61 protein-coding genes and 4 pseudogenes (1 of these 65 running past the window's edge) are annotated in these 57,671 nt (G+C 37.9%); 17 read left to right on the top strand and 48 right to left on the bottom strand.

Annotation, left to right across the window (positions count from 1 at the left end):
- Positions 1 to 213: the 3' portion of a hypothetical protein gene (locus H0185_RS17010; protein WP_221874700.1), read on the top strand. Its footprint begins 6 nt before the window's first position; only the last 213 of its 219 coding nucleotides appear in the window; its start codon lies beyond the left edge, outside the window; the stop codon is at positions 211 to 213.
- Positions 214 to 544: 331 nt separating this feature from the next.
- Positions 545 to 685, top strand: a complete 141-nt coding sequence (locus H0185_RS17005) for a hypothetical protein (RefSeq protein ID WP_221874699.1) — start codon at positions 545 to 547, stop codon at positions 683 to 685.
- Positions 686 to 805: 120 nt separating this feature from the next.
- On the opposite strand, the gene H0185_RS17000 is transcribed toward H0185_RS17005, so the two are convergent.
- From H0185_RS17000 to H0185_RS16990, 3 genes are all read right to left on the bottom strand, one after another.
- The gene (locus H0185_RS17000) at positions 806 to 1,867 is read right to left on the bottom strand and encodes an LLM class flavin-dependent oxidoreductase (protein WP_221874698.1); all 1,062 of its coding nucleotides are present in this window, start codon (positions 1,865 to 1,867) and stop codon (positions 806 to 808) included.
- A 96-nt stretch (positions 1,868 to 1,963) separates the two neighbouring features.
- Positions 1,964 to 2,686 carry a gamma-glutamyl-gamma-aminobutyrate hydrolase family protein gene (locus H0185_RS16995; protein WP_221874697.1) on the bottom strand — a complete coding sequence of 241 codons (723 nt, stop codon included), beginning with the start codon at positions 2,684 to 2,686 and terminating at the stop codon, positions 1,964 to 1,966.
- Positions 2,687 to 2,951: 265 nt separating this feature from the next.
- A complete protein-coding gene (locus H0185_RS16990; protein WP_221874696.1) occupies positions 2,952 to 3,353 on the bottom strand; it encodes a cbb3-type cytochrome c oxidase subunit I in 402 nt (133 codons plus the stop codon).
- A 223-nt stretch (positions 3,354 to 3,576) separates the two neighbouring features.
- Between H0185_RS16990 and H0185_RS16985 the strand changes: the two genes are divergently transcribed.
- Complete coding sequence (locus H0185_RS16985; protein ID WP_221874695.1) at positions 3,577 to 4,224, top strand: pentapeptide repeat-containing protein; 648 nt, start codon at positions 3,577 to 3,579, stop codon at positions 4,222 to 4,224.
- A gap of 73 nt (positions 4,225 to 4,297) precedes the next feature.
- On the opposite strand, the gene H0185_RS16980 is transcribed toward H0185_RS16985, so the two are convergent.
- The 3 genes from H0185_RS16980 to wrbA form a co-directional block, all read right to left on the bottom strand.
- Positions 4,298 to 5,122 carry a cupin domain-containing protein gene (locus H0185_RS16980; RefSeq protein ID WP_246629261.1) on the bottom strand — a complete coding sequence of 275 codons (825 nt, stop codon included), beginning with the start codon at positions 5,120 to 5,122 and terminating at the stop codon, positions 4,298 to 4,300.
- Positions 5,123 to 5,444: 322 nt separating this feature from the next.
- Complete coding sequence (gene rsgA, locus H0185_RS16975) at positions 5,445 to 6,476, bottom strand: ribosome small subunit-dependent GTPase A (RefSeq protein ID WP_246629260.1); 1,032 nt, start codon at positions 6,474 to 6,476, stop codon at positions 5,445 to 5,447.
- 290 nt (positions 6,477 to 6,766) lie between these two features.
- Positions 6,767 to 7,378: an NAD(P)H:quinone oxidoreductase gene (wrbA, locus tag H0185_RS16970; protein WP_221874694.1), complete on the bottom strand. Its 612-nt coding sequence runs from the start codon at positions 7,376 to 7,378 to the stop codon at positions 6,767 to 6,769.
- 207 nt (positions 7,379 to 7,585) lie between these two features.
- Here wrbA and guaD point away from each other — a divergent pair, with 207 nt between their 5' ends.
- On the top strand, positions 7,586 to 8,941 hold the full coding sequence (guaD, locus tag H0185_RS16965) for a guanine deaminase (RefSeq protein WP_221874693.1): 1,356 nt from the start codon (positions 7,586 to 7,588) through the stop codon (positions 8,939 to 8,941).
- A 504-nt stretch (positions 8,942 to 9,445) separates the two neighbouring features.
- Complete coding sequence (locus tag H0185_RS16960; RefSeq protein WP_221874692.1) at positions 9,446 to 10,282, top strand: hypothetical protein; 837 nt, start codon at positions 9,446 to 9,448, stop codon at positions 10,280 to 10,282.
- A gap of 92 nt (positions 10,283 to 10,374) precedes the next feature.
- On the opposite strand, the gene H0185_RS16955 is transcribed toward H0185_RS16960, so the two are convergent.
- From H0185_RS16955 to H0185_RS16940, 4 genes are all read right to left on the bottom strand, one after another.
- On the bottom strand, positions 10,375 to 11,520 hold the full coding sequence (locus H0185_RS16955; RefSeq protein WP_221874691.1) for a PstS family phosphate ABC transporter substrate-binding protein: 1,146 nt from the start codon (positions 11,518 to 11,520) through the stop codon (positions 10,375 to 10,377).
- 220 nt (positions 11,521 to 11,740) lie between these two features.
- Positions 11,741 to 11,932, bottom strand: coding sequence for a hypothetical protein (locus H0185_RS16950; RefSeq protein WP_221874690.1), 192 nt, complete (start codon positions 11,930 to 11,932; stop codon positions 11,741 to 11,743).
- Positions 11,933 to 12,024: 92 nt separating this feature from the next.
- Entirely contained in the window at positions 12,025 to 12,240 is a 216-nt protein-coding gene (locus H0185_RS16945) for a DUF2187 family protein (protein ID WP_221874689.1), read from the bottom strand.
- 101 nt (positions 12,241 to 12,341) lie between these two features.
- Entirely contained in the window at positions 12,342 to 13,787 is a 1,446-nt protein-coding gene (locus tag H0185_RS16940; protein ID WP_221874688.1) for a DEAD/DEAH box helicase, read from the bottom strand.
- Positions 13,788 to 14,131: 344 nt separating this feature from the next.
- Here H0185_RS16940 and H0185_RS16935 point away from each other — a divergent pair, with 344 nt between their 5' ends.
- Positions 14,132 to 14,584 carry a S1 domain-containing RNA-binding protein gene (locus H0185_RS16935; protein WP_221874687.1) on the top strand — a complete coding sequence of 151 codons (453 nt, stop codon included), beginning with the start codon at positions 14,132 to 14,134 and terminating at the stop codon, positions 14,582 to 14,584.
- A 106-nt stretch (positions 14,585 to 14,690) separates the two neighbouring features.
- On the opposite strand, the gene H0185_RS16930 is transcribed toward H0185_RS16935, so the two are convergent.
- From H0185_RS16930 to H0185_RS16865, 14 genes and pseudogenes are all read right to left on the bottom strand, one after another.
- Complete coding sequence (locus H0185_RS16930; RefSeq protein WP_221874686.1) at positions 14,691 to 15,647, bottom strand: ABC transporter permease; 957 nt, start codon at positions 15,645 to 15,647, stop codon at positions 14,691 to 14,693.
- Positions 15,648 to 15,657: 10 nt separating this feature from the next.
- The gene (locus H0185_RS16925) at positions 15,658 to 16,557 is read right to left on the bottom strand and encodes an ABC transporter ATP-binding protein (protein WP_221874685.1); all 900 of its coding nucleotides are present in this window, start codon (positions 16,555 to 16,557) and stop codon (positions 15,658 to 15,660) included.
- 2 nt (positions 16,558 to 16,559) lie between these two features.
- Entirely contained in the window at positions 16,560 to 17,267 is a 708-nt protein-coding gene (locus H0185_RS16920) for an ABC transporter ATP-binding protein (protein ID WP_221874684.1), read from the bottom strand.
- Positions 17,268 to 17,636 carry a GntR family transcriptional regulator gene (locus H0185_RS16915; protein ID WP_221874683.1) on the bottom strand — a complete coding sequence of 123 codons (369 nt, stop codon included), beginning with the start codon at positions 17,634 to 17,636 and terminating at the stop codon, positions 17,268 to 17,270.
- A 3-nt stretch (positions 17,637 to 17,639) separates the two neighbouring features.
- Entirely contained in the window at positions 17,640 to 18,413 is a 774-nt protein-coding gene (locus H0185_RS16910; protein WP_221874682.1) for a hypothetical protein, read from the bottom strand.
- 171 nt (positions 18,414 to 18,584) lie between these two features.
- On the bottom strand, positions 18,585 to 20,120 hold the full coding sequence (locus tag H0185_RS16905; protein ID WP_221874681.1) for a glycine betaine uptake BCCT transporter: 1,536 nt from the start codon (positions 20,118 to 20,120) through the stop codon (positions 18,585 to 18,587).
- Between the two features lie 282 nt (positions 20,121 to 20,402).
- A complete protein-coding gene (locus H0185_RS16900; RefSeq protein WP_221874680.1) occupies positions 20,403 to 21,122 on the bottom strand; it encodes a nucleotidyltransferase domain-containing protein in 720 nt (239 codons plus the stop codon).
- A 54-nt stretch (positions 21,123 to 21,176) separates the two neighbouring features.
- On the bottom strand, positions 21,177 to 21,737 hold the full coding sequence (locus H0185_RS16895; protein ID WP_221874679.1) for a GNAT family N-acetyltransferase: 561 nt from the start codon (positions 21,735 to 21,737) through the stop codon (positions 21,177 to 21,179).
- A gap of 77 nt (positions 21,738 to 21,814) precedes the next feature.
- Positions 21,815 to 22,558 carry a class I SAM-dependent methyltransferase gene (locus tag H0185_RS16890; RefSeq protein WP_221874678.1) on the bottom strand — a complete coding sequence of 248 codons (744 nt, stop codon included), beginning with the start codon at positions 22,556 to 22,558 and terminating at the stop codon, positions 21,815 to 21,817.
- An 18-nt stretch (positions 22,559 to 22,576) separates the two neighbouring features.
- A pseudogene (locus H0185_RS16885) lies at positions 22,577 to 22,914 on the bottom strand (N-acetyltransferase).
- A gap of 29 nt (positions 22,915 to 22,943) precedes the next feature.
- A complete protein-coding gene (locus tag H0185_RS24340; RefSeq protein WP_281427641.1) occupies positions 22,944 to 23,243 on the bottom strand; it encodes a hypothetical protein in 300 nt (99 codons plus the stop codon).
- Positions 23,207 to 23,731, bottom strand: coding sequence for an alpha/beta hydrolase (locus H0185_RS16875; protein ID WP_221874677.1), 525 nt, complete (start codon positions 23,729 to 23,731; stop codon positions 23,207 to 23,209). The genes H0185_RS24340 and H0185_RS16875 overlap by 37 nt, the downstream gene beginning before the upstream one ends.
- A gap of 192 nt (positions 23,732 to 23,923) precedes the next feature.
- Positions 23,924 to 24,223 carry a hypothetical protein gene (locus H0185_RS16870; RefSeq protein WP_221874676.1) on the bottom strand — a complete coding sequence of 100 codons (300 nt, stop codon included), beginning with the start codon at positions 24,221 to 24,223 and terminating at the stop codon, positions 23,924 to 23,926.
- A gap of 198 nt (positions 24,224 to 24,421) precedes the next feature.
- Positions 24,422 to 24,706, bottom strand: a complete 285-nt coding sequence (locus H0185_RS16865; RefSeq protein WP_221874675.1) for a DUF1292 domain-containing protein — start codon at positions 24,704 to 24,706, stop codon at positions 24,422 to 24,424.
- 138 nt (positions 24,707 to 24,844) lie between these two features.
- Here H0185_RS16865 and H0185_RS16860 point away from each other — a divergent pair, with 138 nt between their 5' ends.
- On the top strand, positions 24,845 to 25,144 hold the full coding sequence (locus H0185_RS16860; protein ID WP_221874674.1) for a hypothetical protein: 300 nt from the start codon (positions 24,845 to 24,847) through the stop codon (positions 25,142 to 25,144).
- Positions 25,145 to 25,235: 91 nt separating this feature from the next.
- On the opposite strand, the gene H0185_RS16855 is transcribed toward H0185_RS16860, so the two are convergent.
- Positions 25,236 to 25,733 carry a GNAT family N-acetyltransferase gene (locus tag H0185_RS16855; protein WP_221874673.1) on the bottom strand — a complete coding sequence of 166 codons (498 nt, stop codon included), beginning with the start codon at positions 25,731 to 25,733 and terminating at the stop codon, positions 25,236 to 25,238.
- Between the two features lie 45 nt (positions 25,734 to 25,778).
- Entirely contained in the window at positions 25,779 to 26,189 is a 411-nt protein-coding gene (locus tag H0185_RS16850) for a GNAT family N-acetyltransferase (RefSeq protein WP_221874672.1), read from the bottom strand.
- Between the two features lie 320 nt (positions 26,190 to 26,509).
- Between H0185_RS16850 and H0185_RS16845 the strand changes: the two genes are divergently transcribed.
- Positions 26,510 to 26,911: a VOC family protein gene (locus tag H0185_RS16845; protein ID WP_221874671.1), complete on the top strand. Its 402-nt coding sequence runs from the start codon at positions 26,510 to 26,512 to the stop codon at positions 26,909 to 26,911.
- Positions 26,912 to 26,996: 85 nt separating this feature from the next.
- On the opposite strand, the gene H0185_RS16840 is transcribed toward H0185_RS16845, so the two are convergent.
- From H0185_RS16840 to H0185_RS16820, 5 genes and pseudogenes are all read right to left on the bottom strand, one after another.
- A complete protein-coding gene (locus H0185_RS16840) occupies positions 26,997 to 27,404 on the bottom strand; it encodes an NUDIX hydrolase (RefSeq protein WP_221874670.1) in 408 nt (135 codons plus the stop codon).
- Between the two features lie 518 nt (positions 27,405 to 27,922).
- Positions 27,923 to 28,699 (bottom strand): 3-hydroxybutyrate dehydrogenase, encoded by a 777-nt coding sequence (locus H0185_RS16835; RefSeq protein WP_221874669.1) that lies wholly within the window; start codon positions 28,697 to 28,699, stop codon positions 27,923 to 27,925.
- A 22-nt stretch (positions 28,700 to 28,721) separates the two neighbouring features.
- A complete protein-coding gene (locus H0185_RS16830; RefSeq protein WP_221874668.1) occupies positions 28,722 to 30,041 on the bottom strand; it encodes a GntP family permease in 1,320 nt (439 codons plus the stop codon).
- A gap of 279 nt (positions 30,042 to 30,320) precedes the next feature.
- A complete protein-coding gene (locus H0185_RS16825; RefSeq protein ID WP_221874667.1) occupies positions 30,321 to 31,700 on the bottom strand; it encodes a sigma-54 interaction domain-containing protein in 1,380 nt (459 codons plus the stop codon).
- A gap of 171 nt (positions 31,701 to 31,871) precedes the next feature.
- Positions 31,872 to 32,286: pseudogene (locus H0185_RS16820) on the bottom strand (HIT family protein).
- Between the two features lie 163 nt (positions 32,287 to 32,449).
- Between H0185_RS16820 and H0185_RS16815 the strand changes: the two are divergent.
- Complete coding sequence (locus H0185_RS16815) at positions 32,450 to 32,596, top strand: hypothetical protein (protein WP_221874666.1); 147 nt, start codon at positions 32,450 to 32,452, stop codon at positions 32,594 to 32,596.
- A 120-nt stretch (positions 32,597 to 32,716) separates the two neighbouring features.
- A complete protein-coding gene (locus H0185_RS16810) occupies positions 32,717 to 33,352 on the top strand; it encodes an FMN-dependent NADH-azoreductase (protein WP_221874665.1) in 636 nt (211 codons plus the stop codon).
- Positions 33,353 to 33,421: 69 nt separating this feature from the next.
- Here H0185_RS16810 and H0185_RS16805 read toward each other — a convergent pair whose 3' ends face one another.
- The 3 genes from H0185_RS16805 to pdxR form a co-directional block, all read right to left on the bottom strand.
- Positions 33,422 to 33,958: a hypothetical protein gene (locus H0185_RS16805; protein WP_221874664.1), complete on the bottom strand. Its 537-nt coding sequence runs from the start codon at positions 33,956 to 33,958 to the stop codon at positions 33,422 to 33,424.
- 170 nt (positions 33,959 to 34,128) lie between these two features.
- Positions 34,129 to 35,100, bottom strand: coding sequence for a glycerophosphodiester phosphodiesterase family protein (locus H0185_RS16800; protein ID WP_221874663.1), 972 nt, complete (start codon positions 35,098 to 35,100; stop codon positions 34,129 to 34,131).
- Between the two features lie 19 nt (positions 35,101 to 35,119).
- Positions 35,120 to 36,532: a MocR-like pyridoxine biosynthesis transcription factor PdxR gene (gene pdxR / locus H0185_RS16795; protein ID WP_221874662.1), complete on the bottom strand. Its 1,413-nt coding sequence runs from the start codon at positions 36,530 to 36,532 to the stop codon at positions 35,120 to 35,122.
- A gap of 115 nt (positions 36,533 to 36,647) precedes the next feature.
- On the opposite strand from pdxR, the gene H0185_RS16790 reads away from it, so the two are divergent.
- Entirely contained in the window at positions 36,648 to 37,070 is a 423-nt protein-coding gene (locus tag H0185_RS16790) for a GNAT family N-acetyltransferase (protein ID WP_221874661.1), read from the top strand.
- Between the two features lie 220 nt (positions 37,071 to 37,290).
- Here the strand turns inward: H0185_RS16790 and H0185_RS16785 are convergent, their stop codons facing one another.
- The 6 genes from H0185_RS16785 to H0185_RS16760 form a co-directional block, all read right to left on the bottom strand.
- Positions 37,291 to 37,743, bottom strand: coding sequence for a GNAT family N-acetyltransferase (locus H0185_RS16785; protein ID WP_221874660.1), 453 nt, complete (start codon positions 37,741 to 37,743; stop codon positions 37,291 to 37,293).
- Positions 37,744 to 37,746: 3 nt separating this feature from the next.
- Positions 37,747 to 38,373 (bottom strand): NUDIX hydrolase, encoded by a 627-nt coding sequence (locus tag H0185_RS16780; RefSeq protein WP_221874659.1) that lies wholly within the window; start codon positions 38,371 to 38,373, stop codon positions 37,747 to 37,749.
- Positions 38,374 to 38,396: 23 nt separating this feature from the next.
- Positions 38,397 to 38,864, bottom strand: coding sequence for an NUDIX hydrolase (locus tag H0185_RS16775; RefSeq protein ID WP_221874658.1), 468 nt, complete (start codon positions 38,862 to 38,864; stop codon positions 38,397 to 38,399).
- 40 nt (positions 38,865 to 38,904) lie between these two features.
- The gene (locus H0185_RS16770) at positions 38,905 to 39,153 is read right to left on the bottom strand and encodes a hypothetical protein (RefSeq protein ID WP_221874657.1); all 249 of its coding nucleotides are present in this window, start codon (positions 39,151 to 39,153) and stop codon (positions 38,905 to 38,907) included.
- A gap of 264 nt (positions 39,154 to 39,417) precedes the next feature.
- Positions 39,418 to 40,218, bottom strand: coding sequence for an arylamine N-acetyltransferase family protein (locus H0185_RS16765; protein ID WP_221874656.1), 801 nt, complete (start codon positions 40,216 to 40,218; stop codon positions 39,418 to 39,420).
- A 38-nt stretch (positions 40,219 to 40,256) separates the two neighbouring features.
- On the bottom strand, positions 40,257 to 40,415 hold the full coding sequence (locus H0185_RS16760; protein WP_221874772.1) for a hypothetical protein: 159 nt from the start codon (positions 40,413 to 40,415) through the stop codon (positions 40,257 to 40,259).
- 162 nt (positions 40,416 to 40,577) lie between these two features.
- Here H0185_RS16760 and H0185_RS16755 point away from each other — a divergent pair, with 162 nt between their 5' ends.
- Positions 40,578 to 41,003, top strand: coding sequence for an HIT family protein (locus tag H0185_RS16755; protein ID WP_221874655.1), 426 nt, complete (start codon positions 40,578 to 40,580; stop codon positions 41,001 to 41,003).
- 320 nt (positions 41,004 to 41,323) lie between these two features.
- The gene (locus tag H0185_RS16750) at positions 41,324 to 42,499 is read left to right on the top strand and encodes an endo-1,4-beta-xylanase (RefSeq protein WP_221874654.1); all 1,176 of its coding nucleotides are present in this window, start codon (positions 41,324 to 41,326) and stop codon (positions 42,497 to 42,499) included.
- A 103-nt stretch (positions 42,500 to 42,602) separates the two neighbouring features.
- Here H0185_RS16750 and H0185_RS16745 read toward each other — a convergent pair whose 3' ends face one another.
- The 3 genes and pseudogenes from H0185_RS16745 to H0185_RS16735 form a co-directional block, all read right to left on the bottom strand.
- The gene (locus H0185_RS16745; RefSeq protein ID WP_221874653.1) at positions 42,603 to 43,685 is read right to left on the bottom strand and encodes a hypothetical protein; all 1,083 of its coding nucleotides are present in this window, start codon (positions 43,683 to 43,685) and stop codon (positions 42,603 to 42,605) included.
- A 104-nt stretch (positions 43,686 to 43,789) separates the two neighbouring features.
- A complete protein-coding gene (locus H0185_RS16740) occupies positions 43,790 to 45,718 on the bottom strand; it encodes an endonuclease MutS2 (protein WP_221874652.1) in 1,929 nt (642 codons plus the stop codon).
- Between the two features lie 652 nt (positions 45,719 to 46,370).
- Positions 46,371 to 47,236 (bottom strand): annotated as a pseudogene (locus H0185_RS16735) (AraC family transcriptional regulator).
- A gap of 616 nt (positions 47,237 to 47,852) precedes the next feature.
- On the opposite strand from H0185_RS16735, the gene H0185_RS16730 reads away from it, so the two are divergent.
- Positions 47,853 to 48,218 carry a DUF3889 domain-containing protein gene (locus H0185_RS16730; protein ID WP_221874651.1) on the top strand — a complete coding sequence of 122 codons (366 nt, stop codon included), beginning with the start codon at positions 47,853 to 47,855 and terminating at the stop codon, positions 48,216 to 48,218.
- Positions 48,219 to 48,413: 195 nt separating this feature from the next.
- Here the strand turns inward: H0185_RS16730 and H0185_RS16725 are convergent, their stop codons facing one another.
- From H0185_RS16725 to ilvA, 5 genes and pseudogenes are all read right to left on the bottom strand, one after another.
- A complete protein-coding gene (locus tag H0185_RS16725; RefSeq protein ID WP_221874650.1) occupies positions 48,414 to 49,457 on the bottom strand; it encodes a DUF4129 domain-containing protein in 1,044 nt (347 codons plus the stop codon).
- A gap of 160 nt (positions 49,458 to 49,617) precedes the next feature.
- Positions 49,618 to 50,820, bottom strand: coding sequence for a DUF58 domain-containing protein (locus H0185_RS16720; RefSeq protein WP_221874649.1), 1,203 nt, complete (start codon positions 50,818 to 50,820; stop codon positions 49,618 to 49,620).
- A pseudogene (locus tag H0185_RS16715) lies at positions 50,820 to 51,769 on the bottom strand (AAA family ATPase). Before H0185_RS16715 ends, H0185_RS16720 begins: the two are co-directional and overlap by 1 nt.
- Positions 51,770 to 51,905: 136 nt before the next feature.
- A complete protein-coding gene (locus H0185_RS16710; RefSeq protein ID WP_221874648.1) occupies positions 51,906 to 52,808 on the bottom strand; it encodes a macrolide 2'-phosphotransferase in 903 nt (300 codons plus the stop codon).
- Positions 52,809 to 53,339: 531 nt separating this feature from the next.
- Entirely contained in the window at positions 53,340 to 54,545 is a 1,206-nt protein-coding gene (gene ilvA, locus H0185_RS16705) for a threonine ammonia-lyase (protein WP_221874647.1), read from the bottom strand.
- A gap of 357 nt (positions 54,546 to 54,902) precedes the next feature.
- Here ilvA and H0185_RS16700 point away from each other — a divergent pair, with 357 nt between their 5' ends.
- The 3 genes from H0185_RS16700 (at position 54,903) to guaC (ending at position 57,600) form a co-directional block, all read left to right on the top strand.
- Positions 54,903 to 55,211: a PadR family transcriptional regulator gene (locus tag H0185_RS16700; RefSeq protein ID WP_221874646.1), complete on the top strand. Its 309-nt coding sequence runs from the start codon at positions 54,903 to 54,905 to the stop codon at positions 55,209 to 55,211.
- A 15-nt stretch (positions 55,212 to 55,226) separates the two neighbouring features.
- Positions 55,227 to 56,423 carry a chromate transporter gene (locus tag H0185_RS16695; RefSeq protein WP_221874645.1) on the top strand — a complete coding sequence of 399 codons (1,197 nt, stop codon included), beginning with the start codon at positions 55,227 to 55,229 and terminating at the stop codon, positions 56,421 to 56,423.
- A gap of 193 nt (positions 56,424 to 56,616) precedes the next feature.
- The gene (gene guaC, locus H0185_RS16690) at positions 56,617 to 57,600 is read left to right on the top strand and encodes a GMP reductase (protein ID WP_221874644.1); all 984 of its coding nucleotides are present in this window, start codon (positions 56,617 to 56,619) and stop codon (positions 57,598 to 57,600) included.
- Positions 57,601 to 57,671 lie beyond the last annotated feature (71 nt).

Genomic DNA, 57,671 nt, shown 5'->3' with positions numbered 1-57,671 from the left:
GTAATTTCTTTTATAGAAAACAGAACGATTTTACTGTGTCAGTTTCTTAAGCAAGCCCCCTCAGTAGGTGATGCGATCACTATTAAAGGTCGTAAAGGGAAGGTCGTCCATATTGAAAATATGGATAAAAACCATATTCATGTTCAAGTTGAATTAAAAACAAATGATAAGAAAAAGGTAGCAGTTGATGATTCAAAAAAGAAAAAAAGATAGTGGAAATAGTAAAAAACGCCGATTGGCGTTTTTTTTCTTGTTAATGAAGTTGATCTTCCTGTTTGTTAGTAGGTTCATCATCCACTACATAATCTAATAGGTTTTTGCTTAAGCTCTCTAACGACGCAAAAAAACCTTGTGGCTTTTCATTTGCCTTACTGCTAGAATATTGATTCTTATCCTGCTTTTCCAGTTTTTTCACCTCCCAAAATAGCTTGTACAACTATGCACTTTTTATGAAATCACTACTGCAAATCATGTTTCTTTTAGCCCCTCAAGATTCGGATAAATGATACAATTTTCCTTACCAAGCAATTTAGGAGTGGAGCACATGCTAATTTTTATTACAGTCATTCTTCTTATTTTTATGTTCGATTTCACGAAACTTCGGAAGCAAAATGAAAGAATGATAGAACAGAATGATAAAGTCATTTCTTTACTAGAGGAGATTAAAGCAAATAATAACAGGTAGCTTATGAAGCTAGTTATTAGGTTAAAAGCAACAAATTTTGAGAAAGGAAGCAAATGAAAACACAAGCGATAAAACATCTATTCGCTCGTGTTTCTCGTTTTCATTGTGTGTAGCTGTACGCTATACTTTTTCTTCACCATTTACTTCCCACTTTGCTATTTCTTCACGCACAATCGGAGCCACTTCTTTTCCTAAAAGCTCAATCGCTCGTAGCACCTCATCATGTGGCATTGTGCCAACAGGTACATGGAGCATGAATCGGGTAATACCGACGTTCTTTCGTAAGTAAATAATTTTGTCTGCAACTGTCTTGGGATCCCCTACATATAGAGCACCTTCAAAGCTACGCGCAAAATCAAAGCTTGAACGGTCATAGGGCCCCCATCCGCGCTCTCTCCCCAACTTATTCATCGCTTGTTGGGTCGAAGGAAAGAATTTATCTGCCGCATCCTCATTAGTATCAGCAACAAATCCATGTGAATGAGAGGCTACAGTCAATTTTGAAACGTCATGACCTGCTTTAGCGGCTGCCCGTTTATAGAGACGTACTAGTGGCTCAAATTGTATTGGGCGTCCGCCAATAATGGCAAGAACCAATGGGAGCCCAAGAAGACCAGCGCGTACTACTGATTGAGAATTTCCACCACTCCCAATCCATACAGGCAATGGATGTTGAACTGGTCGTGGGTAGACGCCTAGATTTTGAATGGGTGGACGATGATTTCCTGACCAAGTTACTTTTTCGGACGCTGTTATTTTAAGAAGCAACTCTAGTTTCTCATCAAACAATTCGTCATAGTCGTTTAAATCATAGCCAAACAAAGGAAAGGATTCGATAAATGAACCTCGCCCCGCCATAATCTCCGCGCGACCATTTGATATTGCGTCCAAAGTACTAAAATCCTGAAACACACGTACTGGATCTGCGGAAGAAAGGACGGTAACTGCACTTGTTAACCGAATCTGATTTGTTTGTGATGCAGCTGCCGCAAGGATAACAGCTGGGGCAGAAGCGGCATAATCCTCACGATGATGCTCCCCGACACCAAACACATCCAATCCTACTTGATCTGCTAAAACGATTTCTTCCACAACTTCCCGAATTCGCTGTGCATGACTAATTACTTTACCAGTTTTTACATCCGGCGTCGTCTCGACAAATGTACTTATCCCTATTTCCATGCTATTACCTCCTAAGTGTTTTCTAGCCAAAGGTAATCAACCATACCTTGACTTCCTACACTCTCTTTTAAAAGTATTTTTATCCAACTATCAGTATTAAACAGAAACTCTCTTACATTGGTCCACAAACGCACTGAAAAGTTTAAAGCTATGATTATCTAGGTGGTAATTGAATTCTGGGTGCCACTGCACAGCCAGGACAAAGGATTTTCCAGGCATATGTACAGCTTCCGTCAGACCATCTTCTGCTTCAGCCACCGAGGTTAATTGCTCTGACAGTTTTTTAATCCCTTGATGATGGTAGCTATTAACCCTTAAGGACTCCGTTTTTACGATTCGATAGAGTGCATTCCCTTTTTCTATGGAAACTAGATGAGCAGGTACTGTATAAGGTGGTTGTTGCTTGTGAAGAACCTGTTGTTTGGAACGAAACTGAGTCGGGATATCTTGATAAAGAGTGCCCCCCAATAAGCTATTAAACAGTTGAACACCACGGCAGATTCCAAAGGTAGGTTTGTCTAGTTCTAGAACTAGCTTGAAAAGAAGCTCCTCCATTTGGTCCCTCTCCTCACATAACTCACCGCAAAAGCTCTCTTTTTTCTCCCCATACAAATTCGGATTCATATCCTGACCCCCAGTAAAAAGAAAACCATCAAATGACTCGGCCAGTGATTGAATCACCTCGAAATTAGTCGTTAAAGGGAGCATAACCGGAATACCACCGGCCGCTTCTACTCCCTTCATATATCCAGGCAACATCCAATAGCTTTCTTTTTCAGGATCATATAACGGCAGTACCCCTATTAGTGGTTTTCTCATTATCTTCTCCTAAACTGTTTATTAGCCTTCCAATAGAATTAGTCTATCAAAAATGGATACTGTTTGAGAATAATATCGATTCTTCTCCTATAGAAAAAGAACTTTCCAAGAAGAAAGTTCTTTAACTAGACTTTTTTCTCAACTAATGTTGCTCTAGCTGATATCATTTGAAGCTGGTTTCTGATATGGTTGGTGGTTTGCGATGGCGCTCATTTATTCTAAGTTGAAACCCCACCAAAAATATTTCAAAAAAAGCTATTATGAATTAAGCATGTAAATCTTTATTTGCACGTTGAATCGAGTTTGTGTTCAAGGCTTTAAAGATATTAATAGTGAACATTATGGTACCAATGACAACAGCTAATGAACCAACAATCATAATAGGTACACCGGCCGTGATGCCAAATGACTCACAAAACAATCCAATCATCATCACTGGAAGTCCGATGTTATGAAGCCAAAAATGTGTTTTTGCCAGCTTTGTTTTAGCTGCAAATGCATAAATGGAATAAATAACACCAAATAAAGCTGTTGAGACCCATCCCAATAAATTTACATGAGCGTGGAGAGATGTCAATCTAAAATCATGTATGATTCCCATTGTCATCCCCAGTAACACTCCAATTGAAAAATAGACCGCTGCAATTTTAATAAATGTTTTTCCCATTTCTTCCCCCTACTTACTTTTTATGTATTTTATTACTCTTAATAGATTATAAAATATTTTTTAATATAGTAATAGGGGAAATGTTATCTTTGTATTATTTTTTTGAAAATATTGGTTTAAAAGTAAGGAAATAGAACTATAAAACCCCCTATATCCTTCTACCCGGTTTTTATGTTACCTTTACATTAGCATGACATTCTAAAACAAAAAGGTGAAGATTACGATGGCGCAAAGAATAAAAATAGAAAAACCTAAGGTCTCTGAAAACCTACCTCCATTCAATTTTCACGATATCTTCGATCAGGAAGAACCCTATTTACATCAGTGTCTCATTTCGAATTGTACAATTGATAGAGTTACTATCGACAAACTAGATTTAACCCAGGTTGTGTTTCAAAGTGTTAACTTTAGCGACGTTTCGTTCCGAAACATTGAATTAACCGATGTCGTTTTTGATCACTGCGATTTGTCTAATTGTGATTTAATGGGAGCTAGCGTTCACCGGGTTGAATTTATTGATTCCAAATTATTGGGGGTTAATCTAACGGAAGCACATATCGGGAATGTTCTATATAAGAATTGCAACTTGAATTTAAGTTCGTTTGGTTATGGGAATTTCAAACAAGTTAGATTTGAAGAGAGTTCACTAAAAAATGCAGATTTCTACGAATGCCGATTTAACAAAATAAAATTTGAACAATGTAACTTAGATGAGGTCAACTTCTCCCGTACTCCACTGAAAGGAACAGACATTAGTACTTCAACCTTTCAAAGCCTTATCGTCGCACTAGAAGATTTACCAGGATGCGTGGTTTCTCCTCAACAAGCAATTGGCTTTGCAACATTACTAGGACTTAAAATTAAGGAGTAGTGTGGTATACAGCTACCATAAAAAACAAGGATGAAAAAGTCTTTTCAAATCAACTTTTTCATCCTTGTAAGATTTAGTGATGATTTTCTTCAGCCGCCATAGCCTCTGCTTTGGTTTTATGAACTGTACCAAATGGATGCTGTGGTGGAGCATAAATGGAGTACAACTTAAGGGGTTCATTCCCCGTATTGGTCAGGTTATGCCATTTACCTGCTGGGATGACGATGCTATAGTCATCATAAACATTTTCCTGAAAATTTAATTGATCTTTACGATCTCCCATTTGAACAATTCCTTGACCTTGTTCTATCCTTAGGAATTGGTCGAGGTCTGGATGAATTTCTAAGCCAATGTCTTCTCCAACATTGATTCTCATGAGAGTCACTTGAAAATGTTCTCCCGTCCATAAGGCTGTACGAAATGTATCGTTTTGTTTAGTCGCCTTTTCAATATCAATGACAAATGGGTTTGGGCCATAATCTTTTAGTTCAAGTAACCTTGCCTCTTGAAAATCATCAAATCGTGTATCAATTACCTCTTCCTCTTCAAAAGCCCATGATAGTACACTTCGAACTTGAGGGTTTTGGGTTTGAAAATAACCCTCTCGATACTCCTTGGAACCTTCTACTTCTGCTTCATAAGCTTTTTGCAGTCCTTCATGATAACTATTAATACTAACTTTATCGATTTGGTATACAGGTTGCCTTCCAGTGATTGCATAATATAAATCAGTAAATTGTTGCAAACGGGCATGTTTGTTTACTAATTCATGCTGAATGGAATTTTTTTGGTTTTGATTTGGTGCAAGATAAAATAATTGACTATAAAGATCGATGGTAGAAGCTTCTCTTTTCATACCAGCAAGGAGGGCTTCAAGAGCCTCTTGTTCAACTCCCAATGAGTTGCTTTCCCTATAACTTAAGCTATAACCCTGGGTAGAAGCATTCGGATTTGAATATAGGGTTGGGTAGGATCTAGGATCAAGATACATATCTGTCATTCCCTTCCAAATAAATTTCAAATTATCATATGCCTATGCTTTGGGAATGTACTTTGTTCAACTTGTCATTTGAGTATCATAAAAAGACCTAGCCATTCTTTTTACTCGAAATAGAACAAAGACGAATTCAGAAGCGAATTCGTCTAAACAAAAGGCAGTTTTTATAAAGGTTGTTGCTAAAATCTTACTTTGAGCAAGAGCCATACAAACTTACCTATTTTTATTTCTTTTTCTTGCGAATATCCTTTACCTGAATTCGCGTGGCGTGATGGGTCCCATATTTATCCTTTAGATCAAGGAACTTTGTTTCACGTTGTAACTTTTGGTAACTATTATATCTTTCTTTAGTAAGTTGCCTATTTTCTATAGCCTGTTTAATCGCGCACCCTGGCTCTTGTTCATGATGACAATCTCGGAACTTACAGTTTTGACTTAGAGTTAAAATATCTTGAAAGGTTTCATTCGCAGATTCTTCACCAGACCATAACTGGAGCTCCCGCATGCCTGGTGTATCGATGAGTACTCCCCCATCAGGTAACAGAAAAAGCTCACGGTGAGTGGTGGTATGCCTCCCCTTGGCATCCACCTCACGAATCCCTTGTGTTTTTTGAATATCTTCTCCAATTAAGCGGTTAATCAATGTTGATTTCCCTACACCAGAGGACCCAATTAGTGCCCCCGTTTTCCCTGGGGAAAGATATCCTTTAATGGGTTCCATACTATCATTACGAGTATCGATCACGAGAATCGGAACACCCCAAGCGATTTCTTCAACAGCTTTCACTTTTGCTTCGACATCTTCACATAAATCTCGCTTCGTTAGAATAAAGATTGGAGTTGCCCCACTTTCATAAACCTGGACTAAATACCGCTCCATCCTTCTAAGATTAAATTCATTTAATCCATTTACTAAAAAAACAATATCTACATTCGCCGCCATAAGCTGCTCTGCTTTCTTTTCCCCTGCTCCATGACGTGATAACAGACTATGCCGTTGTAAGACCTTATGAATAATTCCTTTCCCTTCGTTCAATAACGGTTCAAATAAAACCCAGTCGCCTACACAAGGTAAATCCCTACTCTCTTCCACTTGATGATAAAATTTCCCCGAACACTGGGAATGAAATTCACCTTGAGGAGAGAGGATTTTATATATCCCATTGGAATGGGTTGCCACACGACCCATTCTGTAATTTGAATGGGTAGGTTTCTCAAATATCGAGTGATACCCTAATTTTTCTAGTTCGTACAAATGGTTGCCTCCTTAATGAGAAGGAGGATTCAGCTATGCTAACGTAAAATCCCCCTTATATTGATGATGGATGATATATTGAGTACTTCACTTAGATTCATTCTCATAAAACATCACGCTCCTTAACTATCTAGTTATCTAAATATTACATATTCTTATTAAGAAGTAAATCCTTAATTAGTAAAAATCAGAACTAAACCTTTTTTGTTCCCATAATTCCCCCAATAACCAACATAAAAAGGATAAAACCATTGTAGTTTTATCCTAAAAAGAAATTCTTTTATAACAACTCATTGTGTTCCTTTTTTCACCCATTCCGCAACTGTCACTGTACGCTTGGCTTGATGTTTCACTGTTGCTTCAACGTCTTCAATCATTTTCCCATCCTGTCCAACCGTTACACTTGTTCCATATGGATTTCCTCCCGAACCAAAAATCACTGGATCTGTGTAACCAGGCGTAGCAATAATGGCACCCCAATGCATCATTGATGTATATAAAGATAAGATGGTTGCTTCCTGACCACCATGTGGATTCTGTGCAGACGTCATTGCACTGACTACTTTGTTGATTGTTTTCCCACTTGCCCATAGCCCACCTTGGATATCAAGGAACTGTTTCATTTGGGAAGGCATGTTTCCGAATCGTGTTGGGACACTAAAGATGATTGCATCAGCCCACTCAATATCGTCCGACGTTGCAATTGGTACATCTTTAGTTGCTTCCACTGTTGCTTTCCACACTTCATTTCGATCAATGATTGATTGTGGTGCTAATTCTTCTACTTTTAATACCTTAACCTCAGCACCCGCTTCTTTCGCACCTTCTTCCGCCCATTGTGCTAATTGATAGTTTGTTCCACCCATACTGTAAAAAATTACAGCCAATTTTACATTCGACATTTGTTATTCTCCTTTTGGTCACTTTTTTTTAATTGGATAAGAAATCCAATTTATTGCACACATCTATTGTTTCTTTCCTTTCAGGAATATATGCAACCTTATGTCCCTGTCCTCTGTATTACATAGAATTGGATAGACATAATGGAATAACTATCCTATAATACCAACTATAATGACTAAAATACGAACAATAGGGTGATTTACTAAATGAATTATACGGAAGTATTCAAAGGTACAGCATTTACTAGTGATTCATCAAAGGTGGTGCGGATTTTAACAGACTGCCTTTTCTGTATCGGATCAGATGGGATGATTGAGAAAATTATCGCACCAGAAAATGATGAGTACCAAGCTCTAATTGATATTTATCAAGGAAAAGACAATTATCATTGTTTAGCCGACGGACAGTACTTCTTACCTGGTTTTGTCGACACACATGTACATGCACCGCAATGGGCTCAATCCGGTACCGCACTCGACCTCCCTCTTTCTGACTGGTTAAACACCTATACCTTTCCGATTGAATCAAAATTTTCGGATCTACATTTTGCCAATGAGGTGTACGAAGATGTTGTTCAGACTTTGCTGGCAAACGGAACTACAACCGCTCTTTATTTTGCCACGATTCATAAGGAAGCAAGTATCCTACTTGCAGAAATCTGCGCGAAGCAAGGACAACGAGGCCTAGTCGGGAAAGTGGTTATGGATGATTTAACACAAAATCCGTCCTATTATAGAGATGAGGATACACAAACAGCACTAGACGAAACCGAGGAGTTTATTTTAACGGTTAAAGAATTATCAAAAACAACCAAACAAGGGGTATACCCCGTGGTTACCCCCCGCTTCATTCCAAGTTGCACCGACGAAGCATTAAAAGGGTTAGGGGCATTGGCGGCTAAATACGACACACATATCCAGTCTCACTGTAGTGAAAGTGATTGGGCGCATGCGTTTGTTAAAGAGCGTTTCAATAAAAGTGATGCGGTTTCGTTACATAATTTTGGCCTATTACAGTCTAAATCTGTGATGGCCCATTGTAATTTCCTAGAAGATGAGGATGTAGAGTTATTTGCTGAAACTGGAACCGCTATTAGCCATTGTCCTATTTCTAATGCATATTTTGCCAATAGTGTGTTACCCGTTGCACATTTTCATGCAAAAGGGGTTGATATCGGTCTCGGTTCAGACCTATCAGGCGGATTTTCTCCCAGTATGTATGATAATATCCGACAATCAGTAATGTCTTCAAGGATGCTAGAAGACGGAGTTAATCCCGCACTTCCTTCTACCCGTCGTGGTCTCGGCCATTCACGCATAACGATAAATAAAGCCTTCTATTTCGCTACAGCTGGTGGAGGGGAAAGTTTAAGTTTACCCATTGGACGCATAGAACCAAATTATGCTTGGGATGTCCAAGTAATTGATACAACCATAAAAACTGCAAAACTTCCTATTTTTAATGACACCTTGCATGACGTTTTCGAAAAAATCATTTATCAGGTTCGTCCTGAAAATATCCGGGAAGTCTGGGTACAAGGACAAAAGGTTCATTCACGATAAATTTCTTAAAATCTTAAGAGATCGACCTTATCACCAGTCAATAATGCAATAAGAGAATATTCCTTCTAACTATTCTCCTATTGGAAAACAACCGCTAAAGACCTAGACCTGCACATGAGCGGTTGTTTTTCTGTTTTCTGTATAGGCAAAAGTTTATTTTCTCTTTTACCGCCCCGATATTCATCCACTAAGGATATAATACTCCACCTAAAGGATAACTTCTTATTCCCAAATCTCAATTTAAATAAGCGCAATCCCCGCTATTTTATGCATATAATGCCTACTTGCTTCAAATCATAATAATTGTATCTATAATCGTGATACAAATTCTCGGGAATGAAAAATGGATAGGCCATTTCGTTTGAAAAGATGGACACTACCTCATTCAATCACTCCCTCATTATAAAACAACCGTAGGCTTGAACATACAACAGATGAAGCAAAAAGGATGGAATGGACTATGCATAATCATCACCAAATTCATTCTTTTGGAAGGAGTCATATATGAGGCTGCAAAAGAAATATCATAAGTATCCTTACCTACTATTGCTCTTCATTCATTCTTCCTTACTCATCTATACCTTTTTGAAAAGTAAAAACCGTAAGCGTACTTTTATTGCCTTGATTTCAAATATAGGGATGGCATACATTTTTGAGTATTTTACGTACAATATTTTTAAAGCCTATCGCTACAAGCCTGCTTTGCTAAAAAATAAAAGTTTAGATAGTATTCTCGGAGCAATCTTTTCACAGGCCATTTTCATCCCTTTTACTGCTTTATATATTTCCGTCTTCCATTTAGGCTGGAAGTTTAAGCTATTGGCTAGCCTTTACTTTGCTTCTATTGAACATTTATTCGTTCGGTTAGATATTTATAAACATTATTGGTGGAAAACAATTTACACGCTCACTTTGTTACCTGTATATTTTTCCATTACGAGCAAATGGGATGAGCTTTTAAAGAAAAGGAATCCAGTGATTTTATTTGTTTCTTACTTTAATTTAATTTTGGTAACCTCAGTGAATTTATTGTTTTTTCTATCCATTTTGGGAAAAGTAAGATTTGGGTTTCGTCGTTTTACTTCATGGCGGGAACATTTTATCCTTATGCCATTATACTCAATCCTAATGGGTCTTTTTACAGCACAAACATTAAAAGAGAAGAGTACTTTCCTGTTCAATGTAAAATCCCTATTTTACCGACTTTTATTAGACTGGCTAATGGTAAAAATAAAGATATTAAAATTTCCCAAGAAAAATGTCCTTCTTAATCTGCCTTATCATGTGTTGATGTTACTTCTTGCGAATTTTTATAAAAGTTTAGTGTATAAACGAAAATGAGAATTATATATAAACCATCAACTACATGAATAACCCCTTGCAATCGTTGCATAATACCAACGTTGTAAGGGGTTTTTGAAAGTATCCATAAATTACCTCAAAGGAACGTACCCAGTTTGTTTAACAATCCATTGTCCTTGTTCAGATTGCATCCATTCAATAAAGGCTTGAATATGAGGATGTTCGGTATTCGCTGTGATGGCATAAAATTCATTTACAAACGGATAAGTCTCATTTTGAATACTCTCTTTTGTAGGGAGCACCCCTTCAACAGCAATGTTTTTAATCTTTCCGTTATCAACCATATCTTGCGAAAAATGCCTGAAAGAGAATCCAATTGCATTTTTTCTGTTTTGATAATTCGTTGTTTCACGTATAATCCCGCCCATCGCTGAAACAATGTCCTCTGATGGCGGCTCCATTAACGGAACTCCTTGCATCACATTTAATAATGCCGATTGACTGCCGCTTCCTTCTGGCCGTTGAAACGCCCGGATCTCCTCATTATTTCCGCCAACTTCCTGCCAATTTGTGATTTTGCCAGAGTAGATTCCTTGGATCTGTTCAACCGTTAATTTCTCTACCGGGTTCTCTTTATGTACAAAAAATACAAACGCTTCTCTCCCAATCGGTGTTAATCTTAAATCGATTCCTTGTTGCTCTGCACTTTTCATTTGTTTTTCCGATGGGTGTGCCATGAACACGATGTCCACATCTCTGTACACTAAGCGGTCAAAGGCATTACTTGTTTGAGTGGAGACTACTTCGCCCTCATCCAAAGAATATTCTTTATCCGGATAAACCGCTTGAACAAAGGCCGCATAAACTGGATATAAAGCTGTTGCCCCATCAACTGTCGGAAGGTTTTCCTCAATTTTGAAGGTAGATTTCTCTTTTAGCTTTACTGATTTTGTATCTTTCGTAAATGGCATATATTCGGTCAAGTCAACGTCCTGTGTACTGACGACCTCAAGACTAGAAATATAAGCATGATAGCCCTCATGTGCACTTAAGCTTACGATACTTATAGAAAGAAAAACCATCGCGCAAATCTTCGGTCCTTTATTTTTAAGTTTTCCATAGATTGCAAGAATTGTGAAGACAATCAGACCAATTGTAATAATCGGGATAAATGTGCCATAAAACTCTGCATCTCTTGAAAACGATAACACTAGTGTCGCGATCAAGCCAATAAAACCAAATCCTATAAAGGTAAGAACTGCACCAAAAAATTTCATCCTATCCTCCTGTATGTTTTTTGATTATTATGGAATTTATACTTGGAATTGTTTTACTTCATTTTATCACGAAATCCATTTATTTCTTATCTTCTATAACACAAAGTATTCCAATCTTTTTGGTCACTTAAAGCGATCCCCTTTGAATTCTTTTCTTGGCAGAAGATAGAACTGTAAGCCTCTCCTAATAGCGTTTATCCACCGAGAGCAACAAAAAAACTTACCCTTTGGGTAAGTCAAGTGCTTGGTAAGCTGATTGATATTTACCGCCATCAGCCACTTCTGAATGGTACAAGGCTTTAAGTGCAAAGTTTTTCTCGAGTTCGTGTTCTTCCATTAAAGCTTTTAAATGTATCTGTAAGTCCCTATTTTCTTTAACAAGCTGTTTCATCTGGGTTTTTATGTATTTCATAAAAGAATCTAACTCCTTTTTCTGTACCCTTTAAGAAAACCTGACCCCCAAGCGTTCAGTCGCATATAAAGGTCAGGTGGTATAAAAGTTCTTTACTTTACAATTTTATAATTTTTATGGTTGACCACAGTTTTTATTGGTTCGTTCTTTTTAGGATTAATTCCAATTTCTGCAATCACCGAGTTATCTCGGATCCCTACTACCTTTCCCTTCTTCCCCTTTTCTTCACCTTTAGCAATATGAATCATGTCCCCTAAGCTTGCTTTTATAATTTCTTCTGCTTGTTTTTCGGTTTTTCCCTCTGCCATATCTTTTTCCCCCTTTTCATTTAGTTCGGACTTCTTTTACTATCGTTTTGTTAGTATTGCCTTTTAACTTTCACCATACAATGGTAAAAATTAACCGATCTTTATTTAATCGCCTTACTCACCCTTAATTTTTTTCCTTTTACTGGTGTATTCTCCATCGCCTGTAGGACTAGAGATCCTTTCCCATTCAAAATATCCACGTACGTCATTTGGTCCTGAATGGTAATAATCCCAATATCCTCAGCATTAACGCCAGGTATTTTTGCAATTGTTCCAACAAAATCAACTGCCCTTAGCTTCTTTTTCTTTCCACCACTAAAATGTAGTTTCATAATTCCTTGATTGACTCGAGCGGTTTTATTATTTTGAACGACACGACGACCGCCCATTTTTTCTTCAAACGCTGCTGTTTTTTCAACAACCTCTGATTGTTTAGGAATTTCCATCTTAGGTAGCTCAAAACCAATGTATCTTTCAATACCCTTAATGAACTTACCTTCATATGGAGTTGCAAAGGTTATGGCCTTCCCCTTATTTCCTGCTCTCCCTGTTCGCCCTGTCCGGTGTACATAGCTCTCTTTCTCCATTGGAACATCATAATTAATGACAAGCGTCACATTATCCACATCAATGCCTCTTGCTGCTACATCGGTTGCAACTAGATAACGGAAGTTCCCCATTTTAAACCCATTCATCACGGCAAAACGGTCTTCTTGCTCTAATCCCCCATGTAGTCTTTCACAAGAATACCCCGCAGAATCCAATTCCGTATACACTGTATCAACATGTTCCTTCGTACGGCAAAAAATGAGACAGCTATCTGGGTTTTCAACAACCGTTACATCTTTCAGTAAGGCCATTTTTGCCTCTTCTTTTACCTCAATCAAAAAATGCTCGATAGTATCAGTTGTCACCCCTGTAGAGGCAATCTCGGCATGGGCAGGGTCCCGCATATATTTATGGCAAAGTGTTTCAACATCTTTAGGTAATGTTGCAGAGAAAACCATTGTGACTCTGTTTGTTGGAAGTTCCTCAATAATGGCTTCTACCTCATCAATAAACCCCATATTCAACATTTCGTCAGCTTCATCAATTACTAGGTACTTTATTTTCTCTAATACAAGAGTACCTCGGTCGACGTGATCTTTTACACGACCTGGTGTACCAACTACAACATGCGTTTTTTGTTGTAATTCCTCTTTTTGTTTCGCAAATGGTTCTTTTCCGTAAACAGCCATCGCTTTCAAGCGTTTAAATCTTCCTATATTGGTAATATCCTCGCGAACTTGAGCAGCAAGTTCACGCGTCGGAGTTAGGATTAAAACCTGTGGTTTTTTTTCTTCCCATTCAACCAATTCCGACAAAGGGATACCGTAGGCTGCCGTTTTTCCACTACCGGTTTGTGACTTAACGACAAGATCTTTATTTTCTAAAGCTAAAGGAATCACTTCACTTTGAACTTGTGTTGGTGATTCATACTTTAATAATGCAAGTGCTTTATTTATCTCATCACTTAAATGATACCGCTCAAAACTTTTTTCACTCATACAAAGACCTCATTTATTTGGATTATCGGACTTATGTATATAATTCTCATTGTAAAAAATCATATTCTCCATCTGATGACTAAGGTTCCATTATACTTGAAATAACGAACAAAGCGACTTTATTTATAAAAATAATCAAGTTTTCAGGAGTTACGGAGAGGAAATTTAGCATGAATGTAAGCGTTAAAAACCATTAAATATCAGCTTTTTCAAACGCCTTTTCTTTCTAGCGAATAAAGAGTCACATAATCGGAAAAAATAGGTGAAAAATAGTACGAGGTAATTTCTCTATAATTTGTTATAATAGAGTGTGTTTAACAATTTTGAGGGGGAACCATATTTCTATGTCAGTCGAAGTAGGTAGCAAAGTACAGGGTAAAGTAACAGGTATCACTAATTTCGGAGCTTTCGTTGAATTGCCTGGAGGCTCAACAGGTCTTGTGCATATCAGTGAGGTTGCAGACAGCTATGTAAAAGATGTAAATGACCATCTTAAAATTGGCGACCAAATTGAGGTAAAAGTACTGAGTGAAAAGGACGGGAAAGTTGCTTTATCCATTAAAAAGGCGATTGATCGCCCAGAAGGCCAAGCATCTTCTTCTTATTCTCAGCGCCCACCACGTCAGGGCCGCGGTGATAACCGTTCAAAAGATTTTCGTTCAAAAGGTGCTTTTAAACCAAAGGAAACCTTTGAAGATAAAATGGCAAAGTTCTTAAAATCAAGTGAAGAAAATTTATCTTCACTAAAACGTAACACTGAAACAAAACGTGGCGGCCGCGGCGGAAGACGTGGATAACCACATTGAATAGGATTGCGCCTTTTATGAGTGCTTTTTAATTCAAAATAAAAAAGCAAACCGGTAAATGGTTTGCTTTTTTGTTTGTGGTGCTTTTTTAAAAAAATTATGCTGCTACATCCCTCTTAGAGAATACGAAAAACGCCAATAGCTGAAACAAAACAAAGTATAAGAAAAGCATGACAATCGAAAAGGTCAAGGTCATCCCTTCAACTGGAGGCACCCCATCAAAATAGACGGCCAAATTTGTGTTGGCAAAAAGAATGTATTTTGCCCATTCGTATCTCGCTGCAAGTAGCATGGTAATACTACTGCCCATGAACATAAGAAACAAGGACAAACCAATTGCTAGCGAGCTATTCCGGAATACAGCTGAAATCATGAATGCCATAGTAGCAAGCATAAGTACGTCAATCGAAGAGAGGAAGTATTCACCGATAAGGTTCAGGAAAAGACTCCGTTCCACAACTTCGCCATTCACAAAAGCTAAGTGCGGGAGTGATTCCTCTGGTAACCCAAATAAGGCAAGACCTACTACCGCAGATACAACATATAGAATCGTCAACATCATTACACCAAATAGTACGACCGTAATGTACTTGGATAACAAAATTTTCGACCTATTCATTGGTCTGATTAAAAGCAATTTAATGGTCCCCCATGAGAATTCAGATGAAACCATACCGGCCGCAATAATAATCGTAAATACGCCAATAAATCCAATAGCTCCCATATTCTCACTGATAAAAGACCAGACATTATAATTAGTTTCAGGTGCGAGGTCATGCTCAATCTGATATTCATTAATGGCTATTTGCCTCTCATAAAACATCTTTAAGTTAGCATTATTCTGACCTGTCTCCTCTAATGCTGCCCTGTCCCCCTCTATTTGAACTGTAAGATCTTGTTTCCAATTCTGGTTTTCTTGTGGAGGATTCTGAATTTCTTCATATTTTAAAAACGCTCCTATACCAAGAACCATTAAAATCACAATTCCCACCAATACCATTGTCCCAGCTCTACGGAACAATTTAACCCATTCATTGATAATTAATTTCCCCATAATACCCCTCCTATTTCGACGTCACTTCAAGGAATCTGTCTTCTAGAGTTTTCGCTATTGTTTTGACCCCGTATAGATCTACCCCTTTGGCCGTAAGCTTTTTTATCAAACCTGGTATCTTCTCTCTAGCTGTTTCTACAGTAAACCCTGACTCAGTAATTGTTGCGTCCCATTCACTTTTTAGCCAGGTAACCTCTGGTTTGTTGATAAGGCCAGTTTCAAATGAAAACAAAGCTGTTTCTCCATCTATGAATTCATTCACGGTCTGAACATCGATTAACTCGCCATTCTGGATAATTGCAATCCGGTCACACATCAACTCCATTTCTGACAGCAAATGGCTTGAAACAATGACACTCATGCCCCGTTCTCGAGTCAGCATTCTTAAATGGTCCCTAATTTCTCTAATCCCTGCTGGATCGAGGCCATTCGTTGGCTCGTCAAGAATTAATAGTTTCGGATCATGCAATAGACATTGAGCGAGACCTAAGCGTTGATGCATCCCTAGAGAGTAAGTTTTCACTTTCTCATGGATTCTGTCGGTAAGTCCAACAAGTTCAACAACCTCAGCTATTTTTCCCTTTGATATCCCGTTATGCATTCGTGCATACTGCATTAAATTCTGATACCCTGTTAAAAATTTATACATTTCTGGATTTTCAACAATGGCGCCAATATGACGAATTGCTCCTGTGAAATCATCCTTAATGCTCTTTCCACAAATGACAATATCCCCTTCACTAATTTCCATTAGTCCTACAATCATTCGGATTGTCGTCGTTTTCCCCGCACCATTCGGTCCAAGGAAACCGAATACCTCTCCTTCAAGAACAGAGAAGCTAAGACCGTTTATAATCGTTTTTCTTTTGATTGTTTTTTTCACATTTTTAAGTGTTAGTACCGAAGTCATCTTTATCCCTCCCCTTGTTCTCTAGAAATTTGTTTGAACCATTGCAAAACAGATAACCCTTGTTCCTCACGTAAAGTTTCAACACTTTCTTGACCAATTACAGTCCCATAATGAATAGCGATGGCTTCATCTAGCAAGGATTCTATTTCGGTAATTTCATGTGTCGCGATGATAAGAACTTGATTTTCAAAATCAATGTACTTTAGTAAACTATTTATAATGGAGTCACGAACCATCGGGTCAAGGCCAGAAAATGGCTCATCAAGTAAAATGGCGTCCGTGTCACGTGATAAGGTGGTCACAAGCTTCAATCGGCCTCGATTCCCCTTTGATAATGATCTCACCTTTTGGGTAGGATCAAGAGTTAATTCCTGCAAGAGTTCCTTCGCTTTTTCAATGTTAAAATCTGCAAACTGGCTTGCCATATAATTTACGGTTTCCCTAACAGTGAATACATCATAGAACATATCGAGTTCAGTCAGGTAAGCCACCTGCTCACTAGATTTCCTCGTAACAGGGTGACCATTTAGTGTCACCGTCCCATTAGTCGGAAAAGTGAGCCCAGTCATCAGCTTTAACATGGTCGATTTTCCACTACCGTTAGGGCCAAGCAGTCCATAAATTCGGCCTTTCTCAAACGAAAGGTTGATATTTTTTAAAGCTTTCTTTTTTCCGAAGGATTTAGAGACATTTTCAAGTACTATGGCCATTTATTGTCCCTCCCCAAGATATTGTTGGAGAAGTGTGACTATTTGCTTTCGATCTACACCGATTTCCTCCATCTTTTGTATAAACGATTTTATAATTTCATCTTGCATATTGCGTCCCAACTCCTCCGTTAGATCCTTATTATCAGATACAAACGTCCCTTGACCTCTTCGTGTCTCTACAATGTTTAATCTTTCAAGTTCAGCATAAGTTCTCTGTACCGTATTTGGATTCACTCCCATTTGAACAGCCATCTCTCTAACCGATGGAAGCTTGTCACCAGGCTGGCGCTTTCCTTGAACAATTTCACTGGTAATCTTATCGACAATTTGCATATAAATTGGTTTTGATGCCTGGAAATCCTCCCCCATCTTCTACACCTCCACTTTTTGTTCAAGAAGTTTCGATGCAGCGGTAATGAGAATGACCATCAACAAAGCATAATAGATGAGCGGAAGCACCGGTATATCGGTTGATCCAAACATAACGCTCCATTGTTCATCTTTATAAGAAAGCGCAGCTTCGGAAATCACTTCAACGTTAAACTTATTTATTAGATTCTTAATTGGCTTAAGAGATAAAAGAAAACTTTCGACAATGTTATAGAGAAAAACCGTTCCAATCACAATGATCCAACGTATCGTTTTCGCTAAGTTCTTCAGCGAATGAAAAACAGTCCATAAGAACGTTAGCCATGTTGTCAAATAAAAACCAACCATTAATAAGAGAGCATTTAAAAGTACCGCTGCTTCTAAAAATAACCGAAAGCTAATAGGCTCATATACTTCTCGCCCAAACCAAAAGATTATAAAAGCTGCATAAAAACTTAACAGAATTTGTAAAACTACCTGGTAGCTAAAGATCACTCCAAATTTAGAAAGAATGAGCTCTATGCCTCGTCGTGGTGTATACAACCACAACTGTGTTTTTGATTCTAAATTTAATAGTGACAACATGAACACTGGTGCAAAAGCAAAATGAACAAAACTTGTTAATACTAAAACAGGCAATGTCCCAGCTGGCTGTGATGCATATATGGATAAACCAATCCCTGCCGCCAAGGCTAACACCAGCACACCAGTCCAAATCCAAAAGTATTGTCTCGAAATACGATAATCCTTTTTTAACAAACCTTTCATTGGATTCATTATATAATCCCTCTCTATCCGTATTAGTGTACTATCCAAATAGTACACTAATACATTATGACTGTCAAACCCATTTCTATTACTGATAACTATTTTTTTGAATTTTTAACAAAAAAAAGAGTACCTTCCCAATCCATATGGGAAGTACTCCTATTTCAAATAACACAAGTATTATGCTTTTTTATCTTTTATCTCAGGTTCCTTTTTCCGTTTTGGTTTTAAATATAAACCCAGTTCCTTCTTCTCTTTTGTCAACGATCGGTAAAGCGAAATCATCATCAAAACCATGATAAAAGAAAATGGAAGAGCGGCGGCAATCAATGCATTCTGAAGGGCCTGCAATCCACCACTATATAAAAGAATTAACGCGACCGCTGACTGCGCAATCCCCCATGTGAACTTCACTCGGTTTGGCGGTGTCAATGATCCATATGTGGTTTGCATTCCAAGTACAAACGTCGCAGAATCTGCAGAAGTTATGAAGAATGTACTTACAAGTACAATTGCCACAATGGATAAAAGGGTAGACCAAGGGAGTTGGCTAAAGACAGCAAACAATACTTCTTCCGTCGCATATTGAGTTAAATCCACCACTCCTGCATTTTGAACTTGTATGGCAGAGTTACCAAATACAGCGAACCAGAAGAAGCTAACCAATGATGGAAGCAATAGCACCCCAATTAAAAACTCGCGGATGGTTCTTCCTCTTGATACCCGAGCAATAAAAATACCAACAAAAGGAGACCAAGAAATCCACCATGCCCAATAGAAAATCGTCCAGCTATTAATCCAGCCACGATGTTCCTCATTCAATGGCGCAATCCGGAAGCTCATCTGAATAATATTTTGTACATATCCTCCAATTGAATCTGTAAACATATTTAAGATTAGAATGGTAGGTCCAACAAAAAACATTAATATTAATAGAATTACCGCTAAAGCCATGTTTGCATTACTTAAAATTTTTATACCCTTACCTAACCCAGTTGATGCAGATATCATAAATAACACAGTAACGACTGCTATGATGAAAAATTGAATTAAAAAGTTGCTTGGTATCCCCCATAAATACGACAATCCCCCATTAATTTGCGCAGCACCAAAACCTAAAGTTGTTGCGACGCCAATAACGGTGGCAAAGACAGCTAGTACATCGACAAGCGTTCCTAACCATCCCTCCATGCTTTTCCCAAGTACTGGTTTTAATGTTGCAGAAATGAGCCCAGGCTCACCTTTGCGAAATTGAAAATAAGCTAAAACAAGAGCCACCAATGCATAAATTGCCCATGCATGAATTCCCCAATGGAAAAACGTGTATCTCATCGCCTCTTTATGGGCAGCATTCGTACCTCCCTCCGCTAATGGAGGTGTTATGAAGTGGGAAAGTGGCTCTGCCGCCCCCCAAAAAACTAGTCCAATTCCCATCCCAGCGCTAAATAACATCGCGAACCAAGAAGCCTTCGTAAACTCTGGTTTCTCATCCGGCTTTCCTAATTTAATTGCGCCAACGGGACTGAAAATAAGAAAAACACAAAATACAACGATTACCGTCACTAAAATAAGATAATACCATCCAAAGGCTGATGTTATAAATGCTTGAAGATTCCCCGTTACTTCCTCAAAACTCTTTGGTGCGGAAGCACCAAAGATAACGGCTGCGAGCACAAGCGCTACGGATATCCAAAATACGTTTGAAATTTTCTTCATAAATTGTTCCTTTCTTCAGTACTATGTATAAATATTTACCAAGACAGACCCTTCCATCTCTAACAGGAATCATGTTTATTTTGCAATTGAAACCCTAAAATTATGTCATTGGACTCTAACTTTTTACAAAAGATAAATAACAATCTAGATTTAGGCTTGGTTATAAAGGGAAACAACCAACGTACAATCCAGGGTTTCTGCATAGAAATTATAGACAAACTTTATAAATTAACTTTTACTCAAAAAAAACCTACTAAAATAAATAGTAAGTCAACGTTATTGCTATTTTTCTTTTTTCTTTCCAATGGAAAATCCCTCAAACAATCTGCCTCCATATGGTTGCAATAGATCGTCTACTAATTGGATAATTTGTTTTTTATCCCCATTACGATAAAAGCGATCAAAGGCCTCGACAAAGTCCTTTGCATATTTTTCATCATATTGCTTCAATAAGCGTATGGTCCATTTGGAAGCCGCAATCCACCTCCTATTTGTTCTCAATATAAATTCACTAAGAAGTTCTGCTAGTGCATTTGCTATAAATATTTCTTCTGCTCTTTGTGAACTGCCAATAAAGTCATCCAAAGTATCTGTAATGAAGTATTGCTTCAGTCTAATGGTTTCATCAGACCACTCCTTTGGACCTTTCTCTAAAAGCTCTTGAGCCTCTTTCTTGATTTCTTCCATAACACCTACATCTTTTAAGATGATTCCCTCTGTAACCATTTGTGGCAACGAAGGTCGGGCTCTTTCACAATCGCTTTTAAAAAAGGTTTTATAGGAGGTCAAGTTATGGACAAAAATCTCTACTGGCCACCCGAATTCCTTAAGGGATTCTCGATAAGATTCTTCTAGATGGTTATCAAAAATGACGATATCTAAGTCTGATGTTTCTGTTGCTTCATTTCGGACCACACTTCCGGCAAGTAAAGCTCCCTTACAGTTAGGAAAGTGTTGATCAACTATTTGTCTTGCTGCTTCAATTGCATTGTTCCTCTTCATGACCTTATCCACTTAACGAAATGACTATAAGCGCCCTCGTTCCAACCCATTCGTTTACCTTGTTTTTGCATAAATACAAGTATCCCTTAATTCACTTTTATCAACAGACCAGTCGTCATTTTTCAAAGTTCCTTCCAGTGAGTACCCTAATCTTTCCGGAATCGCACGACTTTTTTTGTTTTTGACATCACATCGAATTTCCACTCTTTTCGCTCTTAACTCGCGAAAGGCAAAATCTGTAATTCCACTTACCGCTTCCGTCATGAGGCCCTTTCCACTGAAACGACTATCAATCCAGTAACCTATTTCAAATTTCGGTACAGACCAATCAATCCGATGTAACCCAGTTGAAGCAACAAGTTCACCGGACTCTTTTAGAAAAACTAGTAATCTTAAATCCTCTCGCTTTAAAAATTTTATATATGCTTCCCTGATATTTAATTCAACATCTTGTGCAGATTGTTCATTTTGCGCAAAAGGCATCCATGGTTCTAACTCTTTGATGGATGCAATAATCGCTTCAAAAACAGCTTGTCCATCCCCAGGCTTAGGCATTCGAATAACTAAACGTTCAGTTGTAAATTCTTCTGGAAAATCAATTAGTAATGGATTCATTACATCACTCCTGACCCGAAAATTTAATGTTTTTGTTAAAAAATGCTACTCAATTATTATGGCAATCTCCCTTTACTTTATTTTCCCGTTAATATAGCTTTGAAAACGATAAAGGAAGGTCTTCTTTTCTCATTGATGATCTTCGGCATCTGTTGAATACCAGTAGAAATAGACTGTGGTTCGATAATCTTTCCAATGGTGAACCCAGCTTCGATCAACCCATTTAATAAAGTTGAAATCGTCCGGTGATATTTGATCACCCCGTCAATATACCAACTTTGCTCCCTTTTCCCTTCCTCGTGATAGTCATCCAATGCCCAATGTACCTTGTTTCCGTCACTATCCTTAACCCAATTGTTCATTTCCTTACGGGCCGTTACAATTGGGTGCTCTGTTGAGAAGATAAATTCACCATTCTTATTTAATAATCCATTCACTTTTTTTAATAACGCTGGATAATCTTCAATATAATGAATAGCCAACGAACTGATAATCATATCAAATTTGTCATTCGGTATCTCTAATTCCTCTAACGGAATGCACACATATTCGATGTTTTCGTGCCCATTTTCAACCTTCGCTTGATTAATCATATTGCTTGAGATATCCACACCAACAACGTTTATGGCACCATGATCAATACAATACTTAGCAAACCTACCATCTCCACACCCTAAATCTAAAACAGACTTCCCTTCAAGACTGAAGATTAGCGATTTGATGGCAGGTTGTTCGACAAAATCATTGTAGGTTAATCCACTACGGCGTAACGCAGAATACTTCTTAAAAAAGGTTGGATTGTCATAAATATTTTGTTTCAAGATTGGCCCTCCACTATCTTATTTTTTATAAAAGACCAAGGTAGTATGTTCGTTTAGCTTCTTCATCACACCTGTTTTTACAAAGCCCATTTTTTCATATACATAGCAATTACGTTTTTCCGTTTAGGATAGTAGCTATTCCCCAACTACTCTCTAGGGGAAACATTCTTTCCACCATTTCAATCGCCTTTTGAGCAATTCCCTTCCCTTGATGTTCAAGCAAAATAAACATTTTCATTTGAAAGATTGGTGCTGTAATCCTGATATTTTTCCAAAAACGGCCGAAAGGACTTTACCTGAATATTATAAATCCGCTCTACGTCCTTGTTTGTAGCTTTTTTTAGAATAATATTCATCCTTGCACCACCTTTCTATTAGAGTCAATTCATCTAGATTTCTCGTTTATTTCGTAATTATATAAATAATCAAGTATCGCAGGAAAGCGTATTCTCCATGCTTTACCTGTATGGACACCATTCTCAATCACGGAAAATTTCAGATTTGAAACCTTATTGGTTAGGAGACTATTGACCCATTTATTACATTGTAGATAATCCTCACTACTCATTCTCCCTGTATCTTCATTCGTACCAATATCAACATACATTGAGTCAATCAAATGAAGATCACTCGACTCGATGCATTGTTTTAATTTTTCTTCGTTAAACCAAAATGCAGAAGACATACATGCAATTTTTTTAAAAATATTCGGGTATTTGCATGCCGCAAAAAGGTAATTAAGCCGCCCATTGAACTTCCCGCCATCGCTGCATCCTCTTTTATCGTACGATACTTATCATCAATGATTGGTTTAAGTTCATTTACTATATAATCAACATAGAGTTCTCCTTTTCCTCCAACAGTCCCTTTTACTCCATCGATTCTTTCCCTGATAAAGTGATTCTCCCATGGTCCATATTCTTCGATGCGTAACAGACCATCTGCACAATCAATCCCGACTATAATGACTTCATATTCACTCTTATTGAGATAATCCTCAATCCTCCAGCTTCCACCCAGTTTTGTATCTTCATCTCTAAAAAGATATTGACCATCATGCATATACAGTACAGGATAACGCTGATGACTACTGTCGTAATTAGTTGGCAAATACACACGAATTGTCCGTTCTCTGTTAAAAGGGGTAAGATTAACCTTAAAAGAATCCATCATAAGATCACTCCTCGTCCAATTGTGAATCGGTAAACCCCATTATAAAAAAGAATTTATCCAAATTGTAGATATTTTTTAAAAATTTTTATTTTATAGGGAAAAACCATTAAGGAAAGGCAGGAACTAAAAAGTAAAAAGCGCCAAAAAGGCGCTTTAATGTGAAACGTTATCCTTCATAACGAATCGTGCACTTTAGAGCTTCCAAGAAGGAAATTCCATGTCTTTTCCCTTTTCATATTCCTTCATCCTAGAATAGGAGTTGCCTAATTCACTTACGATAAATCCTTGGGGACTTGTTGTTGTTCTTTCCCCTTTCAACTCCTCTAACTTACTCTTTGTATACATGTTGGCTACAGCCGCTAAACTTGCAATTGCATCCATTAATTCGGGGTTGTCACTGTTATAAGTACGAGCAATGGAGTAAATATAATCTAATCTATTTCCAATATGTTTAAGAGTTTCTGTCTCAAAATGTTCCTCTGCCATTTTCATATGATTTCACTCCTTATATTTAAGGGTATGTATGGAAAACAGAAAAGGAACCTATTTTAGAAATAAATAGAAATATATTTTCCAGAGAAAACATTGCCCTTCTTATCTTAAAAATAAAAATAGGATAAAGTCTTTAGTGACTTCATCCCTTCCTGTACTTGAATTGCTGAAAATCATGGACCAATTTTATGGTGTTTTTCAATTAGGATCTGTTGTTTCTTCTTCATCCATCATTTCATCAAACATCGAGGATACCTTATCAAACTCGTCATCGCTTTCGATTGCAGCGAAGTCACCCTCTTCATCCACTTTTAGAAAAAAGACATCAATATCTTCATCATTTTCTTCTTTTAAGTCTTCAGCAAAGCTGACAGCGACATATTCAGTATTTTCAAGCGTCATCGTAGCTAGGACCTCAACTTCTTGCTCCTCATTGTTTTCATCACTAATGGTAAACACTTCTCCAATTTCTATTTTACTCATTCTAACGACTCCTCCCTTTAATAGCTTCTACCTAATCATTATCTTCCGTTCAATAAAAATTTAAACCTCTATCATTCTTTTTTCATTTCGCGATGAACCTAGTATAATCTAGGTAGACTATTTTGAAGGAGATTTCACATGAACAAAAAAGAATTGGAAGAAAAGATCATTGAGAATTACCAAGGGGAAGAGAAAATGATGATTCTTGTTTTCGCACAGTGGTGTGTGAACAATGATCTCGACCCGGAAGAACTATATTTACGCGCTTATCCACACCAAGCAGCTAACCAAGCTTTGAGAGAAGCTCTCGAATTAACTGTTCCTAAAGAAGAAGCAGGCGAAGTCTCTGACCAAACTTTACTGGGTGTATTATCCCTTTTTGGAAACGACGATCTCGCTTTTGTCGTAACAGAGGAAGTTAACAAGAAGAAGAAATAGTAGCGCACCATTTCACTTGGTTACCCTAAAAAAAGGTGGTGACTTTTTACCACCTTCTGTGTTTTTAAATGTCTTTTTCAGAGCTCTAAAGTTAAAATACCTTAGACATATAGTATTCATCTACGTATGCTCCATCAATGCAAAGAGAGCTTCTTTTTGTCCCCTCTATTTCAAAACCCATTTTTTGATATAAACGAATCCCCGCTACATTTAGAGTCACAACCGTTAATTCTAGACGGTGGATTTGTTTCTCCATAGCCCACTTCTCTAGGCATTCAAATAGTTTGCTTCCTACTCCCTGCCCTCTGTACTCACCTTTAATCCCAATTACAAGATAAGCTGTATGCCTATTTCTTATGGCCTGTCCACCCATAACAATAAGGTAACCAATAAATTCACTGTTTTCCTCGGCAACGAAGATCGTCGAATTTCCTTCATGCTTCATCATTTCTATTCGTTTTTCTTGCTGTTCAACCGTTAGCTTTCTTTCTCCAGATTCAAACAATAAAAATTCAGATTCACTTTCAACTTGATTAATCAATGTTACAAAACGCTTGGCATCTTCAATTTCAATCTCTCTAATAATCATAGTATAACCTCCTAAAATCATATAAGTCCCAATGTAAAAATTACGTCAACCTACCTTATACTCACATCTGAACCTGTTAACACCGGGATATTTTTCTCCTAAATGGATTACCTCAAATCCATATTTCCGATAAAACTCTACAGCATCACAATCCGTTTCAGCAGATATGAAACTCAAACCATGTTTTTCACAAACAAACTTAACCATCTTACTCCCGATACTTTGACCTCTAAGATCAGGTAATACGGAAATATGTTTTATTTCATAATGCTTTAATGTAATCACCTCAACACCCACAAAACCAACAATTTCATCATCTAATTGGTATTCATACAACTTGCGATTGCTGGAATCTATATATCGGGCTATTTCATAATCAACTTTCTCCATACTAGTTGCATAGGAAAAGAGCTCTCTAAATGTGGGATGAACATCCTTCGACGGTATTTCTCTCATAGAAACCTCCCATTCAAAATAGTTACGTTAAGCTTTTATAATAATTAAAGATTATTATAATGTTGGAAAATAGACTGATATCATTTTAATTTTTGATGGTGACTAAACTGTTACCCTATCTTCCAGCTCTTTTACTTTATAAAGTTCAGTTCCTTCCTTTTGGAAAGGAGGTATCCCCCATTTTTTATAAATAATTTTTGAATTGGCGTCAATGTCACTACCATAAATTTCATCGATTTTTCTCCTTATTATAGGAATTCTTTTTTTCTTCCTTTAGAATAAAAAGAACAGGTACCATTCACCAAAAGGGAGGTAAGAGGATGTCTCATTTTATTTCACATGTGGCTACACTTGAAATACCGGTTACCAATTTGGAAAAATCAATTGAATTTTATATTGATATTCTAGGGGTTTCGCTCGAATTTAAAGGTACTAAAAATGCAATGCTTACTTATAAGTCAAAAGGTGTTCCAACCATTTACTTAGTTCAAACGGATGAAACACAGGAAATTTCTTTTAAAAATACTAATAATGGCATCATCCATAGCATAATTGATTTTTATAGTCCGAAGTTAGAAGAGTTCTATCACTGGTTAAAAGAGAAAGACATTCCTGTTGGAACACTAAATATCTCTCCAGAGAATGGGTATGGAGGATTTGGATTTAAGGATCCTGACGGCAATTTATTAAGTGTAACAAACGTCCTACATTCGGGGCAATGAGATGATTAAGCCACCATATTGGTGGCTCTTCCAGAACTCAATCATGCAATTGAGTTCATAGTATATTTATATAAACCATAGTTTGTTAAAATTCAATATAAAAGGGATGTGATTCTTTGTTCAGACAATACTCGATTCTTTGTTTAAAATTTTTCCATGTTACCATTTCCATGGCTTTTGATATCGGAAAATAACCTACTTCCAGACTCTCAAAGCTTGTTTCAAGCTCTCCTCCAATAGGTTCGCCTAAAAATAACGTGTTACAAACACCATTGCTAACATTCTGAAAAACTCCGCAAAATCTTGTTACTTCAATATCAATTCCTGTTTCCTCTTTTGTTTCACGAATTGCAGCTGCCTTTAAAGATTCCCCTTCTTCTACTTGTCCGCCTGGCATTTCCCATCCTCGTCGTGGTCCTTTTATTAAAAGAATTTCACCCTTCTCATTTAATACAATGGTTGCGGCTGATAGAATATGTTTCGGTGGTTTCATAGAAAATCCCCATTCTTTTTGTGTGATTGTTTTATTTTTATCTTAATTAAAGTTCTCTATAATTTTGTTCAACACGAAGAACCATACTTCCTTCAAAGAAGTACTGCTTTGTGCTTTGTGCTTTGCTATTTATTAATCCTAGCTTTTCTTCATCATTCTTTATCTTAGCTAGTTAGAAGAGAACCCAAAATCGCAGTGAAAATATTTCCAATCAACGCTAAAAAAAGCTACCAAGTGACCATCCTTCTTAACTTGTGAAATATATTTACCTTTACGTATCCAGCTAATATTAATAGAAGGATTACGGATACCCGAGGAAAATTCTGTAGTTTACGATAATTATATTATGTATTTTTATTATCTCCGCTTTGTTGTGTTTCCCAGCTATCTTTTTTCACTTTTACTATAGGATGTGTAACCCCGAGGGTGATAGTTGGAACACATTCTATTTATACTCCAACTAAAGAGGTGCATAACTGCACCTCTTATTAAAGACCCTAGTATTTTTCTAAAATGAATTATTGAGCTGTATACCCACCATCAATCACACAAGCCTGCCCTGTAATTCCTTTTGCATGATCACCGGCTAAAAACAACACATACTGAGCGACTTCTTCAACGTCTAACAGTCTTTTTTGCGGAACTAGTGGGTACAAGACATCCTCAAGAACACGTTCTACTGGCACATTCCTTGTTTTTGCTAGATCCGCCATCTGATTGCGAACGAGCGGCGTGTCAACATATCCTGGACAAACAGCATTCACTGTGATTCCATACTCTGCCCCCTCAAGTGCTGCAACCTTTGTTAAGCCGATTACCCCGTGCTTAGCACTGTTATAGGCCGCCTTTCCCGCAAAACCGACCAATCCATTAATAGATGCCATATTGATGATGCGACCATATTTCTGTTTTTTCATTATCGGGAAGACATGTTTAATGGATGTAAAAGATGCCGTTAACATGATGGATAACAATAACTCATATTTTTCTATTGGGAAGTCCTCAATTGCGGCAACATGTTGCATACCTGCGTTGTTAACGAGAACATCAATCCTGCCATATTGCTCAACTGTTGTTTCTAGAGCTTGCTTTAGCTGATCTTCTTTCGTCACATCGCACTTCATCCCGATTGCTTCCATTCCAATATCCCTAAGAGAGCTCGCCGCTTCTTCAACCGCTTTTTCGTCGAGATCACTTAGCACGACAATGTACTTGTTTTCTGCAAATGTTTTTCCAATTTCAAAGCCAATCCCCCTTGCGGCACCTGTGATAAAAACAACCTTTTGTTCAACCACGTTTTAACCATCCTTCCAAATTTTAAATCCCTAACCCTAATGAAAATAAAATAATCGCAAGCGCTAAGCCTATGACTGGAATAATAACTGTTAGGGCACAGACTGCACCATAGGCATCTTGATGAGACTCCCCACAAATCGAGCGAATGGTCGTCACTACATAGCCATTATGCGGCAATGAATCAAGTGCGCCTGAAGAAATTGCCACCGTTCTATGCAAAGCTTCTGTATTGACCCCCATGTCAATATAATGTGGTGCTAATAGTGGCAGAGCGATCGCCTGACCACCAGATGCCGAACCTGTCATCCCCGCAATCACACTGACCGCAATCGCACCACCAATGAGCGGACTTCCTGGAATACTGGTCATTGCGTCAACAGCTGTTTGAAATGCTGGAACAACCTTGGCAACGCCACCAAAACCAACAACAGCGGCCGTATTCCCAATTGCCACAAGTGCACCCATTGTTCCATCGGAAACAGCATTCCAAAAAGATTTGAAATAACTCCTGTTCAATAAATAAGTAGCAATTACCCCACCTAAAAGCGCTAGGATTAAGGCTGATTGCTTCAAGGAATCATGAAAAACAAATGAGATAATAAGGACAACAAGCAGTGGGACTAAGCCTGTAATTGGGTGAGGTAGCTTTTTACTTTCAACAACAGGGTTATTTTCCCGTGCCGTAAACGTTTCTCCTTTCTCAACTGCTTTTTTGATCATACGTTTTAGCCACCAGTATCCAAACACAGCCATAAAGACTGCAACAATTAAACTTACTTCCCAGCCAGCATAAGGAGTCGTACCGAGAAATTCAATTGGAATCCAATTCTGAATTTCAGGTGATCCAGCAGAGGTCATTGTAAAAGTGACCGAACCTAGCGCAAGAGCTGCAGGAATAAATCGACGAGGCAAGTTGGCTTGTTTAAATAAACTCAATGCCATCGGGTAGACAGAGAAAGCCACAACAAATAAACTAACTCCACCATAAGTCAAAATAGCACAAGCCGCGACCACCGCTAGTACTGCGTGCTTCATTCCTAATTTTTCAACGACCCATTTGGAAACACTATCTGCAGCTCCACTGTCTTCCATTACCTTGCCAAAGATGCTACCAAGCAAGAACATTAAATACCAGGAAGTCACAAATCCTGAAAACCCGCCCATATAATTGGTGATTAAATCAGCCTCTCCCTCGCCAACTTGTTGCGGAAACAAAGGCAAACCACTTAATACCGCCACAAATAAAGCACATAGTGGACCTGCTACAAGTAAGTTCATCCCCTTCATGGTTAAATAGATTAATAGAACTAATCCCCCGATGAGACCTATCATACTGAGCATTGCATTTCCCCCTTTACCATCATTTGAAGCACAACTTCACCGATATTGGTAAACGCTTTCAATCACCACCTTGTCTTCCTATTTGTACACACTTTTTATATGCAAATACCGTGCCAAACTGTAAAAGGATTTAAATTATCATTAATCCTCTCTTTTCACTTAACGCTTTTCCAGAATTCTGGAATTACCACAAGCTAGCTTAGCTTAAACCCTTATAGTAGACTCTTGAAACAAATTTTCCAGAACTCTGGACTGTATTCCGGAATTCTGGAACTTCAATCAATCTACATATCCAAGCGAGTATTTTTTTAGTTTCTCATACATACTCGATTTGCTAATTCCGAGTGCTTTTGCTGCTTCGAGCTTATCTTGGTGAAACTGTTCTAATGTTCTCTTAATAATTCGTTTTTCCGTCTCCTCTAAGATTTCTTTTAATGAAAGTTGCCCGATTAATATCTTGGGATCGTCTTTGAGTGATTCAGGCAAGGACGAGATCGTGATTTTGTCAGCTTCTGTTAGGTGAACGGCCGCTTCAATGACATTTTCCAATTCCCGTAAATTCCCCGGCCAGTTATGCTGGTCAAACACCTTTCTCACTTCATCATTGATCTTGGTAATTCGCTTTCCCGCCCGCTTTGAGATTTTTTCAAGAAAAAACTCTGTTAAATGCCTAATATCTTCTGGTCGGTCCCGTAATGGCGGAACCTTCAGTGTCATCACATTGATTCGATAAAATAAGTCTTCACGGAACCTCTTTTCTTCAATCATTTTCTCCAACGGGCGATTCGTTGCCGCGATCACCCGAACATTCACAGGAATTGGTTTCACAGACCCCACAGGCTCTACTTCTTTATCTTGTAAAACGCGAAGGAGCTTTACCTGCATATTAAGTGGCATGTCTCCAATTTCATCTAAGAAGATCGAACCCCCATGAGCTAACAAAAACTTCCCTTTTTTCCCTCCCTTTTTGGCTCCAGTAAAGGCCCCTTCTTCATAACCAAATAATTCTGATTCCAGTAGATGCTCTGGGATAGCTCCGCAATTTACTTTGATAAACGGCTGATGACTTCTGGGACTCAACCGATGTATGCTATGTGCAAAAAGTTCTTTTCCGGTTCCACTTTCCCCCCGAATCAAAACGGATATATCACCAGATGCAATGTTTTTCACTTTTTCCTTCAATTCAATCATTGGTTTGGAAACCGTCTTAATGTCCTGTAGGGTATATTTCGCACCATTACTTTCTTCTAAATCCAGTAGATATGTCTGTAGTTTTGGCATCAAGCTTTTTATATGAGAGCTCATTTTATTCCACTCTTTCGTGTCACGGAAAATAACCGTTCCTAACGCCCCAATGATTTTCCCCTCTGAAAAAATGGGAATGCGATTGGCTATCATATAATTTCCTTTTATGTATTGTAAATCTGCAATTTCCTCCTTCCCTGATTGTGCGACGATATGCATGCGTGAGTTCTCGATTACTTTGGTAACATGCTGCCCAATCGCATCATTTCGGTCAATTTCTAGAAACTGACAATAATTTTTATTCATATAGACAATATTTCCATCTGTGTTGACGACAACAATCCATTCATAGGCACTATCAATGATGGTCTCTAAAATGTCATTTTTATATTGAACATCTAAATGGTTCAGCATCCTATCACCATCTTTCCAAAGTATCTACTATCATTCTATGAAGATGGTGAATATTTAATAGACAAATGACTCAAAAATCATTCACTTGAAGGAAATAAAAATAAACACAAAAAAATGGAAGGTATTTTTCCCCTTCCATCCATTTTAATAATATGCGTTTAGGGGCTCCTATTAGAGAAGTGATCCCTTGTTCCGCTTTTCTCTTCTATTTTCTGGTTGCTTCAACCAATACCTTATCCCTTTTCCCGCAAGTGGCTCATCATTGTAGCGCGGTATCACATGCAAATGACAATGAAGGATCGTTTGATTATATACTTCTCCTATATTCCATCCTAAGGTAAAACCATCTGGATGATAGGTTGTATGAAAGATTCCTTTGCCTTTTGTAACAATTCGTATGTATCGTTCCATTCTTCTTTTAGTAGTTCAAATGCGTTTTCATGATGTTTCTTAGGAACGATAAAACCCGATCCTTCTAATACATCTTGGTGAAGATTTTGTTTTAAAAAGTAGCATGTCTTAAAGACTATATTTTGTCCTTATCTTTCGATGGATGGCAAAATGGACATTCTTTATTGTAAGACATAGTTCCTTTTAATATCTTCTCTTTACTCCTAAATCATTATTTCTAAACATACAACATCTCAAAACTATAAAAAATATCGCTAAATTCAAAAAACATCTACCAAAAGACCTAAATAATTAGTAAAATAATGAATATGCTACTATTGACGGAGGTGAAACTACCTATGGAAAACAAACCACTACATTTTGACGGAAGCCTTCAAAACATTAGTGAAGCTCAATTTGAAAATAACGTAGAATCATTTGTATTAACTGATGAAATTAGAAAAAGCTTAAGCGGAAACCCTTACACAAATGAAAAAGCAGAATAATACATAAAAAAGGAATGTGAGTATTCACATTCCTTTTTTATGTATTAGAACTGTATTGAGTATAGAGTTTATTTATATGCACAAACTATCCTCGTTAACTTTGAAGAGAGGACGTGCAACATGGCTAAAGTATTGTATATCACAGCTCATCCACATGATGACACTATGTCCTACAGTATGGCAGTAGGAAAAGCTTTTATCGATACCTACAAAGAAAAAAATCCTAATGATGAAATTGTCACTGTAGATCTATATAAGGAAAATATTCCCCAAATCGATGTCGATGTTTTCAGTGGCTGGGGGAAACTTCGTTCTGGACAAAGTTTTGAGGAGTTATCATCCGAAGAGAAAGCAAAGGTTGGTAGGTTATCCGAGTTAAGTGAACAATTTGTCTCTGCGGACAAATATGTTTTTGTCACCCCGTTGTGGAATTTTTCATTTCCACCTGTCATGAAAGCCTATTTAGACTCTGTAGCAGTTGCGGGGAAAACATTCAAATATACAGAACAAGGCCCTATCGGACTCTTGGGTGATAAAAAAGCTCTACATATCCAGGCACGTGGTGGGATTTATTCAGAAGGGCCAGCAGCACAAATGGAAATGGGGCATCGATATTTAGATATTATGATGCAATTCTTTGGTGTTCCATCTTTTGAAGGATTATTTGTCGAGGGTCATAATGCAATGCCAGATAAAGCAGAAGAAATTAAAGCAAATGCCATTGCTCGTGCTAAGGATTTAGCACATACTTTTTAAAAAGAGTGCCAGTGGACTAAAGGGATATATCTCCTTCGTCTTTCTGGCACCCTTTTACACTCCCTCACATTATCTAAACTCATGGCTAATATGAAAATCACGAATAATCGTCTTTAGCTTTTCTTTCTCCCAAGTTAGTGCTAGGACTGTTGGTATCGTACTAGAGGTAAAACAGATATCTTGACCTTTATCAGTTTGGATCACAACCGCAGCATCAAAGCACAGCTGTTCTTCTTCATAAACTTTATCAGCTCTATACACGACAATCCTTTCAATCTTTGAAAAAACGGAAATCATGTTGATATTCCCGGTATAGGCAATGACCTTCCCCTCTTCAACTTTATACTTCATCCTATCTGGTACATTCTGTTCCTTCACTGCAATTTTCCAATAAGCTTCTCCATACGTTGTTTCCTGCCATAAATTCGAAAAGACAATATACTTTGATTCTTCCATTTCCATTGACGCCGAAACATCTAATGTGTATAAATTCTCTCCAAGTTCAACCGTAATGGATGGACTCACTATACAGTTCACTGTCTTTCCAATCATTTGCTTGAAAATAGCCTTTTCTGAATTATTTAAAACTGCTGTATACCTATCCAATGCCCTCCCCTTTCTTTTGTTTATAGAAGTACAAAATATGACCCTCTTCCGAAACAGTCACTATTTAGGGTCTTTTCTATAAGTCCATCATGAGAATATAGATAAAGCTATGTTTCACTGCAAGATTTATTACGAGAAAAGAGCTTCCACTTACTCATCTATGAAAACAGTTATTTAAGTATAGGCGCGATGTTATAAATCCGGTTTGTCCATATTTCCCCACCAAAGTTAGCAGGTAATCGCTCTAGATCCTTTTTCTCATCAAAGCCCTCCGACCAGCCGCCATCACCAGCGACAATAACCACCTTTGTATTAACGGATTCCATTCTCTTTATGAATTTATCTGGCCACCCCCATATAAAGGGTGCATATTTTTCTGGAAGATGGATTTGTGTGTTCTCACACTCTGCTGGTATATATCCTGTCCACCCTAAGCTAAGATAAGGAATCATGCAATTTTTCATTGTGTTCATTGACATCACGCGAAGTTCTGGTAATTTTTCTTCTACTAGTTCTACCGGACCATCGTCTCCATATACAGTGAGCATTGATTGTTGTTCTTCAGGTAAAGCCTCTATATACTTTGCCAAAAGTTCCCCGTCTTCACGGTCACTACTTTTAATATGAATTAAAAATTTCTTGTCAGGAAATTGTGATAAAACTTCCATAATCGACGGCATCATCCTGACACCTTTCCCACGAAAAGGATAGGTCTCACCATTATCAGCCGTATACCCATAGCCAACATCCAACTGTTTTAGTTCCTCCATCGTGTAATCCGAAGGAGCCCCTTTCCCATTGGTTCGACAAGATAGTTCATGATCATGAAAAACTGCAAATTGATTATCCTTTGTACGCTTTACATCAAATTCTACACTATCTGCACCCTCGTCAAACGCCGCCTTAATTGATGGCAGTGTATTCTCAATAAAAGGATGTTCTGGTGGATAAATACGTTCAGCTGTACAAGTATCCCACTCAATCCCCTCCATGCTAAATGTTTGCGCCATTCCCCGATGAGCAAGTAAAGTTGGTTTCGTTTCTGTATTTTTCATCAATAATGTACTGTTATTTAGATAAATAAAAAGAATCAATAGTAAAAGAATCCAACCTACAATCTTTAATCGCTTTTTTCCTTTCATCTTTTCCTCCTATGACCATTTATTCCGATTCAAACCAGGCCACTCTTAGCAGTTGAATCCCTATTTCAATTTCCTTCTCGGATACCCCACCAAAGCCTAATAAAATCATCGGTTTTTGGGAAGAATTCACAATTTGGTAATAAACAGAAGTAGGATAAACCTTAACGCCCATTTGTGCTGCTTGTTCAATAAGCTTGGTTTCGGAAGATTGAGTATTCACTTTAAGTAAAATATGTAATCCTGATTCATCACCCACTACTTCTACTTGTTTCCCTAGGAATTTCTCAATACATTGAATAAGCATTTGTTGCTTCTTCCGATAAACAGTCCTCATCCTGTTCAAATGCCTTTCCCAATGTCCATTTTTCATAAATTGCTCGAGCGTATGTTGATGTAAGCGCGAAACAGTTTGCTTGTAAATTGAAAAATCCTTATTATACTTTTCTAATAATAACAACGGTAAGACCACAAAGCTAATGCGAAGAGATGGAATCAGCGATTTAGAAAATGTGCCTAAATACACGATTCTTCCATTTGGATCCAATCCTTGAAGAGATGGAATCGGTTTTCCCTTATACCGAAATTCCCCATCATAATCATCTTCAATAATAAAGGCTTCCCTCTCATGTGCCCATTGCAACAATTCCATCCTGCGATTAATTGGCATGACCATTCCTATAGGAAATTGGTGCGAAGGTGTTACATAGGTAACCTCTGCCCCACTTTCATATAACAGGTTGAGGTTGATTCCATCTTGATCTAGGGGGATTGGTTTTAATTGAACACCTTGATCCTTGAATGCCTCCCTTGTACGATGAAACCCTGGTTCTTCCATTGAAAAAACTCTATCTCGGCCAAGGATCAACGTGAGCAAATTGATTAAATACTGGGTACCAGCTCCGATAATAATTTGCTCAGGTGTACATCTTACTCCCCTTGATTGATATAAATAATGTGCCAACTGTTCTCTTAGTGCCCATTCTCCTTGACGTTCACCATTAAAAAACAATGCACTTTCCTCTTCGTATAGGCTTTGGATACTCAACCTTCTCCATATCGTATGGGGAAATGCTTCTAAGGCAATTTTCCCATGACTAAAATCGACGATAAAAGAATCTGATGGCTTGTCCCTTTTTTCTTTCTGGGGATTGACCCTTTCATCTTTCTTTGAGAACAGACCACTATTAATTTCTTTTACATAAAGTCCCTTCCTCGGGATACTTTCAACATATCCTTCAGCCAACAATTGCTCGTACGCAGTTTCAACAGTTGTTTGACTGATGTCTAAATGAACGGCTAGTTTTCGTTTAGAAGGCAACTTAGACTCTGGTTCAATCCTCCCGGTTAGAATTTCATTTTTAATAAATTGATAGAGTTGAAGATACAATGGCTCCCCACTGGTATGGTCTAACACGATTGTTATTTCCATCATCAAGCTTATCCTCCCCACTAAACTGGCATGGATAAATATATTATATCTGACCCTTTTGACAATACCAGATATTCCTTATAATTCAACTATATAAAAAAGAAGGAGTGTTGGAAAGATGAGTACTTATGCGGAGAAAGCGAAATTTATTACCTACAAAGTGAATGAACCAATTACAGCAAAGGAATTATCAACGATATTTAAAAATTCCGGGATTAAAAGGCCAATTGATGATTTGCCTCGCTTGGAGAGAATGATTACAAATAGTCATCTCCTTATCACTGCATGGGACCATGATGAACTTGTAGGAGTGGCCAGAGCCATTACTGACTTTAGTTATTGCTGCTATTTATCCGACTTAGCTGTTGATCAACACTATCAAAAACAAGGAATCGGAAAAGAGTTAATTCGTTTAGTGCAAGAACAAATTACCGATGAAGTCACGTTATTACTATTATCCTCTCCCGTTGCAATGGATTATTATCCACGTGTTGGTTTTGAAAGAATAGATAACGGGTTTCGTATTTTAAGAAAAAAATAAGCGTAAAAAGAAATAGCTTCTATGTATTGAAGCTATTTCTTTTTATAAGGCTCTTTTCAATCTGAATGCTTTTGGATCTCAAAAGCAATAGATACCAGCAAATTCTAATCTACAAAAAGCTTCAATCTATGAGAGGAGAGCTTGCAAACATATTAACTAGCTGGCTACGTTAAAAGGTTAGCAATGAACAATAAACATTATAGTCTTTTAAATCGTCATACTAGACAAACTTTAAAACATAAATGACCTCATCCTCTATTGTTTTCCCTGTATTCTCAAAACCACAAGTTTCGTAGAGAGTCCTGGCTTTGAAATTATCTGGTAAGAAACAAATTAGTATTTCTTTGCATTCATACTGAATTTTCATCACTTTAATAATAAGCTGCAATGCTTCTCTCCCAAAACCTTGTCCTTGGAAATGGTAATCAACCATTAACCTACAAACTTCATAGCCTTTAAGTTCCTCTGAATATCCATACATCGTGAATCCAATTAATGTTTCATCATTATATATAGCCCTGGTGACCCACTCGTTCGATACACTAGCTTGAGCTATCGAGAGGCAATTAGAGGCAATATATTGTTCGAATATCTTATTTTTTTGGTCCTCTCCGCTGGAAAGACGTATTACATCCAACCAATTATCTGTTTTGATTTCCTTTAACTTCAGCAACTTTTATCCCCCTATTACTTCTTTAATTTTATGGGTTATTTCTTGATAAAAAGATAGTGGATGTGGAACAAAACGTTCTTTCCCAACAGTCTCATTCAAAATCATCCGTTCTCCCTGACTATTCATTTTATACCCGCTAACTTTTATCTCTTCTTTTTGACCAAGCCAAAGTTTGTAGAAATCTTTAAAGTCTGCTTTTACCATCCCAGCAACCTCTTCTTGTTGGAGAATGAAATCATTAACGTTTTTAGTAGTCTTATATAAAAAGACGTTCGCAAGTTCTTTGTCGATAAAGTTATCCCGTACAACACAGTAATCAAAAATACCTATTGGAATAAGCTCTTCAAAGTTTAAACATACGCCTATTTCTTCTTCTATCTCTCGAACACCATCTCGAACGGTTTCGTCTGCAAGTAGATGCCCAGCAGCGGTTATGTCAAATAAACTTGGGTAATCTTTCTTTGTTTCACTGCGAAGCTGGAGATAGATACAATTAGTTCCTGCTACAGAGGAAATGACCCAACAATGAAAAACTTCATGCCAATATCCAAGCCTATGTACTTCTTCACGACTTGCAGTTCCAATCAGATTTCGTTTATTATCAAATATTTTTAAACGTTCAGATTCCATTAAATCTCTCCCTATTGAATACGTTAATTAAAGTAGGTACTTCTATTTTTATTTATAAATAGTCCTTTAGGATATGGCAATGCAAGTTCGGGCATATTTTCAGGCTGAAAGTATCGCAATTCTGCAGTTTCTTGGTCGATAGGATTAAGAACCCCATCCCGAACATCACATTCGAACATAAAAACATTGTATTCTACTTGGTTACCGTTAGGATATGTATACCTGAAGTCTTTTCCACCGAACACTCCTATAATTTCCGTTGGTACAACGTGTAAACCAGTTTCTTCCCATACTTCACGTACCAACGCAACTGCAGGTGACTCTCCAGGTTCAATTGCCCCCGCGGGAAGGCTCCATTTCTCACCATTCCCCTTATTCTGAAATAAAATTTCCCCAGATTCATTACGTATAATGCCTGCAACGCTTGGCATGAAAATTAACTGATTCCCTACTTTTTCACGAAGTTTTTTATAATATGTAGACATTCCCATTTGATAGTTCCTTCCTGGCCTTTTTTTACCTAATAACCTTCTATTTTCCCATAACTTTCCTTACCATTCTCACAACTAGCCAAGCCATTAAAGTAGCTAAAATAACAAGAGCAATAAACGGAACTCCCAGGCTTCCCCCTAATGCCACTTCATTTGATAAATGAACACTTGAACCTCCTGTTTCTGAAAACTTAGGTTTATAGGTTGCCGTTAAAATCAACCCCGAAACAAATTGAATAATAAAATAGAGTGCTAGAAAACTTATAAAAAATAACAAGTAACTTCTCAACTTTTCACCTCTTTTTTTCTGTATAAACTTCCCAAAGTATTCCTAAAATTAGAAGTGAAATTTACAGCTATTCTTGAGATTTATATAAGAATGCGAGCTCTTTCCTCATGATTGAAATTCTTTTGCAAGTAGATGAATGTCTTTACTATTAAAAAGCTATTTTGAGAAAAGAGCCTTTGTAAAAGGTTCTTTTTTACCTGATGAGTCATATGGTTCTCTCAGCTTATCCTCACTATATTAGAATGCATGGATTCTCTCACCCATTTATTCATCTTGTTCTTTATACTCCTGAATTCCAAAATGCTCTTTCGCGAGCTCATTGAACTGATTTTGATCAATTTCTTTTTTCTCCACTTTCCCGTTAACCCACTCCGTAAACGAATTCTCAGTTAATATCATATTTCCATCATCCGTTAGCATTGTAAGCAATGGGTTCTTATTGAAAGGAGATTTAGGATGCTCAACAATTATTGTTTGAATAGCATTTAAATCGCTGACGTTTTGTATATCGTCCTTCACATTAAAGGTATAGCCAATTTTCCAATCTTTGTGTTTGTGTCTTAACTTCATATAGAAAATATAGTCCCCACTTTCACGGTCTACACATTCGATGCGAAATTCACCGTTATTGGATACCACTATCCCCCCACTTAACGGAACAGGTTTTAAAGGTAAGTTTCCTCCAAAACCAGTGTCTACAATATATGGTTGTTCATGATCATTCATGATTATGGTTACATGGGTTTTACCAATTGGATTCCATTGATGACCATTATGGTCATAGGTCATCCCTCGAATTAAGGATGTCTTAAACCCATTCTCAAGTAAAAATAGATGAAAGATAGTATTTAGTTCATAACAAAGACCACCTTCCTTCTGGTGAATAATTTTATTCATTAATGTCTCTTTTGATATAGTTGAAATCCTATTCCCTAAAATACACAAATTTTCAAACGGGATAGCTTTGGCTGTTTTCTCAAGGACAAAATCTAAGTTTTCAAATGAGATTTCTATATTAGGCGGGAAACCAATTCTGCTTCGAAATTGCAAGTTTAAGTCATTCAATGTTCATTCCTCCTACCTTCATTATGACAATATAGAATTTAAATAGTGTTTTTATCAATTGGTGAACAACCATAAACGACAAGCTTTGATGCACCTTCGCTTGTAAAATCCATATCTATAAACTCTAAAGAAACGTTATTCCCTATGCCTTCAACGCTTTTATCCGTAATCGTAAACGTATCTCCATAATATAGCAACTAAGTTATTCTTAATAAAAAGGGAATTTAAATTATTCACATATTATTTAACCTTTGTCTATTAATACGATACACAGAAACCAAGAATATTGAAAAAGACAACTCTATATTAATTAAGATATAATCTTAATTAATATAGAGTTAAAAAGGGAGGAAGCCTAAATGAACTGTTTGGGTTGTCATTTAGCAAACAAAAAAGACACTGTTCATATCGTATTTGAAGACGAATATGTTTGTTGTATCTTAGACCACTCTCCTTATAACGAAGGACACGTTTTGATTTTACCTAAAAAACATGTTCGCTACTGGGATGAACTTGATGATAAAACCGCAAATTCGGTATTTGAGGCATCCAAAAGGATTTCGAAAGCGGTAAAAACATTGTTTAATCCTGATGGAATTACCGTATGTCAAAACGGTGGAGTCTTTGACGAATTAACTCATTTTCATATGCATATTGTTCCAAGATATGTAGGACAAAACTTTGCAGAATTTTATATAGAGGACGGAGAAACCAATATTGAAGAAGGAAAAAAACTAGAAGAAACAAAACGAAAGATTATAAACACGCTAAAGGAATTGGATTAATACCCCATTCCTTTTGTTTCTACATATCTTTAATAAAACCTTTGAACCACACTCCTTATAACGATTTCCCCCATCTATGTATATCCTCCTATTACAAATTAACTATTTTTAGAAAATAGCCAAAATTCTTTGTTTAGCCAGTAGATAAACAAAGTTTTGGGTGCTATACTCATTTCGAGGTCAGCGAAACAGCACAGTTTAAAATGAAAGCCCTTTCTTTTTTTCTGTATCCCTGGCTAGAAATCTATTAAGAGGAGGTTTATTAGAGTTTTTTCAGAATAATATCAACCAAATACTTTTGTTTAAAAGGAGACATAACCATGCTAAAAGTATTACGCAAACCGCTTATTTCTGGATTAGCTTTAGCCTTATTATTACCTGTAGGGATATCGAGTGTAGATGCTGCAAACCAAAATAAACCAAGTCTGAATGCATTGCAGGTCCCAAAACTTGACCAAAGATATAAAAAATCCTTCAACATTGGTGCAGCTGTTGAGCCTTATCAATTAGAAGGAACGACTGACACAGCGGTATTAAAGCGCCATTTTAATAGCATTGTCGCTGAAAACGCCATGAAGCCAATGTATATACAGCCTCAAGAAGGCGTATTCAACTTCGAAGAAGCAGATAAAATTATGAAGTTTGCCAAAGAAAACAATATGGATGTCCGTTACCATACGCTAATTTGGCATAGCCAAGTACCAGATTGGTTCTTCCTTGATAAAGATGGAAAGCAAATGGCCAATGAAACTGACCCAGTAAAACGCAAAGCTAACAAAGAGTTATTGTTACAACGTGTTGAAAATCATGTAGCAACCATTGTTCAACGATATAGTGATGTAGTAACGTCTTGGGATGTAGTTAACGAAGTCATTGATGATGGAAATCCAGCAAACGGCAAAGGTATACGTGAGTCTAATTGGTACAAAATTGCAGGAACAGATTTTATTAAGGTAGCCTTTGAAACTGCGAAAAAATATGCTCGAGAAGATGCTAAGCTTTACATCAATGATTACAATACTGAAGTATCTCCAAAAAGAGATCACTTATATAATCTTGTAAAAGATTTATTAAACCAAGGTGTCCCAATTGATGGAGTAGGGCATCAAGCACATATCCAAGTTGGCTGGCCATCCCTTCAAGAAATTGAAGACTCTATCAATATGTTTGCTAGTCTTGGTTTAGATAACCAAATTACTGAGCTAGATGTTAGCCTTTATGGCTGGCCACCAAAACCGGCGTTCCAAACTTATGACCTAATTCCAAGGGAGCGCATCCTCGAGCAAGCAACACGTTACGATGAGTTATTTAAACTGTACGAGAAATTAGACGATAAAATCAGCTCTGTCACATTCTGGGGGATTGCTGATAACCACACATGGTTAAATGACCGTGCTGAACAATACAACGATGGCGTTGGTGTTGATGCACCATTTGTCTTTGATACAGATTACAACGTCAAACCAGCATATTGGGAAATTATTGACCATAAATAAAAACTACTGTGAATCAGCTCCATGTTTATGGAGCTGATTCTTTTTTAGTTTTTTGAACTTTGTTACTTGCTAGTTAACCATAATCTTAATATGGTAACTTCATTTATCCATCCAAATTAAATGCGCGTAACATCTCTAGAAAAACAGATATTCGCTCATTTATAACATCCCTTGTCCCCATCCCAACCTCAGCTCTTTTAGACAACTCTCCAGTTGCAACGACAAAATGGTCATATGTTAGATTTGCTAGTCTAATAAATTGCTCACGGCGCACCAACTGTTTAATATGGGAATCACCACACGTATACCCATGTAGATATCCATTCGTGATTTCCCTCAACTCTTTTGTATATAGATTAAACTGATGGCGCTCATACCTCTTTGTATTAAAGTAAGTAGGAAAAATCGTCTCATAGCAGTTCAAGAAATTCCCAGCAAGGGAGTGGCCATAATAAAGGATTGGGAATGGATCGATTAAGCTGACTTGCCCGTTATAAAATAAGATATTTTCAGGCGACGCATCTTGATTGGTAATCGAGATAGTATTCGCATCAATGGATCTTGAAGCAAGGCTATCCATTAGTTTTGATTTAATTTCATCAGAAGCAAATCGCTTATCCCAACTGCACACACGTTCAAAATCCTGGGCATACTCTTCATTTTCCTCTTTCATAAAAGTAGAAACATCCGTTTGATAGCGCCCCTCTACTTCCTTCCCATTCCAACTCAGGTAGCCGTACCCTTTTAAACTATGCTTTACTTTATTCATCTCCCGAAAAAATTCCCCCATTTGGAATCCTATACTAAATGCCTCATTACTAGTTAAATCGGCCAATTTTACATTTGGACCTTTATAGGTCTCAATGGTATACGTCTTCCCTGGAGCATTATAATAATGAAAGAACTCGGGACAGATTCCTGCCTTTATTGTATTGGCAGTTTCATAGTATAGCTGTGTACCACGATAATCTGCATGAATGGCCTTTTCATCGTATTCGACTTTGTCTCCATAAACCGACACTTTTTTAGGTAAACGGACCACAAATTTTTCAGTATGATTAGTAGAAACAAGGTAAGCGTGATGCCAAGCTCCTTCTCCTAAAAACGAAATTTGATTTTTCCTTTTCAGCGGTCCGAGACCACTGTTCTTAACTGCAAAATCTAGGGTTTCATCATTATATACCATTATTCACACCAACCTTCTTAACTGTTTAGGTTACCTACACTCAAACTAAACAAATGGTTTTGTAACAGTGGAGACATATGATCACTCAATATGTCTCCTACCTCTCACTCTTCGTGAAAAACGGTTAGACCATTAACATGCTTTCGTGATAGCAGTTTCTTATTTTTCCTGTTTTCGACCGATTCAAAAATAATATCAAAATCATAATCCTCTGGATACATTTCACTTGCTGCTATTTTTAAACTTAACCGTTTATGATTATAAGCTTTCTTTTCCCCTTTTACTTGGACAAGGTAATTGCCTTGTTCATCTGGTCCCTTGTAGATAATTCCAATTAGATTGTCAGGGGAAATCACTACATTATCCCCTTGGTGATAAACTGGAACTTTTTCTTTCCTTAATGCATTCTTCTTAGTTCGCTGCTGATGACGATTCACAATGATCTGCTTTTCTTTCTCACGTATAGCAGCAGGATCTACCTCATCATTGTGGTAGATTTTTATTTCTTTGTACGTTATTTCATGTGCTCGCTGGATTAACTTCGGATGGATCCCTAGTTTTAACGCTATTGCAAAGGCTTGGCTTTCTCCACCCATTCCAATATGAAGCTTATACGTCGGCTTTAAACTATTTAAATCAAATTCCATTGAACCGTTGATGAATCCTTCGTGCAGATCGGCAAATTCTTTGATTTCACTATAATGGGTGGTCGCGAGCAAAGTGGCACCTTTGGCATAGAGTTGTTCGAGAATGGCTGTGGCCAACCCCATTCCTTCACCTGGGTCAGTTCCAGAACCAAGTTCATCTAAGATCACTAAACTACGGTCATTTGTTTCTTTTAAAATCTCAATGATATTAACAATTCGTGAGCTAAAGGTACTCAAGTTCTCCATAATGCTTTGCCCATCGCCAATATCAACCAGAATATTTTGATAAACACTAATCGAGCTACCTTCAGCAACTGGCAAGTGTAATCCAGATTGTGCCATTAACGTCAACAAGCCTACAGTTTTAATCGTAACCGTTTTTCCGCCCGTGTTCGGTCCAGTAATCACAAGAGCGTGTTCAGGGCTCCCTAACTCGAATGTCAGCGGAACTGCTTGTGAACCTAGCAGCGGGTGCCGTGCCTCCACTAATCGAATATAGTGTGATTCATTGACAACAGGCTTCCTGCCACCGATAGACCGACTGTACTTTGCTTTCGCAAACAAAACATCATAATGAATCATCGTTTCCATTGCAAGGAAGATTTGTGATTCTTTTTCTTCTACAAGACCAGTGAGGTAAAATAAAACCTTTTGGACCTCCGCTTCCTCTTCTGCCTTTAGCCACGATAATTGCTCTTGAGACAGTGCAATTTCTTCAGGCTCAATAAACAATGTCGACCCAGATGCAGAAGTATCAAGGACTGCCCCTTTGATTTTATTTCGGTATTCTTTTTTAACTGGGATGACATATCGTCCGTCACGCTGACTCACCACCTGTTCCTGTAAAATAGATTTCAGTTGACTCGAGCGCACCATCTGCAGAACTTTTTCCTTTAGGCGATCTTCTTGAATGGCTATTTGTTTCCGAACCTTTAACAGCTCCTTGCTCGCATAATCATCCACTCCACCATTACGAATGCAGCGAACAATTTCTTTCTCCAACTCTGGAAGCTCTTCAATCGAATAAATATAGCTTGACACTCGGGGCGCCATCCATTCCTTATCTTTCATAAACCTACGCATTTTGCCGCAGTTATCCAAAAATTCAGCTAGCTTAGAAAACTGATCAGGTCGAAGAGCCACTCCTTTATTCAAACTCTGCAATAAAAGTTCTATCCCCTCCAACCCGTGCACAGGTACACTTGTAGACTTATTCATAATCTCAACTGCCTCTGAAAGCTCATCTAACCAAGACTCGATTTGTTTAACATTCGTCGACGGCTCAAGCGCAAGAACCTCTTTTTTCCCAGATGTCGTCAATGCATAACTTGCGATTGTTTCTTTTATCAACCCAAATTCCAATACCTTAAAAGTATGTTGGTTCAATTTTATTTCCTCCTAATAATAAAAATAGCCGCGTTGAACAATGTCAACGCGGCTCAAAGTAAACCAGCATATAGAACCTGCTTGGTTTCTCAACTATTTTTAACCAAAATAAAAAGCCGTTTACACAAAGGTACACAGCTACAATCGGTTAAGGATAGTATGCATGTTTGACCATTGTTCTTAACTTCACTCCATAGTTAAATAAGACTTTGCTCCCTTAAAATTCGAACAAAAATCTGCTGGAATGAAATATCCAATTCTGATGGATTAGTTAAGAACGACACCTAACATACAACATACTCCCTTACGTAAATAAATTTCTCCTATACTATAGCATACGCCGAAGCCTCCGTAAAGTTCCAAAATCTCCAAACATTTCTATTTATTGATCTATCATTTCATTTTAGGTTAATACCCGAACCAATGGCCAAAACCGAACATCCTGCTGTTTTGCATAATGTAAAATCAGAGAATGTTAATCAGGCTGAATGTTCAAATAAAAGATTCTACATGTTTGTTTCATTACTTTGGGCAAATTAGGCAGGGGCAATAGACGATGCCGTGACCCAAATAATTTGGTCCGGTCCAGTGCTTTTCTTTTCTGCCATGTCAGATTGCCCCTTTTTTGAGTGGTTGGTAACGAGTTTCCTCTTTATTTTAAAGGTATCCAAATTTCCGAATAGTAATCTGGATTTGATGGATTCTCAATTGGATACACTTCTAGTTCGGGTGTACCTGCATGCTCATATCGGTTGGAAGGGAACCATTCTGAAAAGATTTGCTTCCATGTTTTCTGCATCGCTTCCGGCATTGGCCCGTGCACTTCAAAAACTCCCCATTTGGAGAGGCTGGAACATTTAGCGCAATAAATCCTTCAGGTTGGTCGCCTTTATAATCTGTTCCAATCCAATAATCAATTGTTTCTCCAAATTCCTCCCCTCTTTTATCTACACAAACACCTAAGATCCCTTTTATGTCACCATTATTTAATTGAATTAGTCTATCATTCGTTCCATTTGCATGCACATCATCCCACATCTTAGGAATACCCTTTAGATTCTCATCATTTACCAACGAAAACTCCCGCTTTACTCCAATAACTTGAAAGCCCTCTTTCTCTTCAATGCGATACTTCATTGGCTCAGCCCCTTTCAGATTCACCTGTATACTCAGGCGGTTATATGCATTCAGCCTTCCCTTGTTTTTTCGAGCTTCTGATGGTGTAATACCATGCTGCCTACGAAAAGCTTTGGTGAAAGCCTCGGGAGTGTCGTAGCCATACTTATAGGCTATTTCAATAATCTTAATTTCTGTTGTAGTCAGCTCCTGTGCAGCCAAAGTCAATCGTCTTTGCCGAAGATATTCACCTATCGAAAGGTCTGTTAATACAGAAAAGGTCCGCTGAAAATGAAACTTTGATACATTCGCAACCTTTGCAACTTCTTCTATTTTGACCTCCTCCAATAAATGATCCTCCATAAAGTCGATTGCCTTTTGCAATGATTCAACCCATCCCATATCGCTCACTCCTTGAATCAATTTTATCAATGTTCTTTCACTTCATCCTGTCAATAAATGCTTTCATGAGACTATTTATCTAAAGGTTTTGTTTACACTTCTATTCTCCTTTTTCTACTCTAAGAAACTTCATATCGTTTTAGGGTCTTCTTACCTAGAAAGGATGACATAATAGTCGCTAAAGAGGTATAATAACAGTAGTTCTCCACATAAAATAAAAAGACCTATGGTGCTGTCACACCATATGGTCAGTACAATAGGCAGTCCTTCAAGGGCACAGCTTTTTTGATAAGAATAATCCACAAAGCAAATCGGGTGGATTATTTTTTTTGGTTAAATGACATAACAGCGAGGACTAAACTTGTAAAAGCGCATGCAAACATTAATGCTTCGAACACTGTCACGGCACCACCCCTTTCCATAGGGATGTGTTTACACCCTCGAATGCCTACTCTATTGTCACTTCATTATATCATAAACAGAACGTACGTTTGCTATTTTTGTCTATCTCTTGATAAAAACTAACTTTCCAGGGAATTTTTCCCCTCTCAAAAAAAATTAGAGGATATATCCTGGCATAATGTGTAACCTAAGCTAAAAAAAGTAGGAGGACGCCATGAAGTTAGTTAAGTCTATTTTCATTCTTTTTTGGATTGAGTTGGTATTTATAACTACAGGAATCGATGCACAGACCCCTCCATACGCCAAATGGGGACAAGTGGCAATGAAAGAGACTAAGGCAAAATATCCTCAAGCAGATATTATCGACTACCAACATATTGGTAGAGATACCGGTTCAACAACCTCAACGGAGAAATTCAAATTATGGTTAAAAGAGAATGAAAGAGAGTTTGGTGTGTTGATTGATATTACTTTTGATAATAAAACAGAAGAAATCACCGACATTTCGTTTAAAGAAACTACGAGAGAACAATACGATCGCATCAGTGCAAACAATGCTATTACTCAGAGGAATACCTAATTTTTTTTGATTTAATGGCATATACCCCTCCGAATTTTGCAGTGACTTGTTGATTAAGTGAAGGCATGCATAGCATGCCTCTCTATTTTTTGTATCACCTTTCGTTTTGAACGGGCTCCCCCACAAAGGGACAAAAAAAAACCGTCGCTTTAAGCAACGGTTTTTTAGAAAAGGCAGGACAATCATATCGCCATACTACGATACCGTCCTTTTTCCCATATTCCTTAATTCTTCGAGAAGTCGTTGTGCTTGTTGTTCTTGGCGTTCATTGAGTTCTTGCTCTCCATATCTAATTTTTTGATAAAAATCAAGGTAATCAGCTTTTAAGTGTAAACGAGCAAACCACTCCTCAATGGTTTCAGTACTCTTTCTTCCATACCCTCTTTTAAGTGCCTCTTGTTCGAATTCGAGTACCTTTCTTCTGATAGGGTTATCTGGTGTCAATTGCTTAGTGTGATTTATTTTTCGTTCTTTCTCTTCCGAAGGAGGTGAAGCTTCTACAGAAGCAATTGTTCTAAGATTGACTACTTGATTCTCTCTAACATACTTCTTTTTGAAAAGAAAGTAAGCTATAACCACAATCAGCACAACAAATAAGGATATTGTCCAATCATTTAAGAAATTGAATCCCTCCTGATTTGAAGGGGTATCCGCTGCCATATCCAACGCTCGATTAATTGTTCCACCCATATTACCGGTGACCTGCTGATACGTTTTTTCGTCGACAATCCCTTCTAAAAAGGTTAAATCGATACCAAACCAACCAATTACACCTACAATCCCTAGTACAACCTTCCTGAAAACAAATCCAACTGCTGATAAAATTACGCCAATTGTAGCCGATAAAAGGGGATAAACACTGTAAGCAACTCCACTTCCGGCTATTAAAACAAGTACAAATATACTTATTAACCAAAGCGAAGATTGTGTAGATTTAATGTTGATTGACTCAGCAAAAAGTTTAAGCCACGTCCCTCCAACAACTAGTCCGATTTGTGTTACACCATACCAGATTAGATTAACATGGTTGAAGAACATTACACCGATCAGTAACAAAAAAGTGGTACTTAATAAAATGGCCAAAGGGTGAGATTCTGGTCCGTGTCGGTCAAAACGAAAGTTTCTCCATGTCATAAAAGCAAGCCATAGGATGACCACAAGCACTGGGTAGTGATAACCAACAACCATCAACCAAAAGAGAATAGCGAGAATCGGTAAATACACAAAATAATTTTTCATGTACGTGATTCCTACTTCAAACAACATAATTGTTATAGAAGTAAGAAACAGATAACTCCAAAAAGGGTACTCAAAACCCTGATAAGTGAAAATCGGGACAAGTAGAAAGAAAAACACAATGGATTCGCTTAGCATCTGGGTGAACTTGGCTATTGTGTGATTATGCACCATTGCGCTGCTTTCCCTTCAATATAATGGGTGTTAAACAAGACTTTTCCACATGATAGACTTGATGTCTGCCTTCTAAGAGCTTGTTCAGTTGGGGAGAAAAAGACTCCTCTAACTCTCCTGTCATGACAACTTTACGAGGTTCATGATAGAACTTATGAACATGGTGGAGAAGATTCTCTATCGGATAAATTCTACTCCCTGTCTCAACCCTTGCTAGTAGCTCGAGAATGCGTTTCAAATGGCGAAGTCCCTGATCTTCCTCCAAATGGAGATATTTTGTCATGACAGAACCATTGATATAGAGTTCAACTGGCTGATCTTGTTTCGTAATCCAACGAGATAAATAGGCAGCTTCTGATAAAATTTCTTCCAAGTCTGCGTTTGTCGCATAATTCCCCAGCGGACTTTTCTTGGCTATATTCACTATGATAGTCCAGGCAATCTGTTGATTCCGTTCGTATATCTTCGTTTGCAGTTTTTGACTATGCGCACTCGCTTTCCAATGAATCCGTTGAAATGGGTCAGATTGAACGTAGTTTCTCGTCCCAACAGGGCGCAATAAATCTTCATAAGGAGAAAAGAGCGATGTGTCATCCCCGATATGTTGATTCTGGTTACTCCCTATGTTCGCAATTGGTTGAAGCTTTGGATAAACCAGGAATTCTGTCCGAAACCGCTCCTTAAATTGTAAAACAATTGGTTGGAAAAGTAGAAGATGTGGAAAAGAATATTCAATCTTATTCAATCGGCCTATCCCCCGCTTATCTACTTTCAACGGAATGGTTACAGTTACTTTACTTTTACCTGGCAACGAAAAGGGAACATGGTAGAGACTATAATCCTTCTTAGTTGCCTGTAAATACTGCTCACTATTGATTTGTTTGTTCATTTCAAAAGATAATTTCCCATTTAAATAAGGGACTCTCGAATGATTCGTAATGGTCAGATTTAATTGCGTTTCTTCACCCTCATAACTTCGCACCAATAATTCTGGGTTTTCAAGGACAATACCTTTACCAACTTGATGATTGTAATAGTGAATTCCTATTAAATACACACCTAGTAACCCAATAAATAAAAACACAAGCTGACGATCCAGGTACAACCCTATTATCGTTAGCAGGATGATTAGCCCGGTAAGAAGGTCAAAATGGTTATCCTTTTGATCCACGCTATCCTTGACCCACTGCATTACCTGCTAAGCTCCAATTCTACTGGAACTTCGACGGACTCAATGATTTCACGAACTACATCAACCTTTTCGTTACGCATCGCCCCGTCCATTGAAAGAATTAACCGGTGCTCCAAAACAGAAGCTGCTAATATCTTGATATCTTGCGGGGTAACATATTCTCTCCCGTGAAGGAAAGCTAGTGCTTGTCCAGCACGCATGAGAGCTAACGCCGCTCGAGAACTCGCACCAAGCTCAATTTCTTTGTGTTCTCTTGTTCGGTGAATGATTCGTAGCAAATAGTCCGCAACCACTTCTGAAACCAGAATCTTTCGTACCTCCTGTTGAAGCGATACAACCTCCTCTGTCGTGAAAATCGGTTTAATTTCATTTAGCGAATCGCTTTCACGCTGAAGAAGCAAAATTTCCTTTTCCTGTTCAAACGAAGGGTAAGCTAGTTTAATTTCATTAGAAATCGATCTAATTGTGCCTCCGGTAGCGGAAAGGTTCCATGGTTCGATTCAATTGGATTCTGGGTCGCAATCACGAAAAACGGTGATGGCAGATGAACGGTTTCCCCATCAATCGTTGTTTGATGTTCCTCCATCACCTCGAGTAGGCTGGATTGTGTTCTTGGTGTAGCACGATTGATTTCATCCGCTAGTAACACATTCGCTTGAACCGGGCCAACACGTAGTTCGAAATTTTGGGTCTTTGGATTAAAAAATTGAATGCCAGTTACGTCACTTGGCAATACATCTGGTGTAAATTGAATTCGACTAAATTGCCCTTTGATTATTTTTGCAAAAGCTTTTGCCAATCTCGTTTTTCCGGAACCTGGTACACTTTCAAGTAAAACATGGCCGCCACTTAGTAAACTCGTAAACAATAACTCCACACAGTTGTCCTGCCCAACAATAATTTGCTTCAAAACATCTTGTGCTGCTGTTAGTTTTTCTCTTGTTGCCATCAAAGAAGCCCCTTCCCTTTTCCGAATAATTTCTATTATTTAAATATAACATTTTTTCGAAGATAACAAACGCAAAAGATCATCATCTACTAAAAAGATGGATAGTGTTTGGCACTATCCATCTTTTCAACCCGATTTAATCCATTACTCCAAGCATTTGCTTGGCCATTAATTCAAACTCCTCTAAACCAGACTTCTTCGCAAACTCTGCAATCGCAACAGGATAAGAAGCCGTAAGTTCATGGATATGTTCTCGCATGTATGGCCATACATAGCCACCAGCAACTCGATAAGATTCGATTAGACTTTCTAGCGCTTCATCACCAAATGCTGTAAAATGGACAACAAAATCATGGGCTGGATCATCAACTCTAGCCTCGGTCCAATCAATGAATCCCGTAACACAAGCACCTTCATTAATTAATATATGACCTGCATGCAAATCTCCATGAATAAAGGCAGACTCCTTTGGCCACAACTCTTCATTTTCTAGCCACTCTTGCCACCTACTCCATAGCTCCTCCCCTACGCCATATTCATCCTTCACTTTCTTCATTCTTTCCCGCATCGAGTCCCTTAACTGTTCTGGAGCTAAAACAGAAAGGCCAGCTCGTTCCGCCTCAAGGTGTGAAATACTGTGCAAGTCTGCCAAGGCATTCCCTAGCGTTTCGTTGAAGGAATCAGGGACATTCTTTTCATCAATTTCCCATACATACGCTTTTGCATCAGGATCAATCGTTCCAGTAGGCACACCATCTAATAATTTATACGCAATCAACCCGTCAGAAAAAACGTCCCATTGAGGGGTTTGGATGTGAAGTTTTCCTTTTAACAATTCCAAAATCTTCTTCTCTTTTCTAGCAGTCGTAATCACATCTGGACGCCTAGGAATTCTCAAAACCCATTGCTCTCCATTCTCTTCAGCTGCCATGACAACTAGAAAATCAAGACCCGATTCATTCCTTGATAACGAGTCCTCTTTCAACACAAGTCCATGTGATTTTGATAACTCAATTATTTGATCATTCGTAAGATCCATTTATTCACTTCCCTTACTCTAATTAATATAATCTGTGTTTCTCTCATTTTACTGCCACTGCTAGCATAACATAGCAACCTGACTGTATGCCCAACGAGGATCTTTATGCTATATTTCTACCACTCTTCCGAATCCAAATGTCCCTATAATAATTGGACTGTGATGCTAGCAAACAAATAATGTAGTATAAAATTCTAATAGATAAACTCTTAAATAAGATAGGGATAAAGGGGTATATGGATAACCTACAGTTGGCTCAACTAATCCAGGAAGGATTTCGTGATGTCAAAAAGAACTTAGGTGAAATAAAAAACAGACTCACTCTATTAGAGAAACACTCTACCCAAGACATTTACACGATGGTAAGGGCAACTCCTAAAAATACCCGAAGCCTTTAAAGCGAATTAGCCTATTTAACAGAAAGTAGCAACCATGAACGGTTATGAAACAGCATAGATAAACAATATTGAAATATAGACCATCAAGATAACCTGACCGATATCCGGCCAGGTTTTTTTGTGACCTTCGGAGCTAAACAATATCTGTTGTAAAACCTTTTTGCTTAAAAGCCTCAAAAATTTCTTCAATATGGTGTTGGTCTTTTGTTTCAACTGATAAAGATAATTGGGCATAACCTGGATGAATTCTGTCTCCGATATGACTTAAGGAAATATCCAACACATTCCCTTGCCTTTCGGTGACTACTTGGAGGATTTTTTCTAAATTTCCTGGTTTATCTTGGAGAATTGTATTGAACCGGACAAAACGCCCTGCTTCAACCATTCCTCTTTCAATAATTCTCGAAATGAAACTAACGTCAACATTGCCGCCACTTATAATAGGGACTATTTTTTTATTCTTAAGTGGTAGTTTATGATACAACATTGCAGCAAGGGAAACCGCTCCTGATCCTTCTACCAGTAGCTTATTTCGTTCAAGAAGCATCAGCATCGTTTGGGCAATTTCTGTTTCATCAACTGAAAGCATTTCATCAACATACTTTTGCACGATCTGAAACGTATGCTGCCCCGGCTTTTTTACAGCAATTCCATCAGCCATGGTTGGACTAGAATCAACGAATACTGGTTTCTTTTCCTGTAACGACTGCTCCATGCTGGTACAAGCCTTTGCTTGTACACCATAAATTTGAATGGATGGATGTTTTTCTTTAACGGCTGCAGCAACACCAGAAATTAATCCCCCACCACCAACCGGACAAACAATGGCATCTACATCAGGAAGCTGTTCGAGAATTTCTAGTCCGACGGTTCCTTGTCCAGCGATAATGGTGTCATCATCAAAAGCATGTACAAACGCAGCACCAGTTTTGTCCTTCAGCTCCAGAGCATAATCTAAAGCATCATCGAAAACATCCCCATGTAATTCCACCTTTGCCCCGTAGCTTTTCGTTGCTTGCACTTTCGTTAATGGAGCTCCTTTAGGCATTACAATCGTACAGGGAATACCTAGCATGCTACTCGAATAGGCAACACCTTGTGCATGATTTCCAGCAGAAGCCGCCACCACACCATTTTGGATTTCCGTTTTTTTCAAAGAGGTCATTTTATTATAAGATCCTCTGACCTTAAAGGACCCTGTCTTTTGTAGATTTTCAAGTTTCAAATAAACTTGATTATTTGCATATTCACTAAAGGTATTTGAGTAATCCAAGGGCGTCTTATGAACGATTCCCATCATCTTTTCATGTGCCATAACAATTTCACGAAAAGAAACCATCTCACCACTCCTAAACGTCAGCATACAAGTATTTCCTTAGTTTCTACATAAAGGATTAGGTTATTCGAATCTTCTAAATAACAATATAAAAAAGAATAGCTTCTCTACGACACTTATTCTTTTCTCTCCTTTGTTATCGTGTGCTTTGAAGCTCTCATAAACCACGTACTCTTCTCATATTCTTATCCGTTTATCCTTCAAAACCTTTTCATGATGGGATATAATTTCAACACTCCCTCATTGAATGTAAAGATTGTGTAAACCTTACCTAATTATCCTTGTCACAGAGTTACAAATAGGTTATCTTTTCAATATCGGTTTTCGATATTATGTTTCGATATAAGCGAGGTGAATGAAATGGAAGATCGAGTATTGCGAAAACTATTTTTAGGATTTATACAAATCCATATCCTCCACCACGCCAAAGTTCATCCTATCTTTGGGTTATGGATGCTTGAGGAACTAAGAGAGCACGGTTATGATATCAGCGCTGGTACCTTATATCCCATTCTTCACAACATGGAAAAAGATATGCTTTTAGTAAAGGAAGAGAAAAACGTTGAGGGGAAAATAAGAAAGTATTATTCAACTACTGAAAAAGGCGAGCTTGTTTTAATAGAAGCTAGGAACAAAGCATTCGAGCTTTTTAAGGAAATCAAAGACTAACGAGGAAGGTGAAACATGACAAATAATAGTGAAAGCAAATTAAAGATATTACTGGAGATCCTGAAAGTATCGACAAGACTAGGACTAACTTCCTTTGGTGGCCCAGTTGCTCATTTAGGGTATTTCCATGAAGAGTATATCCGCAGGCGAAAGTGGTTGGATGAAAAAGGCTATGCCGATTTAGTTGCGTTATGTCAGTTCCTTCCCGGACCTGCAAGTAGCCAGGTTGGAATTGGAATTGGTGTAATGCGAGCAGGAGTCCTAGGAGGAATCGTTTCATTTATCGGGTTTACTCTTCCCTCCGTTATTGTTCTAATTCTCTTCGCACTCCTATTTCATACTATGGGGTTTAATGATACTGGCTGGATTAAAGGCTTAAAGATAGTCGCCGTTGTCGTTGTTGCCCACGCAATTTTAGGAATGGCGAAGAACTTAACTCCAGACATACAAAGAAAAACGATTGCCTTATTTGCAATTGTGATTACCCTTTTATGGCAAACCGCTTTTACACAAGTTGGTGTCATCCTTTTCGCCGCATTTATCGGCTATCTTTTGTACCGAGATCACAGCTATGAAAAAGAAACTACTCAGATGCAGTTTCCAATTTCTCGGCGGTTTGCGGTCATTTGTTTAACACTTTTTTTCGGATTGTTAATTGCTCTTCCGTTGCTAAGAGAAGTGACCAATCTTAACTGGGTGGCCTTGTTTGACAGCTTTTATCGATCTGGTTCATTAGTGTTTGGCGGCGGACATGTGGTTTTGCCACTGCTTGAACGTGAGTTCGTCCCAACAGGTTGGCTAAGTGAGGAAGAATTTCTTGCAGGGTACGGAATGGCTCAAGCAGTACCAGGACCGTTATTTACTTTTGCAGCGTATATCGGTGCTGTAATTAATGGATGGAAAGGCGGACTTCTTGCAACGGTTGCAATCTTTTTGCCCGCTTTTCTACTTATAGTAGGAACTCTACCTTTTTGGAACTCTTTACGACAAAATCCAAAAATAAAAGGAGCATTAATGGGAGTAAACGCCGCAGTTGTTGGAATTTTAATTTCTGCCTTTTACCACCCCATCTGGACAACTTCAATTTTATCTGCAATTGACTTTGCTTTTGCTACAGTGTTGTTTAGCATGTTGGTTCACTGGAAACTACCTCCGTGGGTGATTGTCGCAACTGGAGCTATTGGAGGGTTCTTATTGTCTTTACTTTCATGAATGTTGATGCTAATTTTTAAACATGCATCTTAGAAATTAACCCCTATTTTTTGGTTAATAAACGATAGTTACAAAAACCTAAATAAAATACCGAATTCACTTTGACAGATAAGTAAAAATAAGGTATATTACCTAATGTACGAACGATTATTGTTCTATTAAATTCAAACATTCGTATTTAGGGGTGTATTCTATGGAAAATGTATTTGACTACGAAGATATTCAATTGATTCCTGCAAAATGTGTTGTAAATAGCCGTTCTGAATGTGATACAAGTGTAACACTAGGAGGACGTTCCTTTAAATTGCCTGTCGTTCCAGCCAACATGCAAACAATTATTGACGAAAAAATTGCGCGTTACTTAGCTGAAAACAATTATTTCTATATCATGCATCGTTTTGAGCCAGAGAAGCGAGTGGATTTTATCAAAGACATGCATGCACGTGGATTGTACGCATCGATTAGTGTCGGTGTGAAAGAAGACGAATATAGCTTTATTCAACAACTTAAGGACGAACAAATAACACCTGAATACATCACCATTGATATTGCCCATGGGCATTCAAATGCTGTCATTGAAATGATTAAACATATCAAAAACAACTTGCCTGATAGCTTTGTTATCGCTGGTAATGTTGGTACTCCAGAAGCTGTTAGAGAGCTAGAACACGCTGGCGCGGATGCAACAAAAGTCGGCATCGGGCCTGGAAAAGTATGTATTACAAAGATTAAAACTGGATTTGGTACTGGCGGTTGGCAACTAGCAGCTCTACGCTGGTGTGCAAAAGCTGCAAGCAAGCCGGTTATCGCTGATGGTGGAATTCGTACACACGGGGATATCGCAAAATCTGTCCGCTTCGGGGCGACAATGGTTATGATTGGTTCTCTATTTGCTGGTCACGAAGAATCTCCTGGCGAAACGGTAGAACGAGACGGAAAACTTTATAAAGAATACTTCGGATCCGCTTCGGAGTTCCAAAAAGGCGAAAAGAAAAACGTCGAAGGAAAAAAAATGTTTGTTGAGTACAAAGGACAATTACAAGAAACGTTAACCGAAATGGAACAAGATCTTCAGTCTTCCATCTCATATGCTGGTGGAGACAAACTAAGCGCCATTCGGAATGTTGATTACGTTGTCGTAAAGAACTCTATTTTTAATGGAGATAAAGTATACTAAGGATCGTAAAGAACCCATCAAAAAAAGCCATGACTAGTTTTTAAAATGTACCCTATAGAGTAGACACGTAA

Origin of the sequence: Mesobacillus maritimus, from assembly GCF_019749255.1 — a bacterium.
Lineage (GTDB): Bacteria > Bacillota > Bacilli > Bacillales > Cytobacillaceae > Mesobacillus_B > Mesobacillus_B maritimus_A.
Note: the sequence above shows the minus strand (reverse complement) of the source record. Positions and strands in the feature narration are given on the sequence as shown.

Excerpts from the sequence above, each read along its gene's own strand:
- H0185_RS17005 (WP_221874699.1), top strand. The coding sequence starts at position 545 with ATGCTAATTTTTATTACAGTCATTCTTCTTATTTTTATGTTCGATTTC.
- H0185_RS17000 (WP_221874698.1), bottom strand. The coding sequence starts at position 1,867 with ATGGAAATAGGGATAAGTACATTTGTCGAGACGACGCCGGATGTAAAA.
- H0185_RS16995 (WP_221874697.1), bottom strand. The coding sequence starts at position 2,686 with ATGAGAAAACCACTAATAGGGGTACTGCCGTTATATGATCCTGAAAAA.
- H0185_RS16990 (WP_221874696.1), bottom strand. The coding sequence starts at position 3,353 with ATGGGAAAAACATTTATTAAAATTGCAGCGGTCTATTTTTCAATTGGA.
- H0185_RS16985 (WP_221874695.1), top strand. The coding sequence starts at position 3,577 with ATGGCGCAAAGAATAAAAATAGAAAAACCTAAGGTCTCTGAAAACCTA.
- wrbA (WP_221874694.1), bottom strand. The coding sequence starts at position 7,378 with ATGTCGAATGTAAAATTGGCTGTAATTTTTTACAGTATGGGTGGAACA.
- guaD (WP_221874693.1), top strand. The coding sequence starts at position 7,586 with ATGAATTATACGGAAGTATTCAAAGGTACAGCATTTACTAGTGATTCA.
- H0185_RS16960 (WP_221874692.1), top strand. The coding sequence starts at position 9,446 with ATGAGGCTGCAAAAGAAATATCATAAGTATCCTTACCTACTATTGCTC.
- H0185_RS16955 (WP_221874691.1), bottom strand. The coding sequence starts at position 11,520 with ATGAAATTTTTTGGTGCAGTTCTTACCTTTATAGGATTTGGTTTTATT.
- H0185_RS16950 (WP_221874690.1), bottom strand. The coding sequence starts at position 11,932 with ATGAAATACATAAAAACCCAGATGAAACAGCTTGTTAAAGAAAATAGG.
- H0185_RS16945 (WP_221874689.1), bottom strand. The coding sequence starts at position 12,240 with ATGGCAGAGGGAAAAACCGAAAAACAAGCAGAAGAAATTATAAAAGCA.
- H0185_RS16940 (WP_221874688.1), bottom strand. The coding sequence starts at position 13,787 with ATGAGTGAAAAAAGTTTTGAGCGGTATCATTTAAGTGATGAGATAAAT.
- H0185_RS16935 (WP_221874687.1), top strand. The coding sequence starts at position 14,132 with ATGTCAGTCGAAGTAGGTAGCAAAGTACAGGGTAAAGTAACAGGTATC.
- H0185_RS16930 (WP_221874686.1), bottom strand. The coding sequence starts at position 15,647 with ATGGGGAAATTAATTATCAATGAATGGGTTAAATTGTTCCGTAGAGCT.
- H0185_RS16925 (WP_221874685.1), bottom strand. The coding sequence starts at position 16,557 with ATGACTTCGGTACTAACACTTAAAAATGTGAAAAAAACAATCAAAAGA.
- H0185_RS16920 (WP_221874684.1), bottom strand. The coding sequence starts at position 17,267 with ATGGCCATAGTACTTGAAAATGTCTCTAAATCCTTCGGAAAAAAGAAA.
- H0185_RS16915 (WP_221874683.1), bottom strand. The coding sequence starts at position 17,636 with ATGGGGGAGGATTTCCAGGCATCAAAACCAATTTATATGCAAATTGTC.
- H0185_RS16910 (WP_221874682.1), bottom strand. The coding sequence starts at position 18,413 with ATGAATCCAATGAAAGGTTTGTTAAAAAAGGATTATCGTATTTCGAGA.
- H0185_RS16905 (WP_221874681.1), bottom strand. The coding sequence starts at position 20,120 with ATGAAGAAAATTTCAAACGTATTTTGGATATCCGTAGCGCTTGTGCTC.
- H0185_RS16900 (WP_221874680.1), bottom strand. The coding sequence starts at position 21,122 with ATGAAGAGGAACAATGCAATTGAAGCAGCAAGACAAATAGTTGATCAA.
- H0185_RS16895 (WP_221874679.1), bottom strand. The coding sequence starts at position 21,737 with ATGAATCCATTACTAATTGATTTTCCAGAAGAATTTACAACTGAACGT.
- H0185_RS24340 (WP_281427641.1), bottom strand. The coding sequence starts at position 23,243 with ATGTCTTCTGCATTTTGGTTTAACGAAGAAAAATTAAAACAATGCATC.
- H0185_RS16875 (WP_221874677.1), bottom strand. The coding sequence starts at position 23,731 with ATGATGGATTCTTTTAAGGTTAATCTTACCCCTTTTAACAGAGAACGG.
- H0185_RS16870 (WP_221874676.1), bottom strand. The coding sequence starts at position 24,223 with ATGAAAATGGCAGAGGAACATTTTGAGACAGAAACTCTTAAACATATT.
- H0185_RS16865 (WP_221874675.1), bottom strand. The coding sequence starts at position 24,706 with ATGAGTAAAATAGAAATTGGAGAAGTGTTTACCATTAGTGATGAAAAC.
- H0185_RS16860 (WP_221874674.1), top strand. The coding sequence starts at position 24,845 with ATGAACAAAAAAGAATTGGAAGAAAAGATCATTGAGAATTACCAAGGG.
- H0185_RS16855 (WP_221874673.1), bottom strand. The coding sequence starts at position 25,733 with ATGATTATTAGAGAGATTGAAATTGAAGATGCCAAGCGTTTTGTAACA.
- H0185_RS16850 (WP_221874672.1), bottom strand. The coding sequence starts at position 26,189 with ATGAGAGAAATACCGTCGAAGGATGTTCATCCCACATTTAGAGAGCTC.
- H0185_RS16845 (WP_221874671.1), top strand. The coding sequence starts at position 26,510 with ATGTCTCATTTTATTTCACATGTGGCTACACTTGAAATACCGGTTACC.
- H0185_RS16840 (WP_221874670.1), bottom strand. The coding sequence starts at position 27,404 with ATGAAACCACCGAAACATATTCTATCAGCCGCAACCATTGTATTAAAT.
- H0185_RS16830 (WP_221874668.1), bottom strand. The coding sequence starts at position 30,041 with ATGCTCAGTATGATAGGTCTCATCGGGGGATTAGTTCTATTAATCTAT.
- H0185_RS16825 (WP_221874667.1), bottom strand. The coding sequence starts at position 31,700 with ATGCTGAACCATTTAGATGTTCAATATAAAAATGACATTTTAGAGACC.
- H0185_RS16815 (WP_221874666.1), top strand. The coding sequence starts at position 32,450 with ATGGAAAACAAACCACTACATTTTGACGGAAGCCTTCAAAACATTAGT.
- H0185_RS16810 (WP_221874665.1), top strand. The coding sequence starts at position 32,717 with ATGGCTAAAGTATTGTATATCACAGCTCATCCACATGATGACACTATG.
- H0185_RS16800 (WP_221874663.1), bottom strand. The coding sequence starts at position 35,100 with ATGAAAGGAAAAAAGCGATTAAAGATTGTAGGTTGGATTCTTTTACTA.
- pdxR (WP_221874662.1), bottom strand. The coding sequence starts at position 36,532 with ATGATGGAAATAACAATCGTGTTAGACCATACCAGTGGGGAGCCATTG.
- H0185_RS16790 (WP_221874661.1), top strand. The coding sequence starts at position 36,648 with ATGAGTACTTATGCGGAGAAAGCGAAATTTATTACCTACAAAGTGAAT.
- H0185_RS16780 (WP_221874659.1), bottom strand. The coding sequence starts at position 38,373 with ATGGAATCTGAACGTTTAAAAATATTTGATAATAAACGAAATCTGATT.
- H0185_RS16775 (WP_221874658.1), bottom strand. The coding sequence starts at position 38,864 with ATGGGAATGTCTACATATTATAAAAAACTTCGTGAAAAAGTAGGGAAT.
- H0185_RS16755 (WP_221874655.1), top strand. The coding sequence starts at position 40,578 with ATGAACTGTTTGGGTTGTCATTTAGCAAACAAAAAAGACACTGTTCAT.
- H0185_RS16750 (WP_221874654.1), top strand. The coding sequence starts at position 41,324 with ATGCTAAAAGTATTACGCAAACCGCTTATTTCTGGATTAGCTTTAGCC.
- H0185_RS16745 (WP_221874653.1), bottom strand. The coding sequence starts at position 43,685 with ATGGTATATAATGATGAAACCCTAGATTTTGCAGTTAAGAACAGTGGT.
- H0185_RS16730 (WP_221874651.1), top strand. The coding sequence starts at position 47,853 with ATGAAGTTAGTTAAGTCTATTTTCATTCTTTTTTGGATTGAGTTGGTA.
- H0185_RS16725 (WP_221874650.1), bottom strand. The coding sequence starts at position 49,457 with ATGAAAAATTATTTTGTGTATTTACCGATTCTCGCTATTCTCTTTTGG.
- H0185_RS16720 (WP_221874649.1), bottom strand. The coding sequence starts at position 50,820 with ATGCAGTGGGTCAAGGATAGCGTGGATCAAAAGGATAACCATTTTGAC.
- H0185_RS16710 (WP_221874648.1), bottom strand. The coding sequence starts at position 52,808 with ATGGATCTTACGAATGATCAAATAATTGAGTTATCAAAATCACATGGA.
- ilvA (WP_221874647.1), bottom strand. The coding sequence starts at position 54,545 with ATGGTTTCTTTTCGTGAAATTGTTATGGCACATGAAAAGATGATGGGA.
- H0185_RS16700 (WP_221874646.1), top strand. The coding sequence starts at position 54,903 with ATGGAAGATCGAGTATTGCGAAAACTATTTTTAGGATTTATACAAATC.
- H0185_RS16695 (WP_221874645.1), top strand. The coding sequence starts at position 55,227 with ATGACAAATAATAGTGAAAGCAAATTAAAGATATTACTGGAGATCCTG.
- guaC (WP_221874644.1), top strand. The coding sequence starts at position 56,617 with ATGGAAAATGTATTTGACTACGAAGATATTCAATTGATTCCTGCAAAA.